The organism is Staphylococcus sp. HMSC035D11, from assembly GCF_001836075.1.
Classification (GTDB): Bacteria; Bacillota; Bacilli; order Staphylococcales; family Staphylococcaceae; genus Staphylococcus; species Staphylococcus hominis.
Genome location: NZ_KV827280.1, coordinates 4,950 through 49,203 on the forward strand (window position 1 = coordinate 4,950; position 44,254 = coordinate 49,203).

At 30.1% G+C, this 44,254-nt stretch carries 43 protein-coding genes and 1 pseudogene; 28 read left to right on the top strand and 16 right to left on the bottom strand.

The annotated features are described in order from the left end of the window. Positions 1–1,016, top strand: a 1,016-nt coding sequence (gene efeB / locus HMPREF2647_RS09190) for an iron uptake transporter deferrochelatase/peroxidase subunit (protein WP_070859983.1), incomplete at its 5' end; no start/stop codon positions are given. Further along, a complete protein-coding gene (locus HMPREF2647_RS09195) occupies positions 997–2,727 on the top strand; it encodes an FTR1 family protein (protein WP_070859984.1) in 1,731 nt (576 codons plus the stop codon). The genes efeB and HMPREF2647_RS09195, both read left to right, overlap by 20 nt. A gap of 70 nt (positions 2,728–2,797) precedes the next feature. Here HMPREF2647_RS09195 and tatC read toward each other — a convergent pair whose 3' ends face one another. Then, complete coding sequence (gene tatC / locus HMPREF2647_RS09200) at positions 2,798–3,526, bottom strand: twin-arginine translocase subunit TatC (RefSeq protein ID WP_083319024.1); 729 nt, start codon at positions 3,524–3,526, stop codon at positions 2,798–2,800. Continuing rightward, positions 3,495–3,719: a twin-arginine translocase TatA/TatE family subunit gene (locus tag HMPREF2647_RS09205; protein ID WP_017174935.1), complete on the bottom strand. Its 225-nt coding sequence runs from the start codon at positions 3,717–3,719 to the stop codon at positions 3,495–3,497. The genes tatC and HMPREF2647_RS09205 overlap by 32 nt, the downstream gene beginning before the upstream one ends. A 176-nt stretch (positions 3,720–3,895) precedes the next feature. Between HMPREF2647_RS09205 and HMPREF2647_RS09210 the strand changes: the two genes are divergently transcribed. Then, positions 3,896–4,411: a GNAT family N-acetyltransferase gene (locus tag HMPREF2647_RS09210; protein ID WP_048680377.1), complete on the top strand. Its 516-nt coding sequence runs from the start codon at positions 3,896–3,898 to the stop codon at positions 4,409–4,411. 55 nt (positions 4,412–4,466) lie between these two features. Here HMPREF2647_RS09210 and HMPREF2647_RS09215 read toward each other — a convergent pair whose 3' ends face one another. Beyond that, positions 4,467–6,152 carry a CDP-glycerol glycerophosphotransferase family protein gene (locus HMPREF2647_RS09215; RefSeq protein WP_070859985.1) on the bottom strand — a complete coding sequence of 562 codons (1,686 nt, stop codon included), beginning with the start codon at positions 6,150–6,152 and terminating at the stop codon, positions 4,467–4,469. Positions 6,153–6,507: 355 nt separating this feature from the next. Between HMPREF2647_RS09215 and HMPREF2647_RS09220 the strand changes: the two genes are divergently transcribed. Continuing rightward, entirely contained in the window at positions 6,508–8,109 is a 1,602-nt protein-coding gene (locus HMPREF2647_RS09220; protein WP_002454956.1) for an L-lactate permease, read from the top strand. 49 nt (positions 8,110–8,158) lie between these two features. Here HMPREF2647_RS09220 and HMPREF2647_RS09225 read toward each other — a convergent pair whose 3' ends face one another. Then, positions 8,159–9,304 carry a glycosyltransferase family 4 protein gene (locus HMPREF2647_RS09225; RefSeq protein WP_002454957.1) on the bottom strand — a complete coding sequence of 382 codons (1,146 nt, stop codon included), beginning with the start codon at positions 9,302–9,304 and terminating at the stop codon, positions 8,159–8,161. 311 nt (positions 9,305–9,615) lie between these two features. Between HMPREF2647_RS09225 and mqo the strand changes: the two genes are divergently transcribed. Beyond that, positions 9,616–11,094, top strand: coding sequence for a malate dehydrogenase (quinone) (mqo, locus tag HMPREF2647_RS09230; protein ID WP_002448361.1), 1,479 nt, complete (start codon positions 9,616–9,618; stop codon positions 11,092–11,094). A gap of 51 nt (positions 11,095–11,145) precedes the next feature. On the opposite strand, the gene HMPREF2647_RS09235 is transcribed toward mqo, so the two are convergent. Together HMPREF2647_RS09235 and HMPREF2647_RS09240 are read right to left on the bottom strand one after the other, a co-directional pair. Next, positions 11,146–12,519, bottom strand: coding sequence for a sensor histidine kinase (locus HMPREF2647_RS09235; RefSeq protein ID WP_070859987.1), 1,374 nt, complete (start codon positions 12,517–12,519; stop codon positions 11,146–11,148). Next, positions 12,512–13,186 (bottom strand): response regulator transcription factor, encoded by a 675-nt coding sequence (locus HMPREF2647_RS09240; protein WP_002448578.1) that lies wholly within the window; start codon positions 13,184–13,186, stop codon positions 12,512–12,514. Before HMPREF2647_RS09240 ends, HMPREF2647_RS09235 begins: the two co-directional genes overlap by 8 nt. Before the next feature lie 129 nt (positions 13,187–13,315). Here HMPREF2647_RS09240 and HMPREF2647_RS09245 point away from each other — a divergent pair, with 129 nt between their 5' ends. After that, the gene (locus HMPREF2647_RS09245) at positions 13,316–14,371 is read left to right on the top strand and encodes an ABC transporter permease (RefSeq protein ID WP_070443397.1); all 1,056 of its coding nucleotides are present in this window, start codon (positions 13,316–13,318) and stop codon (positions 14,369–14,371) included. After that, the gene (locus HMPREF2647_RS09250) at positions 14,371–15,036 is read left to right on the top strand and encodes an ABC transporter ATP-binding protein (RefSeq protein WP_017174927.1); all 666 of its coding nucleotides are present in this window, start codon (positions 14,371–14,373) and stop codon (positions 15,034–15,036) included. Before HMPREF2647_RS09245 ends, HMPREF2647_RS09250 begins: the two co-directional genes overlap by 1 nt. Positions 15,037–15,105: 69 nt before the next feature. Here the strand turns inward: HMPREF2647_RS09250 and HMPREF2647_RS09255 are convergent, their stop codons facing one another. Next, a complete protein-coding gene (locus HMPREF2647_RS09255; RefSeq protein ID WP_019834777.1) occupies positions 15,106–16,062 on the bottom strand; it encodes a YdcF family protein in 957 nt (318 codons plus the stop codon). Positions 16,063–16,233: 171 nt separating this feature from the next. Here HMPREF2647_RS09255 and HMPREF2647_RS09260 point away from each other — a divergent pair, with 171 nt between their 5' ends. The 3 genes from HMPREF2647_RS09260 (at position 16,234) to HMPREF2647_RS09270 (ending at position 19,385) form a co-directional block, all read left to right on the top strand. Continuing rightward, on the top strand, positions 16,234–16,695 hold the full coding sequence (locus HMPREF2647_RS09260) for a MarR family transcriptional regulator TcaR (RefSeq protein ID WP_017174925.1): 462 nt from the start codon (positions 16,234–16,236) through the stop codon (positions 16,693–16,695). A gap of 99 nt (positions 16,696–16,794) precedes the next feature. Then, a complete protein-coding gene (locus HMPREF2647_RS09265; RefSeq protein WP_019834778.1) occupies positions 16,795–18,159 on the top strand; it encodes a membrane-associated protein TcaA in 1,365 nt (454 codons plus the stop codon). Positions 18,160–18,179: 20 nt separating this feature from the next. Beyond that, the gene (locus tag HMPREF2647_RS09270) at positions 18,180–19,385 is read left to right on the top strand and encodes a putative multidrug effflux MFS transporter TcaB (protein WP_070859989.1); all 1,206 of its coding nucleotides are present in this window, start codon (positions 18,180–18,182) and stop codon (positions 19,383–19,385) included. 53 nt (positions 19,386–19,438) lie between these two features. Here the strand turns inward: HMPREF2647_RS09270 and HMPREF2647_RS09275 are convergent, their stop codons facing one another. Next, the gene (locus HMPREF2647_RS09275; RefSeq protein ID WP_017174922.1) at positions 19,439–19,990 is read right to left on the bottom strand and encodes a TetR/AcrR family transcriptional regulator C-terminal domain-containing protein; all 552 of its coding nucleotides are present in this window, start codon (positions 19,988–19,990) and stop codon (positions 19,439–19,441) included. A gap of 120 nt (positions 19,991–20,110) precedes the next feature. Here HMPREF2647_RS09275 and HMPREF2647_RS09280 point away from each other — a divergent pair, with 120 nt between their 5' ends. Beyond that, complete coding sequence (locus HMPREF2647_RS09280; RefSeq protein WP_048682185.1) at positions 20,111–20,758, top strand: HlyD family secretion protein; 648 nt, start codon at positions 20,111–20,113, stop codon at positions 20,756–20,758. Between the two features lie 12 nt (positions 20,759–20,770). Continuing rightward, positions 20,771–22,864 carry a DHA2 family efflux MFS transporter permease subunit gene (locus HMPREF2647_RS09285; protein WP_070859990.1) on the top strand — a complete coding sequence of 698 codons (2,094 nt, stop codon included), beginning with the start codon at positions 20,771–20,773 and terminating at the stop codon, positions 22,862–22,864. A 78-nt stretch (positions 22,865–22,942) separates the two neighbouring features. On the opposite strand, the gene HMPREF2647_RS09290 is transcribed toward HMPREF2647_RS09285, so the two are convergent. Beyond that, on the bottom strand, positions 22,943–23,572 hold the full coding sequence (locus HMPREF2647_RS09290; RefSeq protein WP_049382597.1) for a hypothetical protein: 630 nt from the start codon (positions 23,570–23,572) through the stop codon (positions 22,943–22,945). Positions 23,573–23,765: 193 nt separating this feature from the next. Between HMPREF2647_RS09290 and HMPREF2647_RS09295 the strand changes: the two genes are divergently transcribed. After that, positions 23,766–24,665: an alpha/beta hydrolase fold domain-containing protein gene (locus HMPREF2647_RS09295; protein WP_019834783.1), complete on the top strand. Its 900-nt coding sequence runs from the start codon at positions 23,766–23,768 to the stop codon at positions 24,663–24,665. Positions 24,666–24,716: 51 nt separating this feature from the next. Here the strand turns inward: HMPREF2647_RS09295 and HMPREF2647_RS09300 are convergent, their stop codons facing one another. Beyond that, positions 24,717–25,133, bottom strand: a complete 417-nt coding sequence (locus HMPREF2647_RS09300) for a hypothetical protein (RefSeq protein WP_017174917.1) — start codon at positions 25,131–25,133, stop codon at positions 24,717–24,719. Then, positions 25,133–25,612, bottom strand: a complete 480-nt coding sequence (locus HMPREF2647_RS09305; protein WP_070443393.1) for a thioesterase family protein — start codon at positions 25,610–25,612, stop codon at positions 25,133–25,135. The genes HMPREF2647_RS09300 and HMPREF2647_RS09305 overlap by 1 nt, the downstream gene beginning before the upstream one ends. Before the next feature lie 121 nt (positions 25,613–25,733). Here HMPREF2647_RS09305 and corA point away from each other — a divergent pair, with 121 nt between their 5' ends. Together corA and fni are read left to right on the top strand one after the other, a co-directional pair. After that, positions 25,734–26,681: a magnesium/cobalt transporter CorA gene (gene corA / locus HMPREF2647_RS09310; protein WP_017174915.1), complete on the top strand. Its 948-nt coding sequence runs from the start codon at positions 25,734–25,736 to the stop codon at positions 26,679–26,681. A gap of 34 nt (positions 26,682–26,715) precedes the next feature. After that, positions 26,716–27,765: a type 2 isopentenyl-diphosphate Delta-isomerase gene (fni, locus tag HMPREF2647_RS09315; protein ID WP_019834785.1), complete on the top strand. Its 1,050-nt coding sequence runs from the start codon at positions 26,716–26,718 to the stop codon at positions 27,763–27,765. A gap of 61 nt (positions 27,766–27,826) precedes the next feature. On the opposite strand, the gene HMPREF2647_RS09320 is transcribed toward fni, so the two are convergent. After that, positions 27,827–28,435 (bottom strand): DNA-3-methyladenine glycosylase, encoded by a 609-nt coding sequence (locus tag HMPREF2647_RS09320; protein WP_017174913.1) that lies wholly within the window; start codon positions 28,433–28,435, stop codon positions 27,827–27,829. Between the two features lie 294 nt (positions 28,436–28,729). Between HMPREF2647_RS09320 and HMPREF2647_RS09325 the strand changes: the two genes are divergently transcribed. Further along, positions 28,730–29,056 carry a YnfA family protein gene (locus HMPREF2647_RS09325; RefSeq protein WP_017174912.1) on the top strand — a complete coding sequence of 109 codons (327 nt, stop codon included), beginning with the start codon at positions 28,730–28,732 and terminating at the stop codon, positions 29,054–29,056. A gap of 29 nt (positions 29,057–29,085) precedes the next feature. Next, positions 29,086–30,096, top strand: a complete 1,011-nt coding sequence (locus tag HMPREF2647_RS09330; RefSeq protein WP_017174911.1) for an aldose epimerase family protein — start codon at positions 29,086–29,088, stop codon at positions 30,094–30,096. A gap of 55 nt (positions 30,097–30,151) precedes the next feature. Here HMPREF2647_RS09330 and HMPREF2647_RS09335 read toward each other — a convergent pair whose 3' ends face one another. Beyond that, a complete protein-coding gene (locus tag HMPREF2647_RS09335) occupies positions 30,152–30,808 on the bottom strand; it encodes an MOSC domain-containing protein (protein ID WP_017174910.1) in 657 nt (218 codons plus the stop codon). Positions 30,809–30,968: 160 nt separating this feature from the next. On the opposite strand from HMPREF2647_RS09335, the gene HMPREF2647_RS09340 reads away from it, so the two are divergent. Beyond that, positions 30,969–31,658: a ribose 5-phosphate isomerase A gene (locus HMPREF2647_RS09340; RefSeq protein WP_048762126.1), complete on the top strand. Its 690-nt coding sequence runs from the start codon at positions 30,969–30,971 to the stop codon at positions 31,656–31,658. 271 nt (positions 31,659–31,929) lie between these two features. On the opposite strand, the pseudogene HMPREF2647_RS09345 reads toward HMPREF2647_RS09340, so the two are convergent. Beyond that, a pseudogene (locus HMPREF2647_RS09345) lies at positions 31,930–32,758 on the bottom strand (lysostaphin resistance A-like protein); the annotation flags it as partial. 256 nt (positions 32,759–33,014) lie between these two features. Between HMPREF2647_RS09345 and hutG the strand changes: the two are divergent. The 6 genes from hutG (at position 33,015) to HMPREF2647_RS09375 (ending at position 38,912) form a co-directional block, all read left to right on the top strand. Further along, positions 33,015–33,950, top strand: a complete 936-nt coding sequence (hutG, locus tag HMPREF2647_RS09350) for a formimidoylglutamase (protein ID WP_019835632.1) — start codon at positions 33,015–33,017, stop codon at positions 33,948–33,950. Positions 33,951–34,106: 156 nt separating this feature from the next. Then, positions 34,107–35,225 carry an amidohydrolase gene (locus tag HMPREF2647_RS09355; protein ID WP_019835631.1) on the top strand — a complete coding sequence of 373 codons (1,119 nt, stop codon included), beginning with the start codon at positions 34,107–34,109 and terminating at the stop codon, positions 35,223–35,225. An 87-nt stretch (positions 35,226–35,312) separates the two neighbouring features. Beyond that, positions 35,313–36,194 carry an SDR family oxidoreductase gene (locus tag HMPREF2647_RS09360; RefSeq protein ID WP_017174905.1) on the top strand — a complete coding sequence of 294 codons (882 nt, stop codon included), beginning with the start codon at positions 35,313–35,315 and terminating at the stop codon, positions 36,192–36,194. A gap of 77 nt (positions 36,195–36,271) precedes the next feature. After that, positions 36,272–36,883 (top strand): flavin reductase family protein, encoded by a 612-nt coding sequence (locus HMPREF2647_RS09365; protein WP_017174904.1) that lies wholly within the window; start codon positions 36,272–36,274, stop codon positions 36,881–36,883. A 96-nt stretch (positions 36,884–36,979) separates the two neighbouring features. After that, the gene (locus HMPREF2647_RS09370; protein WP_017174903.1) at positions 36,980–38,272 is read left to right on the top strand and encodes a Na+/H+ antiporter NhaC family protein; all 1,293 of its coding nucleotides are present in this window, start codon (positions 36,980–36,982) and stop codon (positions 38,270–38,272) included. A gap of 121 nt (positions 38,273–38,393) precedes the next feature. Beyond that, positions 38,394–38,912 carry an SRPBCC family protein gene (locus HMPREF2647_RS09375; RefSeq protein WP_002448616.1) on the top strand — a complete coding sequence of 173 codons (519 nt, stop codon included), beginning with the start codon at positions 38,394–38,396 and terminating at the stop codon, positions 38,910–38,912. A gap of 57 nt (positions 38,913–38,969) precedes the next feature. On the opposite strand, the gene HMPREF2647_RS09380 is transcribed toward HMPREF2647_RS09375, so the two are convergent. Continuing rightward, positions 38,970–39,731, bottom strand: coding sequence for a MurR/RpiR family transcriptional regulator (locus tag HMPREF2647_RS09380; protein ID WP_048679170.1), 762 nt, complete (start codon positions 39,729–39,731; stop codon positions 38,970–38,972). A gap of 201 nt (positions 39,732–39,932) precedes the next feature. On the opposite strand from HMPREF2647_RS09380, the gene HMPREF2647_RS09385 reads away from it, so the two are divergent. Next, positions 39,933–41,534, top strand: a complete 1,602-nt coding sequence (locus tag HMPREF2647_RS09385) for an alpha-glucoside-specific PTS transporter subunit IIBC (RefSeq protein WP_017174901.1) — start codon at positions 39,933–39,935, stop codon at positions 41,532–41,534. 45 nt (positions 41,535–41,579) lie between these two features. On the opposite strand, the gene HMPREF2647_RS09390 is transcribed toward HMPREF2647_RS09385, so the two are convergent. Continuing rightward, the gene (locus tag HMPREF2647_RS09390; protein ID WP_017174900.1) at positions 41,580–42,110 is read right to left on the bottom strand and encodes a hypothetical protein; all 531 of its coding nucleotides are present in this window, start codon (positions 42,108–42,110) and stop codon (positions 41,580–41,582) included. Between the two features lie 284 nt (positions 42,111–42,394). Between HMPREF2647_RS09390 and HMPREF2647_RS09395 the strand changes: the two genes are divergently transcribed. From HMPREF2647_RS09395 to HMPREF2647_RS11055, 3 genes are read left to right on the top strand one after another with little or no spacing between them, the layout of a single operon-like run. Continuing rightward, complete coding sequence (locus HMPREF2647_RS09395; protein ID WP_017174899.1) at positions 42,395–43,309, top strand: bile acid:sodium symporter family protein; 915 nt, start codon at positions 42,395–42,397, stop codon at positions 43,307–43,309. 49 nt (positions 43,310–43,358) lie between these two features. Continuing rightward, entirely contained in the window at positions 43,359–44,003 is a 645-nt protein-coding gene (locus HMPREF2647_RS09400) for an HAD-IA family hydrolase (protein WP_017174898.1), read from the top strand. 5 nt (positions 44,004–44,008) lie between these two features. After that, complete coding sequence (locus HMPREF2647_RS11055) at positions 44,009–44,200, top strand: hypothetical protein (RefSeq protein WP_080979238.1); 192 nt, start codon at positions 44,009–44,011, stop codon at positions 44,198–44,200. Positions 44,201–44,254: the final 54 nt, after the last annotated feature.

Consider the following 44,254-nt stretch of genomic DNA (forward strand, 5'->3'; position numbering starts at 1 on the left):
AAAAAAATTGTAATTTCATTGCATTAGATTTAAAGTCCAAAGATCAAACATTAATTAAAGATATGTTTAAAAAATGGACTCAAATGTCTGTTAGTATGACTGACGGTGCTATTATTGGGGGAAATAGTAACAATACACTATTACCACCTGTAGATACTGGTGAATCAATAGGATTAGATGCTAGTAAACTCACTTTAACATATGGCGTGAGTAAGTCTTTTTTGAAAAAAATAGGATTATCATCTAAAATTCCATTTGATTTTAGAGATATACCTCATTTTCCTAATGATCAATTAGATGAAGAGTATAGTGATGGAGATATTATGATTCAAGCATGTTCAAATGATCCTCAAGTTACTTTTCATGCTATACATAACTTAATACGACCTTTTAGAGACATCATTAAAATTCGTTGGTCACAACATGGTTTTATTTCTGCTAAAAAAAATGAAACACCGAGAAATTTAATGGCATTTAAAGATGGTACAGTTAATCCACGAAAAAATAACGATTTGAAAAAATATGTATTTATTGATAATGGATGGGCAGAAAATGGAACGTATTGCATTATAAGACGAATCCAAATACATATTGAGACATGGGATCGTACCGCATTAGAAGAGCAAGAAGCAACATTTGGTCGTAAACGTTCTACAGGTGCACCTCTAACAGGTAAGAAAGAATTCGATAATATTGATTTAAATGCTAAAAATAATAAGGGCAAGTATGTTATCGATGAGAATGCGCATACACGTTTAGCTCGTGAAGTAAAAACTTCTATTAAACGTAGAGCATATAATTATAATGATGGTACAAATGCTAAAACAGGTGACTTAGATACTGGACTCATGTTTATTTGTTTCCAAAAATCTATTCAACAGTTTATCGATATTCAAAATAATTTAGGACACAATGATAAATTAAATGAATATATCACACATCGAGGTTCTGCATCATTTCTTGTATTACCAGGGATACAAAAGGGAGGTTATATCGGTGAAACACTCTTTAATTAGGATATCGATAATTACTCTCTTAATCATTATTACACGTCTGTTTTCATTGACTTCAGTTAGTGTTGCAAATGATAGTCAATTAAATGATGCGTATGTAGCTATCTCTGATGCGAAATCGACGTTAGAGCACAAACAATTAAATTATAACGAAAAACAAAACGTGTTGAATGAAGTAAAACATAAAATAATGTCTTTAAATATTAAAGAAAATAAAAAAGGAAAAGATGTTAAATCGAAACTTCATATGATTGATCAAGCAACGACTACAAATAAACAAATCGAATCGTTATCGGAGTTAACAAAATCTCTCATCGTTTACGAAAGTTCTGTATCGACTGATGATATTGATAAAGATATTAGAAATTTAAAAAAACAAATTAACGCAAAAGATAATATCATGCAAGAAGCTGTAAAAAATAAAGATAGATCAAAATTACAATCTATTAATAATATGTTAAATCAAATTTGGAAAAAACATGAAACGGCCATCAGAAATTATGATGAAAATAAATATGGACAAATAGAAGTATACTTGATGCAGTTACGTGTAGCTATTCAAAAAGAACCATTAGACATAAAAAAAGTAGATAATGCTTGGAAGACATTTAAAACAAGTATTGATACTGTTGATAAAAAGCAATCCAATACTGAAAAAAATCAATATAAAGTTACCCAACTTAATATTGAATTAGAGAAAGCAATCAAAGGTATCGAGAGTCATCAGTTAAAACAATCAGATGAGGCACTGACTAAATTTATACAAATATGGCCTTATGTTGAAGGCAAAATTCAAACTAAAAACAGTAGTTTATATACAAAAATTGAAGATAAAATTCCATATTATCAAAGTATTTTAGATAATAGTAATAAAGATCGTATTAAAGAAAGTTTAATAAAAATAAATTCTGAAATTAAAGATACTGTAAGTGAAGACGCATATTCATCTATAGATGTAATGATTATATTTTTACGTGAAGGATTAGAAGTATTATTAATCATATTGACATTAACAACTATGACAAGAAATGTTAGAGACACTAAAGGGACAACAAGTGTCATTGGTGGCGCTATATTAGGTTTGATTTTAAGTCTCGCATTAGCACTTATCTTTATTCAAGTACTAGGAAATAATGGATTATTACGTGAAGGTATGGAAGCAGCACTAGGAATAATAGCAGTTGTTTTAATGTATATTGTGGGTATATGGATGCATAGACGTTCAAGTGCTAAGCGATGGAATGATATGATTCAACAAATGTATCACCATGCAATAAGTAATCGAAACTTAGCATTATTAGGTACAATTGGATTAATATCCGTTTTGAGAGAAGGCGTTGAAGTCATTATCTTTTATATGGGAATGATGGGAAGTATAAAAACTTTAGATTTTGTTATAGGAATTATACTAGCCATTGTTATATTAAGCATATTTACATTGTTATTCAAAACAGTTATACGATTGATACCTATATATTTTATTTTTAGAGTACTTTCTATTTTAATATTTATTATGGCATTTAAAATGTTAGGAATTAGTATTCAAAAATTACAATTACTTGGAATGATAACACAACATAGTATTGAGCATATTCCAACACTTAATATCATTGGTTTTTATCCAAGTATTGAAACGATGAGTGCACAATTAATTTATATACTATTAATTGCTTATTTCACTTTAAAACATACTAAAACAAAGCATCATATCTAAATTGAAAATAAAGTCTCAAACGAGTAGATTAATTTACTCGTTTGAGACTTTTGCATTTGATTCGAATTCATTAATGTCGAGTAGTTATTTTAGTTAAAAGAATGCTTATTTCAAATAAAATAATGAGTGGTAAAGTCAAAAATAGATTCAAAGTGATATCTGGTGGTGCAAGAATACTAGCAATAATGAAACAAGTAAAATAAATATATTTGCGATATTGGTGTAATTGTTTAATATCTATTACATCCATTTTAACTAGTCCCATACAAAACATAGGTAATTGAAAGACGACACCAAATATAAATAACCACCTTATTAATTCATGTAAATAAGCATTAAAACCAATCACCGGTTGAATATACATTGTTTTCGATAATGTTAATGAAAATTTTATAATTAACGGAAATCCGATAGTATAGGCGAAACCGACACCAATGATAAATAACGCAGTACATAATAAACTATATTTATAAATAAAAAGACGTTCACGTCGATGAAGCCCTGGTGATATAAATGCCCATAATTGATAGAAAATAATAGGAAGAACTAAGCATAAAGTTACAAAACTAATGATTAGTATATAGATTTGAATCATTTCAGTGAATGAAAAAGTATGTAAAACAACTTGAGTGCGTTTAATATGATAAACAAAAGTTGTGATCCACCATTTAGATGATATGTATACTAACGGCAAAGAAATTAAAAATGAAATAAGTATATTAGTTAAACGTCGTCTTAATTCTTCAAAATGTGCGAGTAAGGTCGAACTAGTTTGATTTGTCTCGCTGTTGTTTAGAATGTTTACTGGGTGTTTCCTCTACCTCATCTGAATCAATATGTTCAGCTGCAGACTTAAATTCTCTTAAAGTACTGCCAATCGCTTTACCAAATTGTGGCAATTTTTTAGGACCAAAAATAATTAATGCAACAATACTAATAATGACTAAACTGGTAGGTCCAGCAATACCTAATATAAATAACTCATGAAACATCTTAAACACCTCACTTTAATATAGTCTATCTTTACTTTATACTTATTGATAATTATTATCAATATATATTTTAATTTATAATAAAATAATTTAATATAGTGTTTAAAATGTGTTTGATAAGGAATAAGGTATTATCTAGTTTTGTGAAAAAATAAGTACAATAAAAGAGAGGAAATATGAAAGAAGAAATTGAAGAAATTAAACAAGATAATGTAAGTGAGTTAAGAAAAATTGCAGAAAAAACATTTTATGATACTTTTAAAGGTAGTTATACTGATGAAAACTTTAAAAAATTTTTTGAAGAAAACTATAATGAAACGAAGTTATTATCAGAAATCGAACATCATCAATCATTTCACTATTTCTATAAGGTCGATGATGAGATTGCTGGTTATTTAAAATTAAATATTAATGAAACACAAACTGAACCAAAAGGTAATCAATATTTAGAAATTCAGCGCATTTATTTTGATAAGGATTACCAAGGTGGAGGGAGAGGAAGTCAATTTATTCAATTAGCGATTGATAAAGCAAGGGAGTATAATAAATCAAAAATATGGTTAGGTGTTTGGGAAAATAATCCTTCTGCCATTAGCTTTTATAAAAAGCAAGGCTTTGAAATTACAGGACAACATGATTTTATTAATGGTAATGTAATAGACACGGATTTAATTATGGAAAAAGAAATTTAAAATAACACAATAAAGCACTAAGCGTACAGAAAAGTTCTGTACGCTTAGTGCTTTATTATTTATCTAAAATATCTCTCATAAGTTGAGTTAATTTTTTTAGAGATTGATTATTACGATTTATAAGTGCATGTTGATGAATGGTAGGAATCCTATCATAAATTAAATGATTTAGTAACAATTCTTCGTCTGTGTACCAAACTTTTGCTAGACTATTCAGCACATCAATATAGACGCCACGTTCTTCTTTATATTCTTCGTGGTTAGGAGTATATAAACAAACTTTTTTATCAATAGTTAGGGCATCAAAAATGATAGAAGAATAATCAGTAAGTACAATGTCTGATACTAAGATTAAGTCTTGTGTTTCGATATCCATAGGAGCCTCAATGACACCTTCTGGAATAGCATCATCACCTTCAATATGCCCCTTATATATCACATAGTATTTTTCTAGTAACTCTGGTGTCATTGTTAAAGGCGTAAATGATTCTGTATTTTTATGCCATGTTGGCGCATATAATAAAACAGGTTTTGTATGATGGAGTTTTAATTTTTCACGTATTTTTCTTTGCTGATTTTGATTATCTTTATAGTTTAGTAAATAACTTACTCTTGGATAACCAAAAGGAAGAAATTGAACCGTTTCATTAGGAAAAGCAGTCTCAAATAAACCTTCTGAAGCTTTTGAATCTAATAAGACATATGATTGGTGTTTCCATTTATTATATTTTCTTGCTCTGTAATTATAAATAGTTTGATTTTGATAAGGTTCTTTACTATCTAAAAATAATTCTTTAATAGGTGTACCATGCCATAATTGAATGACTGTACCATTAGGTTGGTAAGCTTCAGGCATATAACTTTCAATGACTACAATTTTTGCAGTTTCAATAAGTTCTTTATTATGTTCTGCATCAATGGGAAGGAAATACGGTCCACGTCTATCGTCAGTAATGTAATAAGCTTCTGTTGTTGGATTTCGTTTTACAAAATAATTAAAAAGGTATTTAGAGTTACCCCTATAGCCATAATCGAATCCTAAAAATACGACATGATTTTTCAATTTGGATGTATCTTTAGTATAGATATAACTTAATTTTTTATGATTTTGAATAGCACGTTGATGAATTTTATTGTACATCCATTTAGGTAATTTAAATTTTGTTGTTACAAGCCAGCTATCAGCAAAACGAAGAGTTTCGTCAGCTAATGGATGCTTATATTTAGGAAATGGAATCGAATGGCCGTGGATATAAGCTAATTTATTTAAATCAAAGTGATTGGCAATTTTAATTTCTCGTGTATCTAATGAATTCCAAAATGAACTAGATGTCTGTAATTCCTCAATAAAATCAAAAACAACATGTCCATCTATATCAACCTCATTTTTTAAAATAGTGATGACTGCTAGGTCCATAATAGATTGAATTTGATATTTTGAGAGGTAAATCAGCGCAGTATCAATATTATAAATGATATTTGGATAATGATTAATATTATTCATCCAAGCGAGAAAACTTAATTTATCATTCCCAAAATAACGACAATCATTAAGATAAACACCATGGATTGTGTAATCAACCGCAATAGAATGTTCACCTAATGAGACAGCATTAAGCATGTCTTGATTAATTTTTATTTCGTTAGAATAGGGGATAAAATGTGAATACCCTGCAGATTTAGCTTTATTAAGTTGTATATCTAGATGTGACATATTAGATATATTTATTTGTTTAATCATTATGCATTATCCTTTAACTCCTAAATTTCATATTTTTATTTTACCATGCACTTTTAAAAAATTCATATTTACATGAATGATCATATAAAATCATATGTTTATGAAAATTCAAATAGATCTTACTACTATTGTTGACATAAATTATTTTTACAGTATTGTCAATTGTGATAAGAAATGTTATATTATTTTTGTGAAAATATTCACAAAAATAAAAAGTGTAATATTCTAATTTTAACTTGATTACAATATGTTAATTTTTGTGAATACCTGTTAAAATTAGAAAAGTGAATTTTTAGTTGTTTAGCTAGATAATTCATCAATATAATAAAATATTAAGGAAAGAAGCGTTTAAACTATGTTAGTACATTCTTTTAACCCTTTTGGTAACTTAGCGTTATCTAGTTTAATTGCAGCAATTCCAATCATTTTATTCTTGTTATGTTTAACTGTGTTTAAAATGAAAGGGATTTATGCAGCAATCACTACTTTAGTAGTTACTTTACTTATTGCATTGCCATTCTTTAAATTACCTGGTGGTATTGCTACAGGTGGTGTAATAGAAGGATTCTATCAAGGTATTATCCCAATTGGTTATATCGTTATTATGGCCGTTTTATTATATAAAACGACTCAAGAATCTGGTCAATTTAGTACAATTCAAGATAGCATTATGAGCATTTCACAAGACCAACGTATTCAATTATTATTAATTGGTTTTGCTTTTAATGGCTTCTTAGAAGGTGCTGCAGGTTTCGGTGTGCCAATTGCAATTTGTGCATTATTACTTGCACAACTAGGTTTTAAACCTTTACAAGCAGCAATGTTATGTTTAATTGCCAACGCTGCTTCAGGTGCATTCGGTGCAATTGGTATTCCAGTTGGTATTGTGAATACACTTCATTTACCAGGACATGTTGAAGCAATGAGCGTGTCTCAAGTGTCTACACTTACTTTAGCAATTATTAACTTTATTATTCCATTCTTATTAATCTTTATTATTGATGGTTTTAAAGGTATTAAGGAAACATTACCACAAATTTTAGTAGCTTCAATTACTTATACAGTATTACAAGGCTTAATTACAGTATTTGTTGGTCCAGAATTAGCTGACATCATTCCACCATTAGTGACTATGGGTGTGTTAGCAGTATTCTCTAAAAAATTCCAACCTAAAAATATTTTTAGAATACAAAAAGATGTTAAACCAGAAGCAGTTACTCCACATAGTGGTAAAGAAATTTTATATGCATGGAGCCCATTCATTATCTTAACTGTAATTGTAATGATTTGGAGTGCAACATTCTTCAAAAACTTATTTGCACCAAATGGTCCTTTATCAGCATTAGTATTTAATTTCAATTTACCAGGCACATACAGTGATGTTACACACAAACCAATTATGTTAACTTTTAACTTTATTGGTCAAACTGGTACTGCTATTTTACTAACAATTATTATTACAGTTTTAATGTCTAAAAAAGTTAGCTTTGGTGATGCAGGACGTTTATTTGTTGAAGCATTCAAAGAACTATGGTTACCAATTTTAACAATTTGCTTCATCTTAGCAATTTCTAAAATCACTACATATGGTGGTTTAAGTGCTGCAATGGGTCAAGGTATCGCAAAAGCAGGCGGCGTGTTCCCAATCTTATCTCCAATCTTAGGATGGATCGGTGTGTTTATGACAGGTTCAGTAGTAAACAACAACTCATTATTTGCACCAATCCAAGCTTCTGTAGCACAACAAATTGGTACAAGTGCACCATTACTTGTTGCAGCTAATACTGTTGGTGGGGTTGCAGCTAAATTGATTTCACCACAATCTATTGCAATTGCAACAGCAGCTGTAAAACAAGTGGGTAAAGAATCAGAATTACTTAAAATGACTCTGAAATATAGTATTGGACTACTTATCTTTATCTGTATTTGGACATTTATCTTATCTATATTTATGTAGATATCATTAAAAGGATTGCAACTCGGAGAATTCCGATTGCAATCCTTTTTTATTTGAAAATAGAATAAAAATAATCGTAAATTTTATCTGGAGAATAATGTTCAAGAGTTTGATGACTCGATTTAATCATATTTTCTGAATGCGTTCTCTTTTGAATAGCAAGATTAATATATTTTGCTAATGATTGTGCATTCGCATAGTCTGCTAAATAACCATTTTTATTATGTTGAATCAGTTGTGAAGGTCCAAGTGTATCTTTAAAACTAATAACAATATTGTCTTGAGCCATTGCTTCTAATATGACCATTCCAAACCCTTCATTTCGTGAAGGAACGACAGTCATTCGGCTTTGTGCCAATTTTTCATTAAGGTGTTGAGTGGCTGGATGTATGGTTATTAAGTCATTAAGCTGGTAATGATTAATAGTTTCTTGTAAATTTTGATGTTCTTGACCTTCACCATAAATCTCGATTTTATAGTTTTTCTGTCTAAGCGTATCTTTAATGAGTTGGACACTTTCGATTAAAATATCATAACCTTTTTCATATTCTAGACGTCCGGCACTTAAAATAATATTTTTTTTAGGTAGATTTAATTTTTTAGTTCGAATAATATTAGGAACGACATATACAGGTGTTTCAATGAATGATTCATAATGGTTTTTATCAGTATGAGTTAAAGTGGTTAGCGCGTCTAGATGTTGATAAGCATCTAATATTTCTTGTCGATACGCTTTGGGATAGGCATTTAAATTCATATGTTCCATACCTATTGTCATTGCATGTCCATGATAATATTTAGAAATAAATATATTAAAACTTGCTCTTGTACCTATGAGTACATCGGTATCTATATCATTAATTGCACGTATCAGTTTATGTTCAATATACTTGGAGAATTGATTTAAACCAGGCTCATGTTTTGAAAGGTAGATAGGCTTTAATAAAGGAGTGTATTTATTCAATCGATTCATAAAGATAGAAATCACATTTTGTGGTTTTAATCTATAATCAACTAAGGACTTTATTTTAATAGAAGAATTAAGTTTGAAGTAAGGCATATCTTTAGCTCTAAAAATAGAGATAATTTCAACGTTATGACCTTTGTCCGCTAAGGTATTTGCTAATTCAGTCATTGCTTTAACTGTGCCACCTAAGGCGTATATATTATGCATTAAAAAAGTAAATGATTTCATGATTGTACCTCGTTATTAATAATATTATAAAAATTATAGCATGTAATAAACCAACTGTATAAATGTTGTAAGCTTTATAATAAAATTAAAATATTTTTGAAAATAGAGATGACATAATGTGATAATTCGTGTAAATACTTTTTTCAAAGAGAAATTATGTATATAATTACTATAGTAATTAAAATTTTATTTACGCTTTTAACGTCAAATTAATATTTATTTTTTTATCGATAAAAGAAAGCGTTTTAAATTAAAAATGGTCGTGTTTATTTCGACTGAAGATGTGATTATAAAAGGGGGACTGGGTTGTTATGAGTATAGAACATAGCAAAACAGATGTCATCTTAATCGGTGGCGGAATAATGAGCGCAACATTAGGAACATTACTAAAAGATTTATCTCCAGAAAAAGAAATTAAAATTTTCGAAAAATTGGAACAATCAGGTGAGGAGAGTTCTAATGTATGGAATAATGCTGGAACAGGACATTCAGCTCTATGTGAATTGAATTATACAAAAGAAAATAAAGATGGCAGTATTGATGTAACAAAAGCAATTAAAATTAATGAACAGTTCCAAGTATCTAAACAATTTTGGGCTTATCTAGTTAGAACTGGTCAACTAGAACATCCAGGTAATTTTATTCAATCTGTGCCACATATGAGCTTTGTTAAAGGTATTTTAAACGTAGACTTTTTGAAAAAACGTGTAAAAGCTTTAAAAGAAAATATTTTATTTCAAAAAATGGAAATCACAGAAGATCGAGATAAAATTGTTGAATGGGTGCCGTTAATGGTAGAAGGTAGAACATCACCCGTTCCTATTGCATTATCTCGGGATGAAACTGGTACAGATGTAAACTTTGGAGCACTCACTAAAAAATTAATTTCTAATTTAAAAGAACATAAAGTAGATGTTACGTATCATCAAGAAGTTCAAAATATTGAAAGATTAAATAATGGTTATTGGAAAGTGACTGTCAAAGATTTGAAGTCTAATACAATTCACACGTTTGAATCTGAGTTTGTGTTCATTGGTGCTGGAGGAGCAAGTCTTCCACTTCTACAAAAAACTGGAATTAAGCAGTCTAAACATGTAGGTGGTTTCCCAGTAAGTGGTCTTTTCTTACGTTGTAAAAACAAAGACGTTATTGAACGTCATTATGCAAAAGTATATGGTAAAGCAGATGTTGGAGCACCGCCGATGTCTGTACCACATTTAGATACACGATTTGTAAATGGAGAACGATCTCTATTATTTGGACCGTTTGCAGGCTTCTCACCTAAATTTTTGAAAACAGGATCCAATTTAGATTTAATTCGTTCTGTTAAACCGAATAATATTGTGACGATGTTAACAGCAGGAGTTAAAGAGTTTAATTTAACTAAATACTTAGTTTCTCAATTAATGCTTAGTCATAAAGATCGAATGAATGATTTAAGAATCTTTTTACCGAATGCTAGAGACGAAGATTGGGAAGTTGTTATTGCTGGACAACGTGTTCAAGTGATTAAAGATACAGAAGATAGTAAAGGAAATTTACAATTTGGTACAGAGGTCATTACTTCTGATGATGGATCACTTGCAGCATTATTAGGTGCTTCTCCAGGAGCTTCAACAGCTGTCGATATCATGCTAGATGTATTAAAACGCTGTTACAAAAATGAATTTGATGCTTGGATTCCAAAAATTAAAGAGATGATCCCATCATACGGACTTAAACTTAATGAGCACGAAGAAGTTTATAACGCAGTAAATAAAGAAGTAAGAAAATATTTAAATGTGAAATAATCGAAAAAACAGGTAGTGTCATTTTTAACACTGCCTGTTTTTTCGATTAAGTTAAAATAGGATATGCGGAAATAGAATTTTAAATGTCGTGCCATTTTTAGAATCACTAGATACACATATTTTACCGTGATGTAAATCAATGATGGACTTAGTAATTGCTAGTCCTAAACCATTACTATTATCACTAGCATTGAGTTTATAAAAACGATCAAATAGATGTGGTATCGCTTGTTTAGAAATAGTTTGTCCTTCATTTGTTACCGCAAACATAATATGATTATTTTCTTGATTCAAAGTAATATCGATAATGCCATTTATATCTGAATATTTAATAGCATTTTGAATTAGATTCGAAAATGCTTGATGTAAAAGGCGACGATTTCCCTGAAAATATATGTTATGCATATCAGATAATAACATCAATGATTTATCATCAATCGTGTATTGTTCATGTCGAATGATATCAGTAACGAGTGAAGATAATTCTAAATTATCGTCAACAGATAAGTGATTCGCATTATCTAATTCAGATAGTAATAGTAGTTCTTTTATTAAGTTACTAAGACGTGTAATTTCTAAATGAATATCATTGATTAAGCTATGACGTTCATCTTCTGAATGCGCAAATTGTAATTCAGTTAATAGTCTTTCAATATGTGTAAGAGGTGTTTTAATTTCATGTGAAACATTTTGAACAAAATGTTGACGCATGTCATCTAATTGTTTTAATGACTGACGCATGGTATCAAAACGAAACTGTAAAGTTCCAATTTCATCATGACGGGTATGAGAAATGGGTGTTTCAAAATTCCCATTCATTAATTGTTCGGTCGCCATTTTTAACTTTTTAATAGGTTTAATGATTGAGTATGTTGAAGCAATAACAAGTGAAATAGATATCAGCAATAAGAAAATAAGTAATACCAATAAAAATATTCTAAACTCGCCGAATGTTTTACCTATATCTGGTCGCATAAATACTGCTATAGGTTCATGGTCTTCATAAAATCTTATGCCCACAGTGTTATCAGTTTCATTATCAAAGAAACCTGTCACGAATAATTCAAAAGGTTTGTTTTTTATACCGTGATAATCATGACCACGCATAACTTGGTTAATAGATGATGAGGACAGTGTATCTTTTCTAAAAGGTTCACCATAAAATGTTTTTTGTCCTTGTTTATCGACGGTAACGATTTGATAATTCATTTGTCCTAAATGTTGAAAATAAGATTTTACGTATTTTGAAGGAAGTTGATGTTCATAAGTACGAGCTTCTTTTAACGTACGCATAATTTTAGTGTCATTATTTTCTTTGAGATTGAAATGATAATGTATATTTGCAATGAAAAAACTAACTAATGCACTAAAAATAATCACAGTAATAGTATAAATTGCAATGCGACTATATAGTGTTTTAAACATCTTTATTCACCTTGTATCCCTGGCCTCTTACTGTTTGAATTTCAATAGTTGCCTCTAATTTTTTTAACCGTGTTCTTAAACGCTTAATATGAACATCTACTGTTCTTTCATCGCCTGTATAATCGAAACCCCAAATTTTTTCAATAATAGACTCTCTTGTGTAAATTTGTCTTGGATGAGTGCATAATAAAAATAGGAGTTGGAATTCTTTAGTAGGAAGATTCATTTTTTTAGATGCTACACTCACCTCCATAAATTCATCATTTAAAATGACATTTCCTATTTCAATCTTATTTTGCGTATTAATTTGATAACGACGCAAAACGGCACGAATTCTAAATAATAATTCCTTAATTTCAAAAGGTTTAGTTACATAGTCATCTGTGCCACTGACAAATGCACGTTCTTTATCACTTAATGCATCTCGTGCTGTTAGCATAATAACTGGTAATTGATAGCGATCTTTTAATAATTGACATAATTCAAATCCATCCATACCTGTCATCATAATATCTACAACTGCGATATCCACGCGATGATGATTAAGATATTTTAATGCTTGTTCTCCACTCGAATGTGTCACGGTTTTTATATGATCCGCTTCTAAATGTTTAGAAACGTAATGCAAGAGTTTTGGATCATCATCTACAATTAAACATTTTATCATTTACTTTTCGCTCCTTTTCTAATTATTATACGAATCTTTAAAATCTAAGACAATTTTCTTTGTTGTTCATATTCAGTTCATATTTACTCTCTATACTGTTTAATAAAGATAAATAGGGAGGAAAAAGAAATGAATTTAGCTTGGAAAGAAATAAAATTTTATAAGTTTCGATATATATTAATTATGCTAATCATCTTCTTACTAGGGAGTATGGTATTATTTATTAATGGTTTAGCTCAAGGTTTAGCGAGAGAAAATGTGTCATTTTTAAATAATCAAAATGCACAAACATATATTATTGAAAAAATGAAAGAACCTAAAATTGAAAAATCACAACTTGATTCAAATCAACAAAATAAGATAGAAGATATTATAAATCAACAAGCAACACATCTTGGACCACAAACATTAAAATTAAAACAACAAGATCAAGATATTCTTACGTTCTCTACTTCTAAAGAAGATCGTCCCTCTTTAAAAGAAGGTCGCTATCCTAATCATTCATATGAAGTTGCAATAAATGATAAATTAACGGGACAAGATGTAAAAAAAGGAGATATGATTAAGTTTAAAGGTCATAAAGAAGCTTATAAAGTAAGTGGTATTATTGAAGATACAATGTATTCTCATAGCTCAATGGTTATGATGAATCATTCAGATTTTAAAGCACTTAATAAAAATTATTCTACATTCTACCCAGTTAAAGAATTAAGTAAAAAAGATAAAAATAGAATTAATGATATTTCTAATGTAACAACTGTTAGTGAAAAAACATTGACTGATAACATTGCAAGTTACCAAGCAGAACAAATGCCATTGAATTTAATGATCATTAGTTTGTTCGTGATTACAGCAATTGTATTAAGTGCATTCTTTTATGTTATGACCATTCAAAAAATCTCACAAATAGGTATATTAAAAGCAGTAGGAATTAAAACGAGACATTTATTAAGCTCATTAATTATAGAGATTATTTTAACTACTATGGTGGGTGTTATTTTAGCCACAATACTTATTTTAATATTAAGTTTAATTATGCCAGTGACTATGCCATTTTATCTAGGTTACGGTACAATTTTATTAATGATTGTTATTTTTCTTATTGTAGGATGTATCGGTGCCTTACTATCATTTATCAAAGTATTAAAAGTGGATCCAATTGATGCTATTGGAGGTATGGAATAATGACATTAAAACTCGAACATATTAGTAAAACATTTGGAGAAGGTTTAGCGAAGACAAACGTATTAAAGGATATTAATTTAGAAGTTCAACCAGGAGAGTTTATTATTTTAAATGGTGCATCAGGTTCAGGTAAATCGACACTATTAAATATATTAGGTGGGTTGTTGACACCTACTGATGGTAAGATATTATATGAAGGTCATGATTTGTATTCAAATTATAAAAATAGTACAGAATTAAGACTTAATGATATTGGTTTTATTTTTCAAGCATCACACCTTGTTCCTTATCTAACTGTTGAAGAGCAACTCACTGTTATTGCTAAGGAAGCGGGAGTAAATAAAAAAGAAGCTGCTTCAAATGCTAAATATTTATTAACAGAAATTGGTCTCAAAGATCGTTTGAATGCATTTCCACATATGTTATCAGGAGGAGAAAAGCAGCGTGTAGCAATTATGCGTGCCTTTACAAATAATCCTAAAATCATTCTTGCTGATGAACCAACAGCAAGCTTAGATGCAAGTCGTGCTACGAAAGTAGTAGAGATGATTAGGGAACGTATAAAATCTGAACAGATGGTAGGTATTATGATTACACATGACGAGCGATTATTTGACTATGCTGATCGCGTCGTAAAATTAGAAGACGGCAAAATACTTAATTAAAAAGTGAGTAGTATGAATATGATGGAAAAGTCTGGGTCATATAAGAAAATGATCCAGACTTTTTGTATATTAAAGTAATATCCAAATTGATACTATAAATAGTCCAACTAAATACAAAGTCAAAAGTAATTTATATTGATACATAAGTGCAAGGAAATCGCGTAAAAGCGCTTTATCTAGAAAATGATAAGGCGTTGAACTTCCTAATCCTATTATGTTTATATTTAACTTTTGTGCAAGACGTAAGGCTCTTAAAATATGAAACTGACTCGTCACACATAAAATATTAGGGACATTTTCAAACGATGTATTAATGAAAGATTTAGAATATAAAAAGTTCTCATATGTACTGCTTGATTGTGATTCCATCAATATTGAAGAAGATGACACGCCACATTTCATGAGATAATTCTTCATTGCTAAAGCCTCTGAAATTGGTTCGTCAGGACCTTGACCACCACTTACCAATATGTTGCAATTATGCGACTGTACTTTATAGATTTTTAAAGCTCTATCCAGTCTAGAGGCTAGCATAGGAGTGACTGTTTCAGTGAATATACCTGCGCCAAGTATAAGAATCACATCATATTGTTTATGGGTTTTAGCACGTCCAAATGCAGAAGAAAAAATTAAATATATAATGAAAGTGTAACAAGCACTAAATAAAATTAAAGCAATCCATAAAAACATGCCATTTAAAATAGATAATGGTATTGTACTAAGATATATAAATATACCAATAAATAAGACACCATTTATTAATCTACGAAACATTTTGTTTAAGAAACGGGTTCCTTTTTTTATTTTAAATAGATGAGAATGTTTGACAAGCAAACCGATGGTAGAAATGATAATTAATATAAACAATCCAGTTGGTAGAGTCATGGTCATGATATTAATGAGATTAATGGTGAAACATAATATCACGCTTGTAATAAAAAAAGAAAGGGAGATAAAATGTCTTATATTAAACAAAACACTTAGGATAATAATTAAAACAATAAATAATAAAATGATTGCTAGCATATTTAATAACCTCATATCTATTTATATATTTAAATGTAATGAAAGGGTCACAATTTAGCAACTATTATATTTTTCTATTTGTTTTCAACGTGGAAAATTATTGATATTATTTAACAGAGTATAAAAATTAACTACATAATATATGAAATTATTTAAGTAAGGAGATTTGTAATGAATAGAATCTCAAAAAATCATATTGAATTTATGAAACATTTCATAGACGATACAAATACATTAACGTCTAAACTTTTAAAAGATCAACAAGTAAAATATGGTGTTTCTACTGAGCAATCGAATGTACTACGATTACTTAGTCATCATCAAGCTTTATCTATAACAGAAATTACTGAAAAACAAGGGGTTAATAAAGCGGCAGTAAGTCGTCGTATAAAAAAATTAATAGAAAGTGACTTTGTTGCATTACAGAAGCCTAACGATAAAATAGATCAACGTTTAAAGTATATTGTCTTAACAGAGAAAGGGCGCCAATATACGGAAGAAAATAACGAAATTATAAGTCAAATTGTGAATGATATGGTTAAAGACTTATCTAGTAGTGATATAGAAAAAGCTCTGAGTGTGCTTTATATTATAGATGAACGTGTGAAGCAGTTTAATGCTAAGGTAAAATAAACGTTAATCGGAAGTTATCTCCACAAGAAAAAAGGGTTATAATATTTGTGTGAAAAATATAAATGACATTGCATCTTATGAGAGGAAGTTGATGAGAAAATGAAACAATGTCCTTATTGTGGACAAGAATTAAATAAAAGTGATAAGCAATGTTCTAATTGTGGAAATATGATACCAAAAGAAAAAAATAAAGCAACATCGTCCTCTCAATCAGAACAATCTAATTTAAAATTTAAAAAGTTTATTCCGTGGGTCATTATAGCTTTCATTGTTGTTTTAATTGGTATTGTTTTCATACTATTAAGAAATTTCAATTCCCCCGAAGCTCAAACTAAAATTCTTGTAAACGCGATTGATAACAATGACGCTCAAAAAGTAGCGACATTAATTAGTACTAAAGATGTTCCTGTAGATGATGAAGAAGCAAGTGTTTATATTCAATATATTAAAGATGAAGTTGGAATGATGAAATTTATTCACGATGTCAAACACACAACAGATAAATTAAATAAAAGTAATCATGATTCTGCCTATATACAAACAAAAACAGATAAAAATGTATTAAAAATTAGTAAAAATGGAACGCGTTTTTTAATCTTTAATAACATGAGTTATAGACCACCTACAAAAACGGTTATTGTTAAGCCGAAAATAGATACAAAATATAAATTTAAAGCTGGTGGAAAACGTAGAGTCATTCATGCAAAGGCGAATCAAGCAACTTCTATTGGCAAATACATTCCAGGTGTTTATGCTATCGATGCTGAAAAAGACACGGAATATGGTCATTTTACAGGTCAAATGAAATTTGATTTTAGATATGCTAAAGGAAATACTGTGGATGTTAATGAGAACTTTAACGAAGCTGCACTTAAAGTTAAATTAAAGGGTAAAAGTGACTTAGATAAAAACACATTAAAAGTAACTATTAATGATAAAGAAATGAAATATGATGCATCAAAAATATATGGTCCATATCCTCAAAATAAAGACATTAGTGTTTCAGCTACAGGTATGGTTAAAGACAAAACATTTACGTCTACAAGTAAAACAATAAAAGCAAAAGATTTAGGAAACATTAATAGTGCCATACTGGACTTTGATGAAGATAAAATTTCTGATTATGTTTCAAAGAAAACTGAAGAAGAAAGTATACTTAGAGTTACGTTAGAACCATTTTTTAATCAATATGCTTATGCTCTAAATAATGCTATTAATCAACAAAATTTTGATATAATAAGTCCATTTCTAAAAAATAAGTCTGATGCATATATAGATATAAAAAATCATTTAAGTGATTCAAAGCATTTTGAGTTCTCACAGTTGTTAAGTGCAACTCAAAGTGGAGATATTATTAAAGCTAAAGTACAACAAATTAATCAACGCGGAGAAATAGAATATGTCACTTATGAAATAGAAGAAAATAAAGATAATGGAATATTACAAATTATAAACATTAAATAGATACTAAGGAGAATATTTAAATGGAACAAAGACATAACCAAGATAAGCATTCCTTGTTATTTATTATTATTCTAGGTATGTTGACTGCTATAGGACCTTTAGCGATTGATATGTTCTTACCCGGTTTACCTGAATTGAAAAATGATTTCAACACTACGACAGCTCATGCTCAATTAACACTATCGTTTTTTATGATTGGTCTTGGAATTGGTAATTTATTTGTAGGACCGATTTCCGATAGTTTGGGGCGTAAAAAACCTTTAATTATCGTTATGACCATTTTTACTCTTGCAAGTCTCGGAATCATATTTGTTCATAACATATGGCTTATGATTATCTTAAGACTTTTACAAGGTATTACTGGGGGAGGCGCGGCAGTTATTTCAAGAGCCATTGCAAGTGATTTATATAAAGGTAATGAATTAACTAAATTCCTATCTTTATTAATACTAGTTAATGGTGTTGCTCCGGTTATTGCGCCTGCGCTTGGAGGTATCATTTTAAGTGTAGCAGTTTGGAGAGTCATATTTGTTATATTAACTATCTTCGGTATATTAATGGTAATGGGGAGTCTAACAAAAATACCAGAATCGTTAAGTTTAGAGTATAGAGATAGCAGTGGTATCAAAGTGATATTTCAGAATTTTAAAAGCTTATTAGGTACACCACGATTTGTGCTACCCATGCTCATACAAGGTGTTTCATTTATTTTATTATTTAGTTATATTTCTGCTTCACCGTTTTTAGTTCAAAAAATTTATGGTGTCTCTCCACTGCATTTTAGTTGGATGTTTGCTGGAATAGGAATAACATTAATCGTCTCTAGTCAATTAACAGGAAAATTAGTAGATTATATTCATACGCAAACACTTTTAAGGTTATTGACATGTATCCAAATTATTGGTGTATGTATTGTTTCGTTAACGCTCATCCAACATGGATCATTCATTTTTTTAGTGATTGGTTTTATAACATTAGTAGCTCCAGTTACAGGTGTAGCTACTTTAGGGTTTTCTATTGCGATGGAGGAAAGTACCACTGGTAATGGTAGTGCTTCAAGTTTATTAGGACTTGTGCAATTTTTATTTGGAGGTATTGTTACACCTTTGGTAAATGTAAAAGGAGAATATAACAGTATGCCTTATCTAACAATCATTATTAGTGCAATTGTAATCCTTGTTATTTTACACCTTATTAATTTTAAAGTGTTTAAAACAAAAAGATAAATAAAAAGGAGCAAAACAGAGTTTAATTTGATTCTGTCTTGCTCCCTTCTTTATTATCTCTGTAACTTAATTGTATTGGATAATAAAGAATTTGCTACTTCTTTAGGACTTTCTTGGCAACCGCTTCTTAGCCAATAAAGAATTACTCCAATTTGACCGCTAATGGTATAAGAAATAAAAAGTCCTCTATTTTGAATTAAGGTTTCATTTTCAACTAAAATCTTATCGTAATATTTCTTTGTAATATCTAAGTAGTCCATAACTAAACTTCTATTTGGATTTGAGATAAAAATAGCGTGAAAAAAAGATTTCTTTCTATATATATATTTAAGAATAATATGAAAGAACTTAAATACTTTTTCAGGCTCTTTTTTTATATTGTGAAAATTATTAGAAAGTGTTTTTAATAATTTTTCATACTTATTTAGATGGTAACTTTGGATTGTAGACAATAAGTCATATTTATCCTGAAAATTATCATAAAATGTTGAACGATTAATTTTACTTTGTGCACATATCATTTTAATTGAAATTTGTTCGAAGGGATAATCTTCTAGCAAATCGATCATACTTATTATAATTTTATATTTCGCTTTTAATTTCATGCATGTCACCTAAATTTAAAAAATAACCGACAATTTTTTAAGTTTTGTTGGTGTTTTTTTTACTGATATGTCTTTATAATATATAAAGTGATTTTTAAAAGCAAATAGGAGGAAAATTCAATGAAGAAAATGGTGTTAATCAATATCATTACTATCGTTGCTTTAGTTATTATCGGAGTAGTTGGATTTTATTTCTATCATAATGCAACTAGCTATGTAACAACTGATAACGCTAAAGTTGACGGTAATCAAATTAAAATTGCGAGTCCAGCATCTGGACAAATTAAATCTTTTGACGCAAAACAAGGCGATCAATTGAAAAAAGGTGACACAGTCGCAGAAGTAACTGCTCAAGGTCAAGATGGTCAAACTCAAGATCAAAAAATTAAAATGCCACAAGATGGTACAATTGCTAAAACTGATGGAATGGAAGGTTCTATCGCTCAAGCAGGTTCACCAATTGCTTATGCATATAATTTAGATGATTTATACATTACAGCTAATATCGATGAAAATGATTTAAGTAGCATTGAAAAAGGCGATAAAGTTGATGTAACAATCGACGGTCAAGATTCTAAAATCGATGGTAAAATTAAAGAAATCGGAAAAGCAACTGCAAATAGTTTCTCATTAATGCCATCATCAAACAGTGACGGTAACTATACTAAAGTTTCACAAGTGATTCCTGTGAAAATTTCTTTAGATTCACAACCATCTAAAAATGTTGTTCCTGGAATGAACGCTGAAGTTAAAATCCATAAAGACTAAGGAGGTCATAAAATGACAGTGACCTTCATTATTGGATATATCGTTGCAGCGGTCATTTTAATTGGTTTAATTAATTTATTCGTGTTGAAATCACGTCATAAATCTAAATTAAATCAATCAAAGGGACAACAAATAAATGAAGAATCTAAGAGTCAAAATAATCCATCTAAATTTAAAATGAGTGACTTAGAACAAAATAACGATGCAAAGAATGCATCCTCTTCTCAAATCAGTGAAGAGAAAAAACGTTACTTTAATAATGATCAATCTCATTATAAGGAAGATAACGATATCAATAATGATAAAAGAAAAAATCATTTTGAAGAAGAACAAGAGCAACAAGATTCATCTTCAGAACAAATTCATCCTGAGCAAAAGCAAACGTCACATTCCTTACACTACTCAGATGATGAACAACGCAATACGCATTCTGAAGATACAGTAAATCATAATGATAGAGATGTTAATAATCAACATCTTTCCAAAGATTCTATTTATGAACCTATTAATCCTGATTCACAAGAAGGACGTGTGAACGAACGTATAAAAAATCAAAACCAAGATTTTGTTTTCGGTAAAGGGATTACAAGAGGTAAAATTTTAGCTGCTATGTTGTTTGGTATGTTTATCGCAATTTTAAACCAAACATTACTTAATGTAGCTTTACCTAGAATTAATACAGAATTCAATATTTCTGCTTCAACTGGTCAATGGTTGATGACAGGATTCATGTTAGTAAACGGTATTTTAATACCAATAAGTGCGTTCTTATTTAATAAATATTCATATCGTAAGCTATTTTTAATAGCGCTTGTATTATTTACAATTGGCTCATTAGTTTGTGGTATTTCAACTAACTTCCCAATTATGATGGGAGGACGTGTTTTACAAGCGATTGGCGCAGGTATATTAATGCCATTAGGATCTAATGTAATTGTTACCATTTTCCCACCTGAAAAACGTGGTGTGGCAATGGGAACAATGGGTATCGCAATGATTCTTGCTCCAGCGATTGGGCCAACATTATCTGGTTACATCGTCCAAAATTATCATTGGAATGTTATGTTTTATATGATGTTTATCTTAGGACTACTTGCTTTCTTATTTGGATTAGCATGGTTCAAAATTTATCAAAAAACAATCAATCCTAAAGCAGATTATCGTGGTATCGTATATAGTACAATTGGATTTGGTGCTTTATTATATGGCTTTAGTGAAGCTGGTAATAAAGGATGGGGTTCAACTGAAATCATTATAATGTTTATCATTGGTGTTGTGTTCATCATCTTATTTGTTATTCGTGAATTAACAATGAAAGCACCAATGCTTAATTTAGAAGTGCTAAAATCACCAACATACACACTTACTACTGTTATAAACATGGTAGTAATGATGAGTTTATTCGGAGGTATGATTTTATTACCATTATATCTTCAAAATTTACGTGGTTTCTCAGCATTAGATTCTGGTTTACTATTATTACCAGGATCATTATTAATGGGGGTATTAGGACCTGTTGCTGGTAAATTACTTGATACTATTGGTCTTAAACCACTTGCTTTATTCGGTATTGCAGTGATGACTTATGGAACGTATGAATTAACAAAATTGAATATGGATACTTCTTATCTTCATATTATGAGTATTTATGTAATACGTTCGCTAGGTATGGCGTTTGTTATGATGCCGTTAATGACTGCAGCTATCAATGCTTTACCACCTCGCTTAATTTCTCATGGTAATGCGTTCTTAAATACGATGAGACAATTAGCTGGTTCAATTGGTACTGCGATTCTTGTTACTGTAATGACAACTCAATCTACAAATCATCTTAATGCATTTGCAACTGAATTAGATAAAACTAATCCAGTCATTCAAGATCATGTACGTGAAATGGCCGCACAATATGGGGGTCAACAAGGCGCATTACAAGTTATCTTGACTTATGTAAATAAATTAGCCTCAATCGAAGGGATCAATGATGCGTTTTGGATTGCTACAGCATTAAGTGTCTTAGCATTCGTTTTAAGTTTATTCTTAAAAGGTAAAAAAGGTGCTGAAGCTGAACATGACAGATTGATGAGTAAAGAAAGTAATAAATTTTAATAAATAAAAAAGGTATTGGACATATAAAACGTTCAATACCTTTTTTTATTTTATTAAATATAAAATGAGATGACATGTCTATTTGATTCTAGGATGACGATTTCTAAAGAAAAAGCTTATAAATAATAACGCTAAACTACTTGAAAGTAAGATCAGTGCATTGTGAATAGCATCTGCTTCAGTAATAATTTGATTTGGTGGTAAATCTAAGAAAAAGGAATGCAAGTTCTGAGAGATTTGCTTTCCTAACATTTGAATTGTATAACTAAAGGAAAAAGCAATCATTAACGCAACAGCGATAATGATGAAATTAATCACTTTTAAAATCGTTCTATTAAATACAATGGTTAAAATTGAAATAATCATGCTGCCAATACATAAAACGAAAAATATATTAAAAGCTAGAATAAATTTATCGATTACACCTTGTAAGTTAGCGACTTCACTAATATTAATATTGAGTGGTCCAATCTGAGTAGTTGTATTTTGAAAATTTTTAATCTCAGAGAAATCAATCGCTTGATTTGCAAGAACAAAATTTAGAATAGGCTGTTTATACATGCTATAACAAGTAATCCCTACAAGTATAAGAATAATGATATGTATAATTAAACTTATCCACGAATTTTTCTTTTTACCATAATAAGCTTGTTGGTTAACACGATCATATGGGGGGCGGTTTGTTTGATATTTATTAGGATTTTGCATTATTATTACTCCTTTGCCGTCATTCATTTGTTTTCTATAGTTGACTCATTTATACTGAATTTAATATGCAATAGGCACTTATATGAACTAGATTGCTCATTTTTAATCATATAAATAGTATTATATCGTTTTTTAAGCTTTCTGTAATAAAGTTTGATTAATTTTATAAATTTATAAGGTAGGTAAAAATTTTATGAAAACACGTATGGTAAATAGAATTGTTAATAAATATTTACTACATAATCGCTCAATTCAGTTTAAGAGTAAAGACGAATTTGAATCGTTTATGGAGCGTAGAAAAGATATTAATAGAGCGAAACATAAGCAACCTCCAACTTTAAATGTGAAAGCAAATCTTGATAAATTATCTTTAGGAGATATGCAAGTGTTTAGATTTAATTTTCGTCACGAAACTAAAAAGAAAATTTTGTATATTCATGGTGGGTATAACACGTTACAACCTTCTCCATTCCATTGGAGATTAATGGATAAACTTGCACTCAACACTTTATATGAGGTCGTTTTACCGATATATCCTAAAGCACCAGAGTTTCATCTTAAAGATACATTTAAAGCAATTAATAATGTATATGAATCGTTATTAAGTGAAGTTAATAATGAAAACATTGTTATTATGGGTGATGGAACTGGTGGAGCACTTGCACTTAGTTATGTACAACAATTAGTAGAAAATGACAAACCTTTACCATACAAAATATGTTTAATTTCTCCGATGCTTGATGCAACAATGACAAATCCTCAAATTACTGAATATTTGGTTGAAAAAGATCGCTTTGTTAATATTCAAGGGCTTCAAAACATAATGAATGTGTGGAGTGATAAAGAACCATTATCAAATTCTTTAATTTCGCCGATATATGGAATAAAACAAGGATTGCCACCAATTATAATGTTTGGTGGTGGTAAGGAAATTTATTATCCAGATATGCAACGTTTGGCATATGAATTGGAAACGCATCATCAATCTATACAATTTTTTGAGTATCCAAAAATGTTTCATGACTTTGCGTTATTCCCAATTCATGAATCTCATAAGGTGATTAAACAAATTAATAAGGCAATTCATGAATAATGATAAGGACTAAAGTAGAATCGAGTTAGATTTTACTTTAGTCCTATATTTTTATATTGAATATTTATTGACTTGCGATAATAATTCACTAATTATATCATGTTGGCCTTTACAATGATAATAAGTATCGAGAGATTGTGCCAATCTTAAGTTTTCTTTGGGTTCATAAGTTGTAGTATGTAACTCTATTACATTTAAAAGTTGTTTTTCAACGTCTTGCGAATATCTTTTTAGATTAGCTATTAAATCATTTTCATCCGTAGTCGTTTTAATTTCTCTATCTAATGCTTCTATCGCTTGTTTTTGTCCTTGGTAAAAACTAATATTAAATGTTCGTTGAATGAGCTCTCGACTAGGTCCATTCATAAATAGTGAACGGTTTTCATTTAATTCAATTAAATGTATTTTAAGTGTATCACTAAGGTCAAATAGTGTGTTTTCTAAGATTTCAGAAATAGTGTCTGTCATTATGCCTCTCCTTTCTTTGGAATGCCAATTTGATGTCCTAATGATTTAGGCCAGCGCTTATCATATTGAGAATCATAGTATATTTGGATATTAGATTTATAGTGTGCGGGGAAAGAAGCAGGTCGGCGTGTTGAACGATTAATACCCATCATCATTATTTCGCTTGTTGCAGCTAAAGTTTCATCATTTTTAAATAATTCTAAAAAGAAGTGAACACGTTTTTCATCATAATTATAAATACGAACACGAACTGAAAATGATTCTTCGAAGTGTAATTCCTTTAAATAGGTTGTATGTTCTTCGACTGTAAATGTTGTATAAATAAGCGCTTCTCTTTCTTTCAATGATAAACCATTATAATGATTAAATTCACTAATAACTTCACTGAAAACTGAATTATATTCTGCATCGTGCATATGTTGGTTAAAATCAACTTGAGAAGATACTACACTTTTATGAATAATAAATGGATAGTTCATAATATTTTATCCCTTCTTTAAAATTTTATAAAAATACTTTACTAACATAAAATAACACATACACAATATTTAATTCATGGTAGAATGATAACCGTATGGTTAAATAGGAGGAAACAGAAAGATGACCATGATAATTCGATATCAAACTAAGGACGAACCACTAACTCAAGTTGAACAAATCAGTGATGTACCTAATAATGCTACTATTGTGTGGTTGGATTTTGAAGATGCAACATCCAAAGAAAATGATTTTTTGATTGAAAACTATAATTTTAACTATTTAGAATTAGAAGATGCCATTAAAGGGGTACCACGAGTTAAATATAAATCTTATGATGATTACCAATACATGGTATTTCATAGTATGCATAAAGATAATTTTACTCCTATAGCATTGAACGTATTTCTAGACGGAAAAACATTAATTACTTATCATCAACATCATTTTGAATCATTAATGGAAGTTGTCAAGATGAATGCGCGTAAACATGATCCAGATTTAGATTGTGCTGATATCGTTATACATATCCTTGATATGATGGTAGATAAATATTTTGATTTTGTTTATACCATTGAAGATGAGGTATACAACTTTGAAGATGCACATGTAGATGATACACATAGTAAAAAAGTAATGGATAATGTCTTTCAATTACGTTCTAATCTTATAAAAATAAAACGTGTATTATTCCCAATGCAGGAACTTGTGAATACAATTAAGACTGAAGGTAACTTAATTGTAGATTATAAACATTCAATGTATATTCAACATATTGATGATCATATTATTAAACAAAATAATATTATTAGAACCTCTCAAGAAATGACAAATGAAATTCGAGAAAATTTTGAATCTTATTCTTCTTTTAGAATGAATAGTATTATGCAAGTATTGACACTCGTGTCAGTTATATTTTCTCCTTTAACATTTATAGTAGGCGTATATGGAATGAACTTTGAATATATGCCAGAGTTAAAATGGCATTATGGTTATTTTATTTGTTTAACTATAATGTTACTCATTTCAATTGCATTAATTCTCTTCTTTAAAAAGAAAAAGTGGTTTTAATATAGAACATAGTTTAAGGAAAGTAGGTTGTTACATGAGTGATATCCAAAGAGAGCAAAGAAAAAATGAACATGTAGAAATTGCAATGGCACAACAAGATGTCCCTCAATCAGATTTTGACCGTATGAGGTTTGTACATCATTCAATTCCAAATATCAATGTGAATCAAGTGGATTTAACGAGTCATACTTCAAATTTTGATATGACATTTCCCTTGTACATTAATGCAATGACAGGTGGAAGTGATTGGACTAAGACAATTAATGAAAAGTTAGCAGTCGTTGCTAGAGAAACAGGCTTAGCTATGGCTGTAGGATCTACACATGCAGCTTTAAGAAATCCTAAGATGGCTGAATCATTTAGTATTGTACGTAAAACAAACCCTGAGGGCATTATATTTAGTAATGTAGGCGCAGATGTACCAGTAGATAAAGCTGTTAAAGCAGTTGAATTATTAGACGCACAAGCTTTACAAGTACATGTGAACGCACCACAAGAATTAGTGATGCCAGAAGGGAATAGAGAGTTTTCGACATGGTTAGAAAATGTGGAAGCAATTGTTCAACGCGTGAGTGTACCTGTTATCATTAAAGAAGTAGGATTTGGCATGAGTAAAGAATTACTACAATCTTTAGTAAATATAGGCGTGACGTATGTAGATGTGAGTGGAAAGGGTGGCACTAATTTTGTCACGATAGAAAATGAGCGTCGTTCAAATAAAGACATGGATTACCTTTCAAATTGGGGCCAATCGACTGTAGAATCACTACTTGAAAGTATAAGTTATCAAGATAAACTAAATGTATTTGCAAGTGGTGGATTACGCACACCTTTAGATGCAATTAAAAGTTTAGCTTTAGGTGCAAAAGCTGTTGGCATGTCACGTCCATTTTTAAATCAAGTTGAACATGCTGGTATCACTAGTACCATTGAATATGTAGAATCATTTATAGACCATATGAAATCTATTATGACAATGTTAGATGCTAAAGATATTAATGATTTAAAACAAAGTAAAATTGTTTTTGATAGTAAGTTAATGTCTTGGATAGAACAAAGACATTTAAAAGTTGAACGTGGATAATATTAATCGCTTTTGAAGAAGGATGACCTTTTCAAAAGCGATTTTTTTATTGAATGAGGTGTTACTTCCATGTTTCTTCTGGTAATAGACAATCAGATTTTCTCATTCTAGAGACATATGGATTTCCTTTAACAGTATATCTTAAGTGTTTTTCTGTCCATTCACCTTTATTTGGGATACCTATACGTGCACTTTCTTCAATCTCTCTAGGAAATTTTCTATTCTTTACATCAATAGATAAACGACATTGATTAATTGTTGAACCATCTATTGCTCTAGGAATATTAAATGCTTTAGTCCACTTTCCTGGCCCATTTGTAAGTTCGAAACCAGATTTATTTCGGTTGATTTTCATAGTTTCGATACCATCTTCAGGTTCAACTGCACGTATTAAGACACCTTCTGGGATACCTTCTTCACGTGTTACTAAATTAATAAGTAAATGCGTATGCATAACATGGCCATATATGGTTCCACCACGTTGATATAAAGAAGTGACTTTAGGCGTTTGTTTCCCACCAAATCCATGTGCTGCTTTATCTTTAAAACCTAAATAAGCTTCTGTTTCGACAATATAGCCACTATAAGTTTGTGTTTGATCTTGATAACTAATTTTAACGCCTAATAAAGATTTAGCCGTTTCAATTGTTGGTTTATTTACAAAGTCCAATATAAATACCTCTTTCTTTAAATGAATCATTTGGATGCTTGTCTAAATTTTTTAATAATTTTATTATAGTGGAAAATGTTAGAGTTAGAAAATATTAAATGCATTGATAGAGAATGAAAAAACATTTAATAGATAGCGTTTACATTTTTAAATTTATATAAAACCTATGGAATATTAATTAAAAAAGTGTAACAATATGTATTGATGATAAAGTCAAAGTTTAAAAGTAATAGATGAAATTTAAAGCAGTTTGCTACAATGAAACTAACTTTTCAAAAGTTGGTGAATAAAGAAATGATATATTCAATATTTATTTTTGTATTATCAGGTCTCTGTGAAATTGGTGGAGGCTATCTAATTTGGTTGTGGTTAAGGGAAGGACAATCAAGTTGGTTAGGGTGGATTGGTGGACTAGTGCTTGTCTTATATGGTGTGATTGCTACATTTCAAGTGTTTCCAACCTTTGGACGTGTCTATGCGGCATATGGCGGAGTGTTTATTATAATGAGTATCATATGGTCATTTGTATTTGATAAACAAATTCCAGATAAGTATGATGTCTTAGGTGCTGTTGTATGCATTATTGGCGTATTAATAATGATTTTACCAAATAGAGCCTGATCAAGCGTGTTGAGAGGGAGACGTAAGTAATGATAGTTGAAGTAGAGAAACAAAATCATGGTATAGATTTAATTAAAATAGATAATGACGATACGTATATTGTATTTACAAACTATGGAGCACGAATTGTGTGTTGGAAATATCATGATAATAATATTGTGTTAGGTAATAAAGTAGAAGCGGATGAATTTTACCCTGAAAATCCATATAAATTTGGAGCTACTATTGGACGATATGCAGGACGTATTGAAAATGCTTCTTTTAATTTGAACAATAAATATTATCAATTGGAAGAAAATGAAATGACTAATCAACTTCACGGCGGTAGTAATGGTTTAGACAGACGGTTGTTTGATTATGAAATACAAAATAATATAACAAATATTAAAGTTATATTTAAACTTCAGATACAATCAAAAGAGGATGGTTATCCTGGAGATATGATGATTAAGGTTATACATACATATGATGTTGAACATCGCTGGACGATTGAATATGAAGCAACATCAAATGAAGATACATTATTCAATCCTACAAATCATGTGTACTTTAATCTAAATAGAGATAATAATGTCATTGATAATCACTCTATAATAAGTGAACAATTAAAAATGTATCCTATTGATCAGAACCATCTTATTTCCAGTCAACAGCCTATTGATTTATTAGAACGATTTAATCATCGACCTATTCAATTTCAAGATATTTTTAATTCTGAAGATAAACAAATTAAAGAACAAATATATTTTAATAAAGGTCTCGATCACCCATTTGATATTGGTCATCATCGTCTTATCGTTGAAAATAACGAGTTTGCGTTAGATGTAGAAACAACAATGACTAATATAGTAATTTTTACTTTTAATGATACATCAGAATGGAAGAGTGATTTTAATATTTATAAACCTCATTCAGGTGTAGCGCTAGAAACACAATACTTACCTAATGATATTAATAATGAAGGCAATAAAGCTAAGTCAATTCTAAAAGCTAATGTTCCATTTTATGCGAAGACAATATATCATATTTCAGAAAAATAACTTTATTTTTATTCAGAAACATACCACTATGACATTAAGTGATAGTGGTATGTTTCTATTTATTCATTGCTTTTTCTTTTAATAATTTCAATTTTTCAATACGTTTAGGAGATAAGTAAGGATTATTAATAGCTTTATTTAAACGATCTATATTTTCACGGTCATTATAATAAATATCATTCAAATTTTGAACAGATAAGCGTGTAGGAGATTCAGCAGTTTTAAGGAGTAATAAATGATCTTGTTGCTGCACATAACCTTCTTTTAAAACACGCATATAAAATCCTGTTTTACCTGAGGAAGACATCCGCTTAACTAAATGTTTAATACCATACTTTCTTTGAATCTTCCAGCAAGGTTCACGTATTTCAGAAACTTCTACAATTGCCTCTCCTAATTGATATTGATTTCCAAAATACACATCATTTTCATCAAGGTCAACGAGAGTTAAATTTTCACCAAACATTGCATAATCAGGTAGTATATTAATATCATCTTTATACATTGCATAATTTTTCTTACTAAAACAACAAACAGCTTTGTGTGGACCACCATGGTCCTTATAAGCTTGTTCATCCTCACTGAACCCTGTATAAGATAACCACATTTTTCCAGAAAACATTGTTTTATTTAAAGCAGAATGCATTGGACGTTTTTGATCATAGTTTAAAGTTTCAATTTTACCAGTTGAAATAGCATATACGGGAATCATGTTATGGTCTCCTTTTTTATCATATCTGTTATTTTACTATATTTTTAAAAAGTATAAAAATATCTTTTGATAAATTAAATGAATGTAAAATAGACCTAGGTATTTTAAAAAGGCTAGTGTAAAATAATAAATGAGTATATGAAAAGGAGTTATAGTACCGATGAAGGATGCGAAAGAACTCAAATTAATGACGACAGATGATGCAGTAGCTCAAATCCAAGATAATATGATTCTTGGAATTGGAACAGGAAGTACAATTGAACTATTGATTCCTAAGATTGCAGAGCGTATTCAACAAGATAATTTAAATGTTACAGGTGTATGTACATCTAATAAAAGTGAATTTCTTGCTAAACAATATAATATTAATGTGGTTGATATTAATGATATTACTTATATAGATTTAGCTATTGATGGTGCAGATGAAATTGATTCAGATTTAAACCTTATTAAGGGAGGCGGTGGTGCCTTATTCAGAGAGAAAGTCATTGATGAAATGGCAAGACAATTTATAGTTTTAGCAGACGAAAGTAAAATAGTAAATTACTTAGGTGAAACTTTCAAATTACCTATTGAAGTTGATAAATTTAACTGGTTACTGATATCTAAAAAAATTGAAGCATATAATGATATCTCAGTCGAACGAAGAATGAATGAGGATATACCATTTATTACAGATAATGGGAATTATATTTTAGACTGTGAATTAAAAAGTAAGATAGATCCTTATCAATTACATGAATTTTTAATTCATCTCACAGGTGTGCTAGAAACAGGTTATTTTTTAGATATGACAACACAAGCGATTATTGGCACTCAAGAAGGAATTAAAGTAATTAATAAGAAGTAAAAAAGAGAGGAACATGTTTAAGTTCCTCTCTTTTCTTTTTATTTATTAGATTTATGGATATCATTGATTTCTTCTTTTACATTATCCACTACAGATGAGCGTCTATCTTCTGTATATTTAGAAGATGATTTTAAATGATGATCACCGTCTTGGACTTCAGATTCATTAGTCTGTGTATGAGTCACATTATTTTCTTGTAACGATTGATGTGACGTTTCTTTTTTATCCAATTCACTATTAGATATCTTATTTGAATCATCTGTGTCATCATTTACATGGTCTAAATAATTATTAGGTTCTACTTCATCTAATGATTGGTTTGTTGTTTTATATAAGATAAAGCGAATGACTAAACTTAAAAGAATGAAAATAATACCAACAATTGTAGTACTTAAAGCAATGACTTTCATAGAGAATAAGTCGCCAGTTTCTTCGCTAAATAAGAATACTTGAGCAAATGTCATTGCAGCATGGAATAACATTGCAATATAAATCGTACGACCTTTAGTTGCTCTAATTAATTCACCGACAATCATTGAAAACATAAATGTATATAAGAAGTGATAACCTGCATATTGCATTCCATATGTCGTGTTAATAGTCCAAATAGAATACATTAAACCTACAATGATTGAAGCAAAAAATGTATTGACTTTACTTTCAACAATATTTTGTAAATATGAACGGAATCCAAATTCAGCAAAGAAAGCCATGAAAATATGACCAATCATAATTGTAAATACAGATACTGATAAATCATTGGCTTGTAATAAAATAAAACTATCAGCAAATCTATTGAAACTCATCATTCCAATAATAAAAATAATGAGCGGCAAAATTAACGCAAGTATTATACGTTCAATAACTCTAATATCAATAGAGAAATTCAAACCAGCTAGTTGAGTACGCTTATTTTTAAATGCAATAATACAAATTATTGCAGCAATAAATGGCGCTAAATTATTAATACTAAACACAAAACGTTTAATACCAATAGATGCTTGAAAGTCTCGCAGGATTAAAGACAATGCCATTGTAACAACGAAAAATACAAAAATTGTTAAAGCCCATTGAAATCCTGAAATACGTTTCGTCTTCATGTATGTAACCTCCATTAGGGTAACCATATATATTCTTTTCTTAATATTATACATATTACAAGGGGATAAATAAATTGTCCATTTTAAATATCATTAAAATGTAATAGTATTGAATTATTTTTAAATTTTTGAAACTAATATTTAATGTCTGAATCATAAATTAAAGGGTAAATAATTTAATAAAAATGGGTATTGATTGTATAAAATATGTTATATGATTAAGATAACCTTAAATAATTAGGAGGCATCTAATATTATGTACAGTGAAAGCAATCCAAAACTATGGAAAGGAAGAGTAGATAGTCAAAATGATCCTAAGCAGTTTAAGCATTTTCAGACCGTCACATTTGCTAATTTAGAAAAAATAGAAAATCGTTTTGATAAAGTTGGTGTAGGTTTGTTAGGCTATGCCGTTGATAAAGGGATTGAACTGAATGAAGGAAGAATTGGTGCTAAAAAAGGACCAGACGAAATAAAAAAAGCGTTTGCCCAATTACCTGATTTAAGTGAATGTGAATCTCTTGTTGATTATGGAAATGTAGAATATACAAAAGGTTCTCTAAGTGAAGTTCAAGAAGAAATGGGACATTTGGCTGCTCGAGTTATTCAACAGCATCACCAATCTTTTTTTATTGGTGGAGGACATGATATCGCATACGCACAATACCTAGCAACGAGACACACTTATCCTGATGCTTCTATTGGCATTATTAATATCGATTCACATTTTGAGACGCGTGCTGATGTACAATCTAATTCTGGTACAATGTTCAGACAAATTTTAGAAAAAGATGATAATGTTGATTACTTAGTTTTAGGCTTATCTCAAGGTAGAAATACACGTTCTCTATATGAATATGCTGAAGAAAAAGGAATTATCTATGTATATGCAGATGAAATTTTAAATGATTTGTCTCCAACCATTAAAGATAAGATTGAACGTTTTATTCATCAGCATGAAACGATTATGTTTACAATTAGTATGGACGCCATCGATAGTGCATTTGCACCTGGAGTAAGTGAACCTACTGTCCTCGGATTGAATCCTCATTCTGTATTTAATATAGGTAAACGCGTTATATTAAGTGGAAAGACATCTTCTATTAGTATTGCTGAAGTCAATCCAAATTATGATATTGATCATCGTACTGCTCAACTTGCAGCGAATTTTATTCACCATTTTATAGAGTAGTTATTTTAAAAATTGAAATGAACTTTTAGATAAGAGTAGTCCACCATTCTAAGTAATGGATATCTACTCTTATTTAGTTATAAGAAAAGTTTGATAATTATGATACTATAGACTATACAACATTTTATTGGACTTAGAGAAAGGGAAGTGACATTGATGACAAGTTTTAACGACGTTGTAAAATGGAGACGCATGTTTCATCAATATCCTGAGTTATCAAAATACGAATATAAAACGACGCAACGTATAAAAGATATATTAACTTCATACAATATTAAAATGATTGACATTCCAATGGAAACGGGCCTAGTAGCAGAAATAGGACAAGGAGAAAAATGTATTGCTGTTCGTACTGATATTGATGCGTTACCTATTCAGGAGCAAGTTAGTCAAGACTTTACTTCTACTAATGATGGAGTGATGCATGCTTGTGGACATGATATTCACATGGCTAGTATCTTAGCTATTGCTACCAAGTTAAAAGAAGAAGAAGAACAATTAAATGGAAGAGTAAGGTTTTTATTTCAACCAGCTGAAGAGCTTGGGTATGGTGCTAAAGCCATGGCTAAAACCAATGCATTAGATGATGTACAAGCGATTGTTGGATTTCACAATTATCCAACATTAGATATTGGAGAATTTGCAATTAAATCTGGTCCTATTACGTCTGCTGTAGATCGTTTTGAATTTAAAATTCATGGCAAGGGAGCTCATGCTGCCAAGCCAGAGCAAGGCAATGACCCTGTAATGGCGTTAGGGCAATTAATTACAAGTTTGCAAACAATTATTAGTCGTAATTTATCTGCCTTTGATAGTGCTGTCATTACAATAGGAGAAGTGTCTTCAGGTAATACTTGGAATGTTATTGCAGATAATGCTTATGTTCAAGGCACGGTACGTTCATTCAAACCTGAAGTACAAGATTATATTGAACAACGTATGCATGATATTGCTAAAGGATTAGAACAATTATTTAATATAGAGATTGAATTAATTTATACACGTTTACCAGGCGCAGTTATTAATGACGTAGAGCTTACAAAACATGCTAAAGAAGCGGCAAAAAAAGTAGGATACACAGTAATTGATTTAGAACATCCATATACAATTGGAGAAGATTTTTCTGGTTTATTAGAGCATCATCCAGGTGTGTTTGCATTTATTGGATCGAATAGCGAATATGATTTACATCATCCAAAATACAATCCAGATGAACGTATTTTAGAAAAAACACCTGATTATTTTATAGAACTGATTTATCAATTATTAGCATAATATTTATTAGAAAATTTTAGAATTATGATTTAATTACTACTTAACGTGGTAAACCAATGTTGAGTAATTAAATAGGAGATGATTTTAATGGGTGCACAAGATCCAAGAACTAAATTTAAAGATTCTGATTATAAAAAACAAGAACAAGAAACACCAGGTTATCAATATAAAATGTCACCTAAACCAGATTGTGGTGAAGAATCATATGAAGGTCATGGTCGTTTACAAGATTATAAAATGTTGGTAACTGGTGGCGATTCAGGTATTGGACGTGCAGCAGCAATTGCTTATGCTAAAGAAGGCGCTGATGTAGTTCTTAACTACTTACCAAGTGAAGAACAAGATGCACAAGAAGTTAAAGAAGTCATCGAAAAAACTGGAAGAAAAGCAGTACTTATCCCTGGAGATGTGAGAAATGAGCAGTTTAACTATGATTTAGTAGAACAAGCTTATAATGAATTAGGTGGCTTAGACAACATTACTCTTGTTGCGGGTCATCAACAGTATCATGATGATATTCATGGATTTACAACTGAACAATTTGCTGAAACATTTGAAACAAATGTGTATCCAATTTTTTGGACTGCTCAAGCAGCAACTAAATATTTAAAACCAGGTGCTTCAATTACAACGACATCTTCAGTACAAGGGTATAAACCAGCTGCAATTTTACATGATTATGCCGCTTCTAAAGCAGCAATTATTTCATTAACAAAAAGTCTTTCTGAAGAATTTGGAGATAAAGGTATTAGAGTGAATAGTGTAGCGCCAGGACCATTTTGGTCACCTTTACAAATCAGTGGTGGACAACCTCAATCAGCAATACCAGAATTTGGCCAAGCTACTCCACTAGGCCGTGCAGGTCAACCTGTTGAATGTGTGGGACCATATGTATTATTTGCTTCAGAAGATGGTAGTTATTTAACTGGTCAAGTTCATAGCGTTACTGGTGGTATTCAAATCGACTAATTTAGTTAAACGTTAAGTATACTGGCGAGAGATTTTTAGAAATCTCTCGCTTTTTATTTTATAAAGGAGAATTAAAAATGAAAGGGATTAATCCAAATCAATTATCAGATATTCAAAATTATAAATTATTAAGTGGTTCAGTTATACCTAGACCTATTGCGTTTGTAACATCGGAAGATGAAAAAGGTAATTTAAACGGTGCACCATTTAGCTTTTTCAATGTAGTGAATAATAAGCCACCTATGATAGCAATTGCAGCACAAAGAAGTAATGGTAAGCGTAAAGATACTGCTATAAATATTGAAAAAACAAAAGAATTTGTTGTGCATATTACAGATGAATTCAATATTGAAGATATCAATGAGACGGCTGCACCTTTAAAATACGAAGACAATGAATTAGAACGCACATCATTGACTCTTATCAGTTCATCTATTATACAGACGCCTGCTGTGAAAGAAGCTAATATTCGTTTTGAATGTAAATTAGATCAAATGATTCAATTAGGTACTAAAAATGATGGTGCGGATTTAATTATAGGAGAAGTTGTTATGTATCATATAAATGAAGATGTCTATTTTGAGGATAGTAAAATTGATTTTAATCAGCTTAAACCCGTAGCACGTTTAGCGGGAAATAATTATTCTAAACTCGGAGACACATTTACAATTAAACGTCCAGAATCATAATAATATGAATTTTACATGTAATTGTATTGACGATGATATATGAATCTTGTACCTTTAAATATAAATTCAATTAGTATTAAGGAAAGTAGGTTAAATATGGAAGAAGGGAATAAAGGGCATGCATGGGCACTACTACCTCTTGTGCTATTTATTGCATTATTTTTAGGAATAGGAATCGCTACTGGAGATTTTAGTAATATGCCTTTAAATGTTGCGATAACGATTACTGTGATTGTAGCATTAATGATGAATAGAAAAGAAAAATTTTCAAAAAAGATTGAAATATTTACTCAAGGGGCAGGGCATTCAAATATTGTCCTAATGGTTTTCATCTTTATCTTAGCAGGTGCATTTTCAACTACTGCTGAAAAAATGGGTGGTGTCACGTCTACAGTTAATTTAGGACTATCACTCATACCACAAAATTTTATTATTGTAGGATTGTTTATAATTTGTATGTTTGTCTCTATCTCTATGGGAACCTCAGTTGGAACTATTGCAGCACTTGCACCTGTAGGATTTGGATTTTCTCAGGCAACTGATATTTCAGCTATGTTAGCGATGGGAACAGTAGTAGGCGGTGCGATGTTTGGTGATAATTTATCAATGATATCAGATACCACAATAGCAGCAGTACGTACTCAAAAAACAAAAATGAGCGATAAGTTTAAAGTTAATTTTTGGATTGTTTTACCAGGTGCAATTCTAACAATTATCATTTTATTTTTCTTAACAAATGGTGTACATATTGATCATTCTAAGCAATATGATTATAACTTAGTGAAAGTCATTCCTTATATTTTAGTGCTTGTTTTAGCCGTCATTGGTGTGAATGTTATCGTAGTTTTAATTAGTGGTACTATACTTTCTGGAATCATTGGTCTTATTGATGGTTCTTTCAATTGGAAAGGTTTATTAACTGCTATATCAAAAGGAATTATTGGAATGGAAGATATTGCAATTATAGCTTTACTTATTGGCGGGCTTGTTGGTCTTATTCAACATAATGGCGGTGTAGAATGGTTGCTTAATTTTGTGAAATCGAAAGTGAAATCGAAACGTGGTGCTGAATTTGGTATCGCTAGTCTTGTGAGTGTAGCGGATATCGCTACAGCAAATAACACAATTTCAATTATTATGTCAGGACCATTGGCTAAAAATATTGCCGACGAGTATGAAGTAGATCCTCGTAAATCAGCAAGTCTTCTTGATATTTTTGCTGGATGTTTTCAAGGTCTGTTACCCTATAGCCCTCAACTTATTGCAGCAGCGGGTGTTGCTGGAATATCTCCTTTTAGTATGTTGCCATATTGTATTTATTCAATTTTATTAGGCATTTGTGGAATTCTAGCAATTGTATTTAGATTTCCACGTCTTAAGACGAAATAAATGATATATAACAAGTTAAAATCATCTAAATTTATATTTTTTTTAATTTCTGATAGTTGAAATTTTGGTAGTATTTATAAATGCGTTAAAATATAACTAAGAGTGAAAGTAGGTGAGATGAGTGGCAAAATATAATGTAGAAAATGAACAAGTTGAGATTCATATTGAGCGTTTATTTAAATATTCTCCAGAATTGGTTTATAGTGCTTGGACAGATATAAACTTATTAAAGCAATGGTTTATGACCTCCCAACGAACAAATAAATTATTTGATGCAGATATTCATGAAGGTGGACAATATCGAATAGTAGATGCTCGTAATGGTAAACAAAATGTAATTCAAGGTAAATATGAAGAATTAGTATCCGATGAATACATCAAAATGACTATTGGAATGCCAGAATTAAGCGATAGTCAAGATGTTATTGAAGTAGAATTTGAAGAGCGTGAATCAGGCGGTACGCAAATGTTCTTTTACTATCAATCTATAGTAGAAAAAGAACGTCGTTTAACGGCTTTAGAATATAAACATAAAAAGAAAGAATATCATGATTCTACTGCACATGGTTTAGAATTAATGTTTGATCGAATGAATGAAGTTTTAGATCAATATGTAGAGGACAATGATATGTTACTTTAATTAAAATGAAAAGACCTATTGAGTAAAAGTCAGTTATTACTTAATAGGTCTTTTTATTTATTGTAATTCACCGTTTTCTTTTCGCTCATTATATTTTCTTAGTAGCGTTTCAAAAAAGATATGATAATTAATAAAGCTAGAATAATCTATATCATTGTATAAATAAAATGTATGGCTAGAAACGTAAACATTATAATTTGCCTTTTGTGCTAATGTATTGTCTTTCATGGTTGTAACAGAAATAAAATAACGTTGGCGCAATTGAAGTAAATTAGTAATCTCAGTTAATTGGTGAGTTTCTCCAGATAAAGAAATCACAAAAAATAAGTCATCTTCATTAGAGTAGTTAAGTACCATTTTAATCTCATGTTCATCATGCAATACAATTACATTTTTATGCATAGTTAATAAGATACGTTGTGCTTCTTCAGCTACATTTTTCTGAGCTCGTCCAGTACCATATAAGTATACATTGGTAGCTTTATCAATTTTTTCAGTAATAAGGTTAAAATTTACCCTTTCTAGGTAAGTAAATGTTGTTTCAATTTCTTGTTTAAATTGTTTGATTGAATCGGTAGGAACTTCATGTAAAGATTGACTTTCAAATTTTAAATAAGATTTAAAATCACTATAGCCATCAAAGCCTAATTTACGTGTGAAACGATGAATAGTTGCGTTTGATGCATGTGTATATTGTGATAGTTCTTGTATTTTTAAAGTTTTACATTGTTCTATATGTGTATTAACAAAATGAGCTATATGAAGATCATTGTCATTTAATTTATCAAAGTTAGTATTAACTCTCTCATCTAATAACATATAAACACCTCAAGTTATAATATTGAAAATTTTTTCATCTATAGAAAATATAAACTGATTATACAAAAATATTTCAAAATGAGTCAATATCATTGTATATATGAAAGCGTTTACTATAATAGAATTAAGATATTAAGAAAGCGCTTAAAAAAGTGCAATATCATATGATTAACTATGATATTTAGATTTGGGGGTCAGCATATGAACGCAATAAAACGTTTTGGGAGCGCAATGATAGTTCCAGTATTAATGTTTGCATTCTTCGGGATTATATTGGGGTTTGCAACACTATTTAAAAACCCAACAATAATGGGTGGTTTGGCAGACAGTCACACATTTTGGTTTAAATTTTGGTCAGTCATTGAATCTGGTGGTTGGGTTATCTTTAATCACATGGAAATTGTATTTGTAGTAGGTTTACCAATTTCACTTGCTAAAAAAGCACCAGGTCACGCAGCATTAGCAGCTTTAATGGGTTACTTAATGTTTAATACATTTATCAATACCATTTTAACGCAATGGCCACATACGTTTGGTGCAAACTTACAAAAAGGTGTTGAAAATGTTACAGGTTTAAAAGCAATTGCAGGTATTCCAACATTAGATACTAATATTTTAGGTGGTATCATTATTTCAGCTATTGTAACTTGGATACATAATAGATATTACAGTAAGAAATTACCTGAAATGCTTGGTGTTTTCCAAGGTTTAACATTTGTAGTCACTATTTCATTCTTTGTTATGTTACCTGTAGCAGCCATTACATGTGTAGTGTGGCCAACGATTCAAAGCGGAATTGAATCATTACAACACTTCATTATTGCTTCTGGTTATATAGGCGTATGGTTATACCATTTCTTAGAACGTGTATTAATACCTACTGGACTTCACCATTTTGTTTATGCACCAATTGAAGTAGGTCCAGTTGTAGCAAAAGATGGTTTAAAAGCAGAATGGTTTAGACATTTAAATCAATTTGCCGAAAGTAGCAAACCATTAAAAGATCAATTCCATTATGGTTTCATGCTTCAAGGTAATGGTAAAGTATTTGGCGCAATTGGTATTGCTTTAGCAATGTATTCTACAACACCTAAAGAAAATCGTAAAAAAGTAGCTGCATTATTGATACCTGCTACATTAACTGCTGTTGTAGTTGGTATTACAGAACCATTAGAATTTACATTTTTATTTATTGCACCATTCTTATTTGTTATTCATGCATTATTAGCTGCAACAATGGATACAATCATGTATGGTTTTGGAGTAGTTGGTAATATGGGTGGAGGACTACTTGACTTTATTGCAACAAACTGGATTCCACTTGGACAAAATCACTGGATGACTTATGTAGCTCAAGTTATTATTGGTTTAATTTTCTCAGCAATTTACTTCTTTGTATTTAGATATCTTATTTTAAAATTTGATATTCCATTACCAGGACGTCGTGCTGAAGAAGAAGTGAAACTATTTTCTAAAAAAGATTATAAAGAGAAAAAAGGTGAAGATAGTACAGACACTTCAGGTTTTGAGCCTAGTAATGAATATGAAGAAAAAGCATATTATTATTTAGAAGGTTTAGGTGGAAAAGAAAATATTAAAGATGTGACAAATTGTACAACACGTTTACGCTTAACTGTTAATGATGAATCAAAAGTAGAAGATACTGCATATTTTACACATCAACAAATGTCACATGGACTTGTAAAAAGTGGTAAGAATGTACAAGTAGTTGTAGGGATGACCGTACCACAAGTACGAGAAGCATTTGAACACTTAGTATTTGATGAAAATGACAAAAAATAAGATACTAAAAGGGTCGAAACATTTTGTTTCGACCCTTTAACTATTCTAAGAAATACGTGCATTATGTAATGCGCGAGCTTTATATGTGGCTGATAAAATATCAATATTTCGACAAGCAATAAACTGAATGAGTTTCGAGAATATTTCTGGTTTACAACATACGCTAGCATAATTATTGTTTAATGTATAAGTTAAATCATATTGATTAGAGAAATATGTCATTATATCAATAACTTTATCTTTAATAAAAGCATCTTGTAATCCATCTATACATAAATTAAAGCGTTTAGAAGAAGAATAATATTGTCCAGAATCCAATAAGATGTGTGTATTTCTAGAAGAAAGAATTTGGTAAATAGAAATTTGGTAAAAACTTAAAAAACTAATGAAATAGGGTAATTGTTGTTTAGGCAAGCTGATTTCAAGGGCTGGAGTATTGTTATATTTAATAATGTTGTATTGAAATGATTCGCAAAATTGAACATTTCTGCAAATTTTCATTAATTGTCTTTTAGTCGATCTTGATTGCAAACCTACAATATTTAGAATGTAAGTTTCAAATTTATCTATCCACATGCAAGAACCTCCCAATTCTTAATAATATGTAGTCTTCATGTCATTATCATTCTTAAAATGAAACACGTCGTTCCCATATACAGTCTGATTGTATCACTCTTTATTATGATTATCACTACGACTTTTGAATGAATTTTAATTTAATATTTTTGTAATATATTCGTAACTCTATTTAAAAAAGAAAAAATAAAGACATACATATTTTAAATATTCTGAAAATTCATTGTTTTACTTTTTCTCCTGTGATACTCTTATTTCATTATTTAAAATAAGAGGGTGACATCATGTTAAGTAAAGTAAGTGAATTTGCAACTAAGACATTTTTATTATGGATGTTTATTGCTGCTATTATAGGTTTTATATTTCCAACTCAACTAGCGACGATGGGTCAATTCGTCCCATGGCTATTAGGAATTGTGATGTTAGGCATGGGAATGACAATTAAACCTAGTGACTTTAAATTAGTTTTTAAAGAGCCGAGGTCTGTTATTATCGGAGTGATCTTACAATTCACTATTATGCCTACCTTGGCCTATACTATTGCTAAAATATTTAATTTACCAGCTGAGTTAGCAATTGGAGTGATTTTAGTTGGATGTTGTCCTGGCGGAACATCAAGTAATGTCATGAGTTATCTAGCTAATGCTAATGTCGCGTTATCTGTAGCGATTACAAGTGTATCTACTTTATTAGCACCATTTGTAACACCGGCTTTAATTTATTTATTTGCTCATGAGTGGTTACATGTATCATTTTTAAGTATGTTATGGTCGGTCATTCAAGTTGTTTTATTACCAATAATCATAGGATTCCTTTTACAACTTGCTTCCAAAAAAGTAACTCGGGAAGCTACTAAAATTTTACCAATTATTTCTGTAGTAGCGATTTCATTGATTTTAGCGGCTGTTGTTGGAGGGAGTAAATCACAAATTCTTAAAACTGGATTCCTTATTTTTATTGTAGTCATTTTACATAATGTAGTGGGCTATTTATTAGGTTATGTTTTAGCGCATGTATTCAAACTTGATAGAAGAGACAAAAAGGCCGTTTCTATTGAAGTTGGAATGCAAAATTCAGGTTTAGCTGTGTCTTTGGCAACTGTACATTTTAGTCCACTAGCAGCAGTGCCAGGAGCTGTATTCAGTTTTGTTCATAATATTTCTGGACCTATTCTTGCCAAATATTGGTCTAAACGTTAATGTAATATGTTAAACTTACCTATAATATTAAGTTTAAAGGAGAAATATCATGTATAAAGCAATAGTATTCGATTTTGATGGTACAATTGTCGATACTGAACAACATTTATTTAATATTATTAATAAGCATTTAATTAGTCATAAAGCAACACCAATTACACTCGATTTTTACCGTGAAAATATTGGTGGAGAAGCAAAAGATTTACACGAATATTTGGAACAGACGATTGGAAAAGATAATAAAGAAATTATTTATAAAGAACACCATCAAACAAGTAATCAATTAGAAATTAATCCTACGATTAAACAATTAATGAAATACTTGAAGCAACGTCATATTCCTATGGCAATTGCGACAAGTAGTTATAAAAAGGATATTTTTCCAGTATTTAAGAGTTTAGGTTTAGATGAATATATAAATATTATTGTTGGGAGAGAAAGTGTAGAATATGTAAAACCAGAGCCAGAACTTTATTTGACTGCTGTTCAGCAACTTAATTATTCTCCAACTCATTGTTTAGCTATTGAAGACTCTGTAAATGGTGCTACAGCTGCTTTTCGCGCTGGATTAGATGTTATAGTAAATACAAATGATATGACTCAAAAACAAGATTTCTCAACTATTCCATATATTGGTAAAGATTTAAATGGCGAAGAAATTATAAATCGTTTTTTTGAAAAGGGTCATGTGTGAATGACATGTCGTCGCAATTAATCATCTTCTTTTTAGCTGGACCCATTATTATCGGAATAGGAAATCTTGTTTTAGGTCCAATATTTAATAAACGTATTCCTTTTAGAGTTCGTATACGTTCATTCATGTTAGGATCAATGATATATCTTATACTTGCTTTTATAGCGTATTTCTTTTTGTTACAAGGCAAATTATAAAGTGACTGACCAATATAACAGTAAAAAGAGTCCGGGACATAAAGTATCTAGATA

Coding starts and splice junctions, on each gene's coding strand:
- HMPREF2647_RS09205 (WP_017174935.1), bottom strand. CDS start 3,719: ATGTTTCATGAGTTATTTATATTAGGTATTGCTGGACCTACCAGTTTA.
- HMPREF2647_RS09210 (WP_048680377.1), top strand. CDS start 3,896: ATGAAAGAAGAAATTGAAGAAATTAAACAAGATAATGTAAGTGAGTTA.
- HMPREF2647_RS09215 (WP_070859985.1), bottom strand. CDS start 6,152: ATGATTAAACAAATAAATATATCTAATATGTCACATCTAGATATACAA.
- HMPREF2647_RS09220 (WP_002454956.1), top strand. CDS start 6,508: ATGTTAGTACATTCTTTTAACCCTTTTGGTAACTTAGCGTTATCTAGT.
- HMPREF2647_RS09225 (WP_002454957.1), bottom strand. CDS start 9,304: ATGAAATCATTTACTTTTTTAATGCATAATATATACGCCTTAGGTGGC.
- mqo (WP_002448361.1), top strand. CDS start 9,616: ATGAGTATAGAACATAGCAAAACAGATGTCATCTTAATCGGTGGCGGA.
- HMPREF2647_RS09235 (WP_070859987.1), bottom strand. CDS start 12,519: ATGTTTAAAACACTATATAGTCGCATTGCAATTTATACTATTACTGTG.
- HMPREF2647_RS09240 (WP_002448578.1), bottom strand. CDS start 13,186: ATGATAAAATGTTTAATTGTAGATGATGATCCAAAACTCTTGCATTAC.
- HMPREF2647_RS09245 (WP_070443397.1), top strand. CDS start 13,316: ATGAATTTAGCTTGGAAAGAAATAAAATTTTATAAGTTTCGATATATA.
- HMPREF2647_RS09250 (WP_017174927.1), top strand. CDS start 14,371: ATGACATTAAAACTCGAACATATTAGTAAAACATTTGGAGAAGGTTTA.
- HMPREF2647_RS09255 (WP_019834777.1), bottom strand. CDS start 16,062: ATGCTAGCAATCATTTTATTATTTATTGTTTTAATTATTATCCTAAGT.
- HMPREF2647_RS09260 (WP_017174925.1), top strand. CDS start 16,234: ATGAATAGAATCTCAAAAAATCATATTGAATTTATGAAACATTTCATA.
- HMPREF2647_RS09265 (WP_019834778.1), top strand. CDS start 16,795: ATGAAACAATGTCCTTATTGTGGACAAGAATTAAATAAAAGTGATAAG.
- HMPREF2647_RS09270 (WP_070859989.1), top strand. CDS start 18,180: ATGGAACAAAGACATAACCAAGATAAGCATTCCTTGTTATTTATTATT.
- HMPREF2647_RS09275 (WP_017174922.1), bottom strand. CDS start 19,990: ATGAAATTAAAAGCGAAATATAAAATTATAATAAGTATGATCGATTTG.
- HMPREF2647_RS09280 (WP_048682185.1), top strand. CDS start 20,111: ATGAAGAAAATGGTGTTAATCAATATCATTACTATCGTTGCTTTAGTT.
- HMPREF2647_RS09285 (WP_070859990.1), top strand. CDS start 20,771: ATGACAGTGACCTTCATTATTGGATATATCGTTGCAGCGGTCATTTTA.
- HMPREF2647_RS09290 (WP_049382597.1), bottom strand. CDS start 23,572: ATGCAAAATCCTAATAAATATCAAACAAACCGCCCCCCATATGATCGT.
- HMPREF2647_RS09295 (WP_019834783.1), top strand. CDS start 23,766: ATGAAAACACGTATGGTAAATAGAATTGTTAATAAATATTTACTACAT.
- HMPREF2647_RS09300 (WP_017174917.1), bottom strand. CDS start 25,133: ATGACAGACACTATTTCTGAAATCTTAGAAAACACACTATTTGACCTT.
- HMPREF2647_RS09305 (WP_070443393.1), bottom strand. CDS start 25,612: ATGAACTATCCATTTATTATTCATAAAAGTGTAGTATCTTCTCAAGTT.
- corA (WP_017174915.1), top strand. CDS start 25,734: ATGACCATGATAATTCGATATCAAACTAAGGACGAACCACTAACTCAA.
- fni (WP_019834785.1), top strand. CDS start 26,716: ATGAGTGATATCCAAAGAGAGCAAAGAAAAAATGAACATGTAGAAATT.
- HMPREF2647_RS09325 (WP_017174912.1), top strand. CDS start 28,730: ATGATATATTCAATATTTATTTTTGTATTATCAGGTCTCTGTGAAATT.
- HMPREF2647_RS09330 (WP_017174911.1), top strand. CDS start 29,086: ATGATAGTTGAAGTAGAGAAACAAAATCATGGTATAGATTTAATTAAA.
- HMPREF2647_RS09335 (WP_017174910.1), bottom strand. CDS start 30,808: ATGATTCCCGTATATGCTATTTCAACTGGTAAAATTGAAACTTTAAAC.
- HMPREF2647_RS09340 (WP_048762126.1), top strand. CDS start 30,969: ATGAAGGATGCGAAAGAACTCAAATTAATGACGACAGATGATGCAGTA.
- hutG (WP_019835632.1), top strand. CDS start 33,015: ATGTACAGTGAAAGCAATCCAAAACTATGGAAAGGAAGAGTAGATAGT.
- HMPREF2647_RS09355 (WP_019835631.1), top strand. CDS start 34,107: ATGACAAGTTTTAACGACGTTGTAAAATGGAGACGCATGTTTCATCAA.
- HMPREF2647_RS09360 (WP_017174905.1), top strand. CDS start 35,313: ATGGGTGCACAAGATCCAAGAACTAAATTTAAAGATTCTGATTATAAA.
- HMPREF2647_RS09365 (WP_017174904.1), top strand. CDS start 36,272: ATGAAAGGGATTAATCCAAATCAATTATCAGATATTCAAAATTATAAA.
- HMPREF2647_RS09370 (WP_017174903.1), top strand. CDS start 36,980: ATGGAAGAAGGGAATAAAGGGCATGCATGGGCACTACTACCTCTTGTG.
- HMPREF2647_RS09380 (WP_048679170.1), bottom strand. CDS start 39,731: ATGTTATTAGATGAGAGAGTTAATACTAACTTTGATAAATTAAATGAC.
- HMPREF2647_RS09385 (WP_017174901.1), top strand. CDS start 39,933: ATGAACGCAATAAAACGTTTTGGGAGCGCAATGATAGTTCCAGTATTA.
- HMPREF2647_RS09390 (WP_017174900.1), bottom strand. CDS start 42,110: ATGTGGATAGATAAATTTGAAACTTACATTCTAAATATTGTAGGTTTG.
- HMPREF2647_RS09395 (WP_017174899.1), top strand. CDS start 42,395: ATGTTAAGTAAAGTAAGTGAATTTGCAACTAAGACATTTTTATTATGG.
- HMPREF2647_RS09400 (WP_017174898.1), top strand. CDS start 43,359: ATGTATAAAGCAATAGTATTCGATTTTGATGGTACAATTGTCGATACT.
- HMPREF2647_RS11055 (WP_080979238.1), top strand. CDS start 44,009: ATGTCGTCGCAATTAATCATCTTCTTTTTAGCTGGACCCATTATTATC.